57 protein-coding genes and 1 riboswitch (2 of these 58 cut by a window edge) are annotated in these 56,616 nt (G+C 63.6%); of the genes, 19 read left to right on the forward strand and 38 right to left on the reverse strand.

Annotated features, from left to right (window positions below; genetic code table 11):
• Positions 1 to 344, forward strand: the 3' portion of a protein-coding gene (locus ACODSO_RS14995; RefSeq protein ID WP_489037536.1) for an Hsp70 family protein. 487 nt of this gene lie to the left of the window's left edge; the window shows 344 of its 831 coding nt (coding positions 488-831); the start codon falls outside the window, past its left edge; the stop codon is at positions 342 to 344.
• 5 nt (positions 345 to 349) lie between these two features.
• On the opposite strand, the gene ACODSO_RS15000 is transcribed toward ACODSO_RS14995, so the two are convergent.
• The 7 genes from ACODSO_RS15000 to ACODSO_RS15030 all read right to left on the reverse strand — a co-directional run bounded on the left by ACODSO_RS15000 (position 350) and on the right by ACODSO_RS15030 (position 9,432).
• A complete protein-coding gene (locus ACODSO_RS15000; protein WP_489037537.1) occupies positions 350 to 1,126 on the reverse strand; it encodes an enoyl-CoA hydratase in 777 nt (258 codons plus the stop codon).
• Positions 1,123 to 2,031, reverse strand: a complete 909-nt coding sequence (gene mmsB / locus ACODSO_RS15005; protein WP_489037538.1) for a 3-hydroxyisobutyrate dehydrogenase — start codon at positions 2,029 to 2,031, stop codon at positions 1,123 to 1,125. Before mmsB ends, ACODSO_RS15000 begins: the two co-directional genes overlap by 4 nt.
• Positions 2,028 to 3,074, reverse strand: a complete 1,047-nt coding sequence (locus ACODSO_RS15010; protein WP_489037539.1) for an enoyl-CoA hydratase/isomerase family protein — start codon at positions 3,072 to 3,074, stop codon at positions 2,028 to 2,030. Before ACODSO_RS15010 ends, mmsB begins: the two co-directional genes overlap by 4 nt.
• A complete protein-coding gene (locus ACODSO_RS15015; RefSeq protein ID WP_489037540.1) occupies positions 3,071 to 4,210 on the reverse strand; it encodes an isobutyryl-CoA dehydrogenase in 1,140 nt (379 codons plus the stop codon). Before ACODSO_RS15015 ends, ACODSO_RS15010 begins: the two co-directional genes overlap by 4 nt.
• A gap of 3 nt (positions 4,211 to 4,213) precedes the next feature.
• Positions 4,214 to 5,719: a CoA-acylating methylmalonate-semialdehyde dehydrogenase gene (locus ACODSO_RS15020; RefSeq protein WP_489037541.1), complete on the reverse strand. Its 1,506-nt coding sequence runs from the start codon at positions 5,717 to 5,719 to the stop codon at positions 4,214 to 4,216.
• A gap of 132 nt (positions 5,720 to 5,851) precedes the next feature.
• On the reverse strand, positions 5,852 to 6,604 hold the full coding sequence (locus ACODSO_RS15025) for an SWIM zinc finger family protein (protein WP_489037542.1): 753 nt from the start codon (positions 6,602 to 6,604) through the stop codon (positions 5,852 to 5,854).
• Positions 6,604 to 9,432 (reverse strand): DEAD/DEAH box helicase, encoded by a 2,829-nt coding sequence (locus tag ACODSO_RS15030; protein WP_489037543.1) that lies wholly within the window; start codon positions 9,430 to 9,432, stop codon positions 6,604 to 6,606. Before ACODSO_RS15030 ends, ACODSO_RS15025 begins: the two co-directional genes overlap by 1 nt.
• A 140-nt stretch (positions 9,433 to 9,572) precedes the next feature.
• Here ACODSO_RS15030 and ACODSO_RS15035 point away from each other — a divergent pair, with 140 nt between their 5' ends.
• The 3 genes from ACODSO_RS15035 to ACODSO_RS15045 all read left to right on the forward strand — a co-directional run bounded on the left by ACODSO_RS15035 (position 9,573) and on the right by ACODSO_RS15045 (position 12,088).
• Complete coding sequence (locus tag ACODSO_RS15035; RefSeq protein ID WP_489037544.1) at positions 9,573 to 10,478, forward strand: NADP-dependent oxidoreductase; 906 nt, start codon at positions 9,573 to 9,575, stop codon at positions 10,476 to 10,478.
• Positions 10,479 to 10,587: 109 nt separating this feature from the next.
• A complete protein-coding gene (locus ACODSO_RS15040; protein ID WP_489037596.1) occupies positions 10,588 to 11,256 on the forward strand; it encodes an HNH endonuclease family protein in 669 nt (222 codons plus the stop codon).
• Between the two features lie 16 nt (positions 11,257 to 11,272).
• Complete coding sequence (locus ACODSO_RS15045) at positions 11,273 to 12,088, forward strand: shikimate 5-dehydrogenase (protein WP_489037545.1); 816 nt, start codon at positions 11,273 to 11,275, stop codon at positions 12,086 to 12,088.
• 5 nt (positions 12,089 to 12,093) lie between these two features.
• On the opposite strand, the gene ACODSO_RS15050 is transcribed toward ACODSO_RS15045, so the two are convergent.
• The 4 genes from ACODSO_RS15050 to ACODSO_RS15065 are packed head-to-tail and all read right to left on the reverse strand — an operon-like array spanning position 12,094 to position 16,117.
• Positions 12,094 to 12,957 carry an SGNH/GDSL hydrolase family protein gene (locus ACODSO_RS15050; protein ID WP_489037547.1) on the reverse strand — a complete coding sequence of 288 codons (864 nt, stop codon included), beginning with the start codon at positions 12,955 to 12,957 and terminating at the stop codon, positions 12,094 to 12,096.
• A gap of 24 nt (positions 12,958 to 12,981) precedes the next feature.
• Positions 12,982 to 13,761, reverse strand: coding sequence for a glucosamine-6-phosphate deaminase (gene nagB / locus ACODSO_RS15055; protein ID WP_489037548.1), 780 nt, complete (start codon positions 13,759 to 13,761; stop codon positions 12,982 to 12,984).
• Complete coding sequence (locus tag ACODSO_RS15060) at positions 13,749 to 14,945, reverse strand: N-acetylglucosamine-6-phosphate deacetylase (RefSeq protein ID WP_489037597.1); 1,197 nt, start codon at positions 14,943 to 14,945, stop codon at positions 13,749 to 13,751. Before ACODSO_RS15060 ends, nagB begins: the two co-directional genes overlap by 13 nt.
• A gap of 14 nt (positions 14,946 to 14,959) precedes the next feature.
• The gene (locus ACODSO_RS15065; RefSeq protein WP_489037598.1) at positions 14,960 to 16,117 is read right to left on the reverse strand and encodes a PTS transporter subunit EIIC; all 1,158 of its coding nucleotides are present in this window, start codon (positions 16,115 to 16,117) and stop codon (positions 14,960 to 14,962) included.
• A 256-nt stretch (positions 16,118 to 16,373) separates the two neighbouring features.
• On the opposite strand from ACODSO_RS15065, the gene ACODSO_RS15070 reads away from it, so the two are divergent.
• Positions 16,374 to 16,604: a PTS sugar transporter subunit IIB gene (locus ACODSO_RS15070; protein ID WP_489037549.1), complete on the forward strand. Its 231-nt coding sequence runs from the start codon at positions 16,374 to 16,376 to the stop codon at positions 16,602 to 16,604.
• 14 nt (positions 16,605 to 16,618) lie between these two features.
• Positions 16,619 to 17,074 (forward strand): PTS sugar transporter subunit IIA, encoded by a 456-nt coding sequence (locus tag ACODSO_RS15075; RefSeq protein ID WP_489037550.1) that lies wholly within the window; start codon positions 16,619 to 16,621, stop codon positions 17,072 to 17,074.
• A 1-nt stretch (position 17,075) separates the two neighbouring features.
• On the opposite strand, the gene ACODSO_RS15080 is transcribed toward ACODSO_RS15075, so the two are convergent.
• From ACODSO_RS15080 to eltD, 9 genes are all read right to left on the reverse strand, one after another.
• Positions 17,076 to 17,822 (reverse strand): GntR family transcriptional regulator, encoded by a 747-nt coding sequence (locus ACODSO_RS15080; protein WP_489037599.1) that lies wholly within the window; start codon positions 17,820 to 17,822, stop codon positions 17,076 to 17,078.
• Between the two features lie 97 nt (positions 17,823 to 17,919).
• Positions 17,920 to 18,420 (reverse strand): ribose-5-phosphate isomerase, encoded by a 501-nt coding sequence (locus ACODSO_RS15085; protein WP_489037551.1) that lies wholly within the window; start codon positions 18,418 to 18,420, stop codon positions 17,920 to 17,922.
• The gene (locus tag ACODSO_RS15090) at positions 18,417 to 20,147 is read right to left on the reverse strand and encodes a dihydroxyacetone kinase family protein (protein WP_489037552.1); all 1,731 of its coding nucleotides are present in this window, start codon (positions 20,145 to 20,147) and stop codon (positions 18,417 to 18,419) included. Before ACODSO_RS15090 ends, ACODSO_RS15085 begins: the two co-directional genes overlap by 4 nt.
• 10 nt (positions 20,148 to 20,157) lie before the next feature.
• Positions 20,158 to 21,282, reverse strand: coding sequence for an ABC transporter ATP-binding protein (locus ACODSO_RS15095; protein ID WP_489037553.1), 1,125 nt, complete (start codon positions 21,280 to 21,282; stop codon positions 20,158 to 20,160).
• Complete coding sequence (locus ACODSO_RS15100) at positions 21,283 to 22,413, reverse strand: ABC transporter ATP-binding protein (protein WP_489037554.1); 1,131 nt, start codon at positions 22,411 to 22,413, stop codon at positions 21,283 to 21,285.
• Positions 22,413 to 23,279, reverse strand: a complete 867-nt coding sequence (locus ACODSO_RS15105; protein WP_068370231.1) for a carbohydrate ABC transporter permease — start codon at positions 23,277 to 23,279, stop codon at positions 22,413 to 22,415. Before ACODSO_RS15105 ends, ACODSO_RS15100 begins: the two co-directional genes overlap by 1 nt.
• Before the next feature lies 1 nt (position 23,280).
• Positions 23,281 to 24,228, reverse strand: a complete 948-nt coding sequence (locus ACODSO_RS15110; protein WP_068370233.1) for a carbohydrate ABC transporter permease — start codon at positions 24,226 to 24,228, stop codon at positions 23,281 to 23,283.
• 24 nt (positions 24,229 to 24,252) lie between these two features.
• Positions 24,253 to 25,629 carry an ABC transporter substrate-binding protein gene (locus tag ACODSO_RS15115; protein ID WP_489037600.1) on the reverse strand — a complete coding sequence of 459 codons (1,377 nt, stop codon included), beginning with the start codon at positions 25,627 to 25,629 and terminating at the stop codon, positions 24,253 to 24,255.
• Positions 25,630 to 25,695: 66 nt separating this feature from the next.
• Entirely contained in the window at positions 25,696 to 26,787 is a 1,092-nt protein-coding gene (gene eltD / locus ACODSO_RS15120; protein ID WP_489037555.1) for an erythritol/L-threitol dehyrogenase, read from the reverse strand.
• Between the two features lie 174 nt (positions 26,788 to 26,961).
• On the opposite strand from eltD, the gene ACODSO_RS15125 reads away from it, so the two are divergent.
• Together ACODSO_RS15125 and ACODSO_RS15130 are read left to right on the forward strand one after the other, a co-directional pair.
• Positions 26,962 to 27,993 (forward strand): sugar-binding transcriptional regulator, encoded by a 1,032-nt coding sequence (locus ACODSO_RS15125; protein WP_489037556.1) that lies wholly within the window; start codon positions 26,962 to 26,964, stop codon positions 27,991 to 27,993.
• The gene (locus ACODSO_RS15130; RefSeq protein ID WP_489037557.1) at positions 27,990 to 28,751 is read left to right on the forward strand and encodes an SDR family NAD(P)-dependent oxidoreductase; all 762 of its coding nucleotides are present in this window, start codon (positions 27,990 to 27,992) and stop codon (positions 28,749 to 28,751) included. The genes ACODSO_RS15125 and ACODSO_RS15130 overlap by 4 nt, the downstream gene beginning before the upstream one ends.
• On the opposite strand, the gene ACODSO_RS15135 is transcribed toward ACODSO_RS15130, so the two are convergent.
• Positions 28,736 to 30,217, reverse strand: coding sequence for an FGGY-family carbohydrate kinase (locus tag ACODSO_RS15135; RefSeq protein WP_489037558.1), 1,482 nt, complete (start codon positions 30,215 to 30,217; stop codon positions 28,736 to 28,738). The two genes, ACODSO_RS15130 and ACODSO_RS15135, sit on opposite strands and share 16 nt — an antisense overlap.
• 77 nt (positions 30,218 to 30,294) lie before the next feature.
• On the opposite strand from ACODSO_RS15135, the gene ACODSO_RS15140 reads away from it, so the two are divergent.
• The gene (locus ACODSO_RS15140; RefSeq protein ID WP_489037559.1) at positions 30,295 to 31,494 is read left to right on the forward strand and encodes a benzoate/H(+) symporter BenE family transporter; all 1,200 of its coding nucleotides are present in this window, start codon (positions 30,295 to 30,297) and stop codon (positions 31,492 to 31,494) included.
• A 6-nt stretch (positions 31,495 to 31,500) separates the two neighbouring features.
• Positions 31,501 to 31,953 (forward strand): acyl-CoA thioesterase, encoded by a 453-nt coding sequence (locus ACODSO_RS15145; protein WP_068370242.1) that lies wholly within the window; start codon positions 31,501 to 31,503, stop codon positions 31,951 to 31,953.
• Here ACODSO_RS15145 and ACODSO_RS15150 read toward each other — a convergent pair.
• Complete coding sequence (locus ACODSO_RS15150; protein ID WP_489037560.1) at positions 31,950 to 32,972, reverse strand: phosphotransferase family protein; 1,023 nt, start codon at positions 32,970 to 32,972, stop codon at positions 31,950 to 31,952. The genes ACODSO_RS15145 and ACODSO_RS15150 overlap by 4 nt on opposite strands.
• 203 nt (positions 32,973 to 33,175) lie before the next feature.
• The gene (locus ACODSO_RS15155; protein WP_489037561.1) at positions 33,176 to 33,544 is read right to left on the reverse strand and encodes a hypothetical protein; all 369 of its coding nucleotides are present in this window, start codon (positions 33,542 to 33,544) and stop codon (positions 33,176 to 33,178) included.
• A gap of 347 nt (positions 33,545 to 33,891) precedes the next feature.
• Here ACODSO_RS15155 and ACODSO_RS15160 point away from each other — a divergent pair, with 347 nt between their 5' ends.
• The gene (locus ACODSO_RS15160) at positions 33,892 to 35,034 is read left to right on the forward strand and encodes an MFS transporter (protein WP_489037562.1); all 1,143 of its coding nucleotides are present in this window, start codon (positions 33,892 to 33,894) and stop codon (positions 35,032 to 35,034) included.
• Positions 35,035 to 35,128: 94 nt separating this feature from the next.
• A complete protein-coding gene (locus ACODSO_RS15165) occupies positions 35,129 to 35,818 on the forward strand; it encodes a hypothetical protein (RefSeq protein ID WP_489037563.1) in 690 nt (229 codons plus the stop codon).
• Between the two features lie 43 nt (positions 35,819 to 35,861).
• Here the strand turns inward: ACODSO_RS15165 and ACODSO_RS15170 are convergent, their stop codons facing one another.
• From ACODSO_RS15170 to ACODSO_RS15180, 3 genes are read right to left on the reverse strand one after another with little or no spacing between them, the layout of a single operon-like run.
• Positions 35,862 to 37,304 carry an NAD(P)(+) transhydrogenase (Re/Si-specific) subunit beta gene (locus ACODSO_RS15170; protein WP_489037564.1) on the reverse strand — a complete coding sequence of 481 codons (1,443 nt, stop codon included), beginning with the start codon at positions 37,302 to 37,304 and terminating at the stop codon, positions 35,862 to 35,864.
• Positions 37,304 to 37,630 carry an NAD(P) transhydrogenase subunit alpha part 2 gene (locus ACODSO_RS15175; protein WP_068370251.1) on the reverse strand — a complete coding sequence of 109 codons (327 nt, stop codon included), beginning with the start codon at positions 37,628 to 37,630 and terminating at the stop codon, positions 37,304 to 37,306. The genes ACODSO_RS15170 and ACODSO_RS15175 overlap by 1 nt, the downstream gene beginning before the upstream one ends.
• Complete coding sequence (locus ACODSO_RS15180) at positions 37,630 to 38,775, reverse strand: Re/Si-specific NAD(P)(+) transhydrogenase subunit alpha (protein WP_489037565.1); 1,146 nt, start codon at positions 38,773 to 38,775, stop codon at positions 37,630 to 37,632. The genes ACODSO_RS15175 and ACODSO_RS15180 overlap by 1 nt, the downstream gene beginning before the upstream one ends.
• Positions 38,776 to 39,028: 253 nt before the next feature.
• Between ACODSO_RS15180 and ACODSO_RS15185 the strand changes: the two genes are divergently transcribed.
• Both ACODSO_RS15185 and ACODSO_RS15190 read left to right on the forward strand, forming a co-directional pair.
• Positions 39,029 to 39,469: an HIT family protein gene (locus ACODSO_RS15185; protein WP_489037566.1), complete on the forward strand. Its 441-nt coding sequence runs from the start codon at positions 39,029 to 39,031 to the stop codon at positions 39,467 to 39,469.
• Positions 39,466 to 40,104: a Type 1 glutamine amidotransferase-like domain-containing protein gene (locus ACODSO_RS15190; RefSeq protein ID WP_489037567.1), complete on the forward strand. Its 639-nt coding sequence runs from the start codon at positions 39,466 to 39,468 to the stop codon at positions 40,102 to 40,104. The genes ACODSO_RS15185 and ACODSO_RS15190 overlap by 4 nt, the downstream gene beginning before the upstream one ends.
• Here the strand turns inward: ACODSO_RS15190 and ACODSO_RS15195 are convergent.
• Complete coding sequence (locus ACODSO_RS15195; RefSeq protein WP_489037568.1) at positions 40,101 to 40,412, reverse strand: hypothetical protein; 312 nt, start codon at positions 40,410 to 40,412, stop codon at positions 40,101 to 40,103. The genes ACODSO_RS15190 and ACODSO_RS15195 overlap by 4 nt on opposite strands.
• Before the next feature lie 195 nt (positions 40,413 to 40,607).
• Here ACODSO_RS15195 and ACODSO_RS15200 point away from each other — a divergent pair, with 195 nt between their 5' ends.
• From ACODSO_RS15200 to ACODSO_RS15210, 3 genes are all read left to right on the forward strand, one after another.
• Positions 40,608 to 41,150, forward strand: a complete 543-nt coding sequence (locus tag ACODSO_RS15200; RefSeq protein ID WP_489037569.1) for a DUF3558 domain-containing protein — start codon at positions 40,608 to 40,610, stop codon at positions 41,148 to 41,150.
• 9 nt (positions 41,151 to 41,159) lie between these two features.
• Positions 41,160 to 41,678: a DUF3558 domain-containing protein gene (locus tag ACODSO_RS15205; protein WP_489037570.1), complete on the forward strand. Its 519-nt coding sequence runs from the start codon at positions 41,160 to 41,162 to the stop codon at positions 41,676 to 41,678.
• A 70-nt stretch (positions 41,679 to 41,748) separates the two neighbouring features.
• Entirely contained in the window at positions 41,749 to 43,110 is a 1,362-nt protein-coding gene (locus ACODSO_RS15210) for an FAD-binding oxidoreductase (protein ID WP_489037571.1), read from the forward strand.
• A gap of 47 nt (positions 43,111 to 43,157) precedes the next feature.
• On the opposite strand, the gene ACODSO_RS15215 is transcribed toward ACODSO_RS15210, so the two are convergent.
• The 10 genes from ACODSO_RS15215 to ACODSO_RS15260 form a co-directional block, all read right to left on the reverse strand.
• The gene (locus ACODSO_RS15215; RefSeq protein ID WP_489037572.1) at positions 43,158 to 44,465 is read right to left on the reverse strand and encodes an aspartate aminotransferase family protein; all 1,308 of its coding nucleotides are present in this window, start codon (positions 44,463 to 44,465) and stop codon (positions 43,158 to 43,160) included.
• The gene (locus ACODSO_RS15220) at positions 44,466 to 45,608 is read right to left on the reverse strand and encodes an ABC transporter substrate-binding protein (protein WP_489037573.1); all 1,143 of its coding nucleotides are present in this window, start codon (positions 45,606 to 45,608) and stop codon (positions 44,466 to 44,468) included.
• The gene (locus ACODSO_RS15225) at positions 45,605 to 46,381 is read right to left on the reverse strand and encodes an ABC transporter permease (protein ID WP_489037574.1); all 777 of its coding nucleotides are present in this window, start codon (positions 46,379 to 46,381) and stop codon (positions 45,605 to 45,607) included. Before ACODSO_RS15225 ends, ACODSO_RS15220 begins: the two co-directional genes overlap by 4 nt.
• Entirely contained in the window at positions 46,378 to 47,148 is a 771-nt protein-coding gene (locus tag ACODSO_RS15230; RefSeq protein ID WP_489037575.1) for an ABC transporter ATP-binding protein, read from the reverse strand. Before ACODSO_RS15230 ends, ACODSO_RS15225 begins: the two co-directional genes overlap by 4 nt.
• 2 nt (positions 47,149 to 47,150) lie before the next feature.
• Complete coding sequence (locus tag ACODSO_RS15235) at positions 47,151 to 48,077, reverse strand: ABC transporter permease (RefSeq protein ID WP_489037576.1); 927 nt, start codon at positions 48,075 to 48,077, stop codon at positions 47,151 to 47,153.
• Positions 48,074 to 49,105, reverse strand: coding sequence for a TIGR03842 family LLM class F420-dependent oxidoreductase (locus ACODSO_RS15240; protein ID WP_489037577.1), 1,032 nt, complete (start codon positions 49,103 to 49,105; stop codon positions 48,074 to 48,076). The genes ACODSO_RS15235 and ACODSO_RS15240 overlap by 4 nt, the downstream gene beginning before the upstream one ends.
• Before the next feature lie 3 nt (positions 49,106 to 49,108).
• Complete coding sequence (gene hydA / locus ACODSO_RS15245) at positions 49,109 to 50,530, reverse strand: dihydropyrimidinase (RefSeq protein ID WP_489037578.1); 1,422 nt, start codon at positions 50,528 to 50,530, stop codon at positions 49,109 to 49,111.
• 21 nt (positions 50,531 to 50,551) lie between these two features.
• Positions 50,552 to 51,391, reverse strand: a complete 840-nt coding sequence (locus ACODSO_RS15250) for a nitrilase-related carbon-nitrogen hydrolase (RefSeq protein ID WP_068370278.1) — start codon at positions 51,389 to 51,391, stop codon at positions 50,552 to 50,554.
• Positions 51,392 to 51,507: 116 nt separating this feature from the next.
• A complete protein-coding gene (locus tag ACODSO_RS15255; RefSeq protein ID WP_489037579.1) occupies positions 51,508 to 53,025 on the reverse strand; it encodes an ATP-dependent DNA ligase in 1,518 nt (505 codons plus the stop codon).
• A gap of 56 nt (positions 53,026 to 53,081) precedes the next feature.
• On the reverse strand, positions 53,082 to 54,623 hold the full coding sequence (locus tag ACODSO_RS15260) for a carboxylesterase/lipase family protein (RefSeq protein ID WP_489037580.1): 1,542 nt from the start codon (positions 54,621 to 54,623) through the stop codon (positions 53,082 to 53,084).
• A gap of 75 nt (positions 54,624 to 54,698) precedes the next feature.
• Between ACODSO_RS15260 and ACODSO_RS15265 the strand changes: the two genes are divergently transcribed.
• Positions 54,699 to 55,352, forward strand: a complete 654-nt coding sequence (locus ACODSO_RS15265; RefSeq protein ID WP_489037581.1) for a hypothetical protein — start codon at positions 54,699 to 54,701, stop codon at positions 55,350 to 55,352.
• A gap of 5 nt (positions 55,353 to 55,357) precedes the next feature.
• Here the strand turns inward: ACODSO_RS15265 and ACODSO_RS15270 are convergent, their stop codons facing one another.
• Positions 55,358 to 55,768, reverse strand: coding sequence for a hypothetical protein (locus ACODSO_RS15270; protein WP_489037582.1), 411 nt, complete (start codon positions 55,766 to 55,768; stop codon positions 55,358 to 55,360).
• A 99-nt stretch (positions 55,769 to 55,867) separates the two neighbouring features.
• A riboswitch (TPP riboswitch) is annotated at positions 55,868 to 55,967 on the forward strand.
• On the opposite strand from ACODSO_RS15270, the gene ACODSO_RS15275 reads away from it, so the two are divergent.
• A protein-coding gene (locus ACODSO_RS15275) for a TenA family protein (RefSeq protein WP_489037583.1) crosses the window boundary here: on the forward strand, positions 55,961 to 56,616 show its 5' portion. 55 nt of this gene lie beyond the right edge of the window; the window shows 656 of its 711 coding nt (coding positions 1-656); it begins with the start codon at positions 55,961 to 55,963; the stop codon falls past the right edge of the window. (Overlaps the previous riboswitch by 7 nt.)

The raw sequence follows: 56,616 nt of genomic DNA on the forward strand, positions 1-56,616 counted from the left end.
GGACAGACGTCGAGGCATCTCGCTCCATCAAAGAGCAGCTCAGCGACGGAGGCGTCGTCAATGCGCACGGATCCGACGGGACAGGGCATCATGTGTTCACCCGCAGGGACTTCGAGGAAATCATCGCGGGTCCGGTTCGGTACGCCACCATGGTTGTCGAGCAGACCATCGAACTCTCCGGCACCAAACCTGCGTCGATCGTCCTACTGGGCGGCGGCGCGAACGTGACATCGATCGGGGAGGCATTCGAACGGCGACTCGGGGTGAAGACCCACGTACCAGGACACCCGGAGTTGGTGTCCGCCAGGGGTGCAGCCCTGCTGTCGGTCGATCAACAGGGCTGACCGCCTCACCGATTGACGAACTTCGCCTGACGCTTCTCGACGAAGGCGGCCATTCCCTCTTTCTGGTCCTCGGTCGCGAACGTCGAGTGGAACAGGCGTCGCTCGAATCGAACTCCCTCGGCCAGAGAGGATTCGAAAGAACGATTCACGGCGTCCTTGGCCATCATCGCAATCGGCAACGACATCTCGGCGATGGTCGTCGCAGTCGCAATGGCGTCGTCCAGCAGGTCTGCTGCGGGGACGATTCGCGACACAAGGCCTGCGCGTTCGGCTTCCTCGACCTTCATGTTTCGGCCGGTCAGGCACATCTCCATGGCCTTCGCTTTGCCGACAGCGCGCGTGAGTCGTTGCGAGCCACCGATCCCGGGAATGACGCCGAGCTTGATCTCAGGCTGCCCGAACACGGCATTGTCGGCTGCGATCAACACATCGCACAGCATGGCCAGCTCACAGCCACCCCCGAGGGCGTACCCGGCCACGGCTGCGACGATGGGAGTCCTCGCCGCGCTGAGTCGATCCCACGCAGTGAAGAAATCGTCGAGATACACATCCATATAGGACTTCGGCTGCATCTCCTTGATGTCCGCTCCGGCGGCGAAAGCCTTCTCGGATCCGGTGATCAGAATTGCACCGATTCCCTCGTCGCGGTCGAGGTCCTCGACTACTGCGACGACCTCGTGCATCAACTCGGAGTTCAACGCATTCAGCGCTTTCGGGCGATTCAAGGTGATGATGCCGACGCGCCCACGACGTTCGAGCAGGATCGTGTTGTACTCACTCATTCGGCTGCCCCTGTCGAGCGATCGCGGATGTCGTTGATGATGCCGGAGAAGTCGACATCGGTGCCGCCGCCGGACGTCTCCTTGAATCGTGCGTAGATCTCCGCAGCCCGAAGCCCGAGTACACCTTCGACGCCGTTGTCGCGCAACGCGTTCGCTGCGAGACCGAGATCCTTGTCCATCAATGCGGCCGCGAATCCCGGCTTGTAATCGTTGTTCGCGGGAGATGTCGGAACGGGCCCCGGCACCGGGCAGTTCGTCGTGAGTGCCCAGCACTGACCCGACGCGGTCGATGCCACGTCGAACAGCGCTTGATTACTGAGCCCGAGCTTCTCGCCGAGAACGAACGCCTCGCTGATCGCGATCATGGACACGCCGAGGATCATGTTGTTGCAGATCTTGGCAGCTTGGCCGTTACCGGCCGACCCGCAGTGCACGACCTTGCGCCCCATCACATCGAGAATTGCTGCAGCAGAATCGAAGTCCTCCGCCGAGCCACCGACCATGAACGTCAGCGTTCCGGCTGCCGCTCCCCCGACTCCGCCGGACACAGGCGCGTCGAGACTGCGGTGACCGGCCTCGTTCACCAGCTTGTGGGCGGCATGGGCGTCGGCGACGTCGATGGTCGACGAGTCGACGAACAACGTCCCAGGCGAAGCTGCCGGGAGCAGATCCTTGTACAGATCGAGCACGAGACGCCCGTTCGGCAGCATCGTGACGACGATGTCGGCGTCCTTGACAGCGGCGACAGCCGACTCGACGACGGTCACGCCGTCGGACTTCGCCTGGGTCAGCGCCGCGGGAACGAGATCGAACCCCCGCACCGTGTATCCGGCTTTGACCAGATTGGCTGCCATCGGGCCGCCCATGTGCCCGAGGCCGATGAACCCAATCGTCTTCTCACTCATACGTTTGCTCCCAGTCCAAGTTCTGCGGTGCCCACTGACTCGAAGTACCGATCGACGTCGGCCGCAGTGACCTCCGCCAGCGTTGCCGGTGACCACTTCGGGTTTCTGTCCTTCTCCACGACCTGCGCGCGAATCCCTTCGACCAGGTCATGAGAGTCGAGGCTTGCGAGCGAGACGCGGTACTCCTCGTCCAGCACCTGCTCCAACGACGACGCGGCAGCGGCACGCCGAAGCGACTTCAGCGTCACCTTCAACGACACCGGCGACTTCGACTCGATGTCGCTCGCAGCCTTCTCCGCGTCTTCGATTCCACTGCCTCGTAGACCGTCGACGATTTCCTCGACCGTGTCGGCACTGTAGAACCGGTCGATCCAACTTCGCGCGGCTTCGAGCGTCGACTCCGGTGCTTCCTCGGTGAACTCGGCGACCGCGTCCGAGAGCAGGCCCGTCTCCAGTGCCTCGCAGAACTTTTCGAGATTACCCGACGGCATGTAGTGATCGGCGAAGCCGGCAGCGATAGCGTCACCCGCGTCCATCCGAGCCGTCGTCAAACCGAGGTGCGTGCCCAGTTCGCCCGGGGAACGCGACAGCAGGTACGTGCCACCGACGTCCGGGATGAAACCGATCCCGACCTCGGGCATCGCGATCTTCGAACGCTCGGTGACGATACGAGTGTTTCCATGCGCCGACAACCCGACGCCACCGCCCATGACCACGCCGTCCATGATGGCGACATACGGCTTGGAGAATCGCGCGATCGCGGCGTTGAGGATGTACTCCTCGCGCCAGAAGTCCTTCGTGCTCGAGCCACCTTCTTTGGCGTCGTGATAGATCGAGACGATATCGCCGCCCGCGCAGAGTCCGCGCTCACCGGCACCGACGAGCAGAACCAGATCGATGTCGTCGTCGACTGCCCACGCGTCGAGCTGCGGGGCGATCTGCTGAACCATCGCATGGTTGAGCGCATTGATGGCTTTCGGCCGGTTCAGCGTGATCCGACCGACACCGCCACGGACGTCGAACAAGACTTCGGGCTCTGTCATGCTGCTCCCACTATCGAGCGAGCCACCACGACTCGCATGATCTCGTTGGTTCCCTCGAGGATCTGGTGTACGCGAAGATCACGAACGATCTTCTCGACGCCGTACTCCGCAAGATACCCGTAACCACCGAGTAACTGTAATGCGTCGTTGGCAACCTGGAAACCGGTGTCGGTGGCGAATCTCTTTGCCATCGCACAGAGTTCGACCTTGTCGGGCGCGTTCTCCTGCAGGGCGTCCGCGGCCCTCCACAGCATCGTCCGCGCAGCCTCGAGTTCGGTCTTCATATCGGCCAAACGGAACTGCAAGGCCTGGGCGTCGAGCAACCGTGCGCCGAACGCCTTACGTTCCAACAGGTACGCGATCGCCTTGTCGAGTGCGGACTGTGCACCGCCGATCGAGCATGCTGCGATGTTGAGTCGTCCGCCGTTCAGGCCGTTCATCGCAATGCGGAAGCCGTCACCTTCGTTGCCGAGAAGGTTGACCGCCGGCACCCGGACGTCTTCGAAGACGACCTGCCTCGTCGGCTGGGCGTTCCACCCCATCTTCTTCTCGTTCGCACCGAACGACAGACCCGGCGAATCCTTCGGGACGATGATCGCGGAAATGCCCTTCGGCCCGGCATCCCCGGTGCGCACCATCACGACGTAGACGTCGGATGTTCCTGCTCCCGAGATGAATTGCTTGACTCCGTTGAGGATGTAGTCGTCACCGTCGCGAACAGCCTTGGTGCTCAGAGCCGCTGCGTCGGAACCCGCTCCTGGCTCGGTGAGGCAGTAGCTGCCCAACTGGTCCATCGAGCACAGGCCCGGCACCCAGGTGCGGCGCTGCTCGTCGTTTCCGTAGGTGTCGATCATCCACGTCACCATGTTGTGGATCGAGATGTACGCCGCGATGGACGGATCGCCCGTCGCAAGTTGCTCGAAGATTCGGACCGAATCCAGCCTGGTCAGGCCGGATCCGCCGACATCCTCACCGATGTAGATACCGCCCATGCCCAGTCCCGCAGCCTTGCGCAACACGTCCACCGGGAAGTGCTTGTTCTGGTCCCACTCGACGGCATTGGGGGCGAGGAACTCGTCGGCGAAATCTCGTGCCGTCTCGTTGATCGCACGCTCGTCCTCGGTCAAGGTGAACATGCGTCAGTCCATGTTTGGAATGACGAAGTGATTGGCGGTTGCCTCTTTCTTGCCCGACGGCCAGCGCTGCGTGACCGTCTTGGTCTTGGTGTAGAAGCGGACCGAATCGGGTCCGTGCTGGTTGAGATCGCCGAATCCGGAGCGCTTCCAACCGCCGAACGTGTGGTACGCGATCGGCACTGGGATGGGAACGTTGACGCCGACCATGCCGACCTGGACGCGGGAGCAGAAGTCGCGGGCGGTGTCACCGTCGCCGGTGAAGATGGAGACGCCATTGCCGTATTCGTGCTCGCTGGGGAGGCGGAGCGCATCTTCGTAGTCCTTGGCGCGGACGACGATCAGGACGGGTCCGAAGATCTCCTCCTTGTAGATGCGCATGTCCGTGGTGACCTTGTCGAACAGTGTTGCGCCGGCGAAGAATCCGTTCTCGTGGCCTTCGAGTCGGAAGTCGCGGCCGTCGACGACGAGTTCGGCGCCCTCGTCGATACCGATCTGTGTGTAGTCGTTGACGCGCTTGAGTGCGTCGCTTCCGACGAGCGGGCCGAAGTCGGCGTTCTCGTCGTCGGAGCGGCCGATCTTCAGCGTCGCGACACGTTCCTTCAGCTTGGCGACGAGAGCATCCGCGGTCTCTTCACCCACCGGCACGGCCACGGAAATGGCCATGCAGCGCTCACCGGCCGAGCCGTACGCCGCACCGAGGAGGGCGTCGGCGACCTGGTCGAGATCAGCGTCTGGCATGACGAGTGCGTGGTTCTTGGCGCCACCGAAGCACTGCGCGCGCTTGCCGTTCTTTGCGGCCTCTTCATAGATGTACTGCGCGATCGGGGTCGACCCGACGAAGCCGATGGCCTTGACGCGATCGTCGTTCAGCAACACGTCGACAGCATTCTTGCCACCGTTGACGACGTTGAAGACGCCGGGCGGAAGGCCTGCTTCGAGGAAGAGTTCGGCCAGCTTGAGCGGCACGGACGGGTCACGCTCGGACGGCTTCAGGATGAATGCGTTGCCGCAGGCGATCGCCGGGCCGGCCTTCCACAGCGGAATCATGGCCGGGAAGTTGAACGGGGTGATGCCGGCAACCACACCGAGCGGCTGACGCATGGAGTAGACGTCGATACCGCCGCCTGCACCCTCGGTGTATTCACCCTTGAGCAAATGCGGGATACCGACTGCGAACTCGACGACCTCGAGGCCGCGCTGAATGTCGCCCTTGGCGTCGGCGATGGTCTTGCCGTGCTCGCTGGAGAGCAGTCGGGCCATCTCGTCCATGTCGCGATTGATCAGCTGCAGGAACTTCATCAACACGCGTGCTCGGCGCTGCGGGTTCCAGCTCGCCCACTCGACCTGCGCCTGCGCGGCGTCGGCGATAGCGGCTTCGACCTCGGCATCGCTGGCCAGTGGCACCAGCGCCTGAACCTCACCGGTGTTGGGGTCGAAGACGTCGCCGAAGTTGCCCGACTCTCCTGCTACGTGCTTGCCGCCGATGAAGTGAGTGAGTTCGCGAGCCATGAAATCCGTCCTAACACATACGAGGAGGTGAAGTGTGCCCATCCTATAGTCGGACTTCCATGTATGTCTACCCAGTGGCACGAATGAGCGCACCCAGCTGCACTTAACCGCGTCACTGGCGGCGGAGCCGCCTCACATGCGTTCGTAGAACAACCTCAAGTCGGCTACAGCCCGGCTGACCTCGGCCTCATCGGACCCATCGGCCCGAAACACCCTGCGCAGAATCAGCGGATCCAAGTCGTCCAGGACCGCACTGAAGCTCACCTTCGGCAACGCTGGGAACGACGCCTTGTCCGAGAACCAGTCGCTCGGATCCATCTCGACATCGTCGTCGCCGACCCCTTCGATCAGCTGATCGAGGTCGACCCCGCGGAGCGTCAGGATCGTTGCTGCGGAGGCGTCGATATGTTCGGCAGCGATGTACATCAGCGCTGCCGCGTGCTTGCACGGCCACCCGTCGTCCGGGCAGCTGCAATCGAAATCGAGCTGACCTTTGTCGTGCGGCAGCAGCACCGACGCCAGCGCCTGCGGAATGGCGTTGGACGCGAGTTCGGCCAGCATGCCCGGATTCGACCTCACCCGCTCGACGAGCGCAGCGATCTGCCCGTCGGTCAGTGGGTCGACCATGACCGAGGCCGAGAACGGCTCGAGCTGGCTGCCCTGGACTTCACCGTAGATCTGTCCACGTTCGACCCCGAGATTGAGCACCTGCCCCTGACGCGCATAGGTTCGGCCCCGAGCGATCCGTCCCGGATCCGCCAGATCCTCCATCGCCGTCACGAAGTGCCTGCCCCACCAGGTTTGACCGAAGGCGCCGCGCTTGTTCTGCGACTCGATGCCGCCCTTTGCTTTTCGACGCTTGCCGTACTGGCTGAAGTCGGCCATCACTCGCCCACCGCGTCCTCGCTGAGCCGGAACAATTCCCGGAGCTCTGCGGTACCCATCTCCGTGACCCAGTTCTCGCCGGTGCCGACAGCGAGGTCGGCGAGGTCCTTCTTCGATTCGAGCATCGAATCGATCCTCTCCTCGACGGTTCCGACGCACAAGAGTTTGCGGACCTCGACGTTCTTGCGTTGCCCGATACGGAAGGCCCGGTCGGTCGCCTGATTCTCCACCGCCGGATTCCACCATCGATCGAGGTGCACAACGTGATTCGCCGCAGTCAAGTTCAGCCCGGTGCCGCCCGCCTTGAGCGAGAGCATCATGATGGGCGGTCCGCCCTCGCTCTGGAACGACTCCACCATCGCATCGCGCTTGGCCTTGGTCACCCCACCGTGCAGGAACGGAACCTCGGTGCCGAACCTCTCGGCGAAGTACGGTGCGACGATCTCGCCGAACTCCCGAAACTGCGTGAACAGCAACGCTTTTTCGTTGTCTCCCAGGATGGCGTCGAGCATGTCCTCGACCAGCCCGATCTTGCCGGATCGGTGCTGGCCACGCTTGAGGACGGGCGAACCGTCGGACAGGAAGTGAGCGGGGTGATTGCACACCTGCTTGAGACGGGTCAGCGCGGACAGCACCGCCCCCTTACGCTTCATCCCCTTCGCGTCGGCGATCTGCGCCATCATCTCGTCGACGACCGCCTTGTACAGACCGGCTTGCTCGGCAGTCAGGTTGGAGCGCACGGTCATCTCGTTCTTGTCCGGCAGATCCGAGATGACCGTCGGATCGGTCTTGACCCGGCGCAGGATGAACGGCGAGGTGATCGCCCGCAATCGGGTCACCGCGCCCTCGTCCTTCTCGCGTTCGATCGGCACCGAAAACCTCTTGCGGAAATCGGACGGTCTGCCGAGCATCCCGGGGTTCGCGAAGTCGAGAATGGACCGCAACTCGTCGAGTCGATTCTCGACGGGCGTTCCGGTCAGCGCGAGCTTGTGCTCCGCCGGAATCGCCAGAGCCGCCTTCGCCTGCACGGTGCCCGAATTCTTGATGTGCTGAGCCTCGTCGAGGACGACGCGTCGCCACGTCTGCTCGGACAGCTGCGCCCGGTCCTTGGCCATGAGTGCATACGTCGTCACGATGAGGTCGTGCTCGGCGATCGCCTTGTCGAGCTCCTCGCCCTCGAGCCGCGCGGGACCGTGATGGACCATGACGCGCAAGCCGGGGGTGAACTTCTCCGCTTCGCGCTTCCAGTTGCCGACAACCGACATCGGCGCAACCAGCAGCGTCGGCGTCGTACTGCGCTCGTGTGCAAGAAGAGTGAGGACCTGCAGAGTCTTGCCGAGTCCCATGTCGTCGGCGAGAACCGCGCCGAGACCGAGCCGACTCATGAACGCCAGCCAGTCCAGACCTCGCTGCTGGTACGGCCGCAGCGTCGCGTTCACTCCCGCAGGCATCGGGATGGGTTCGGGACTCGCGCCGGGTTCGAGCAGCGTCGCCGCCCAACCTGTAGCGCGAATATCCTCGACCGGCGCCGGCGGCGGGTCCGCCAGAGTCATCTCTCGCATCAACTTGCTCAGCGGGGTGCCGTCGCCGTGATGCTGCGCGACGTACTTCGCTGCTCGGGCCAGTTGCCCGCCGTCGGCCAACACCCACTGTCCGCGCAGCCGCACCAGGTCACCCTTGGAGACGGCAAGGCGGTTCATCTCGGCCTCGGAAAGCACCATGTCGCCGAGCTGAAGCTGCCAGTCGTAGGACACCAGTTCGTCCATACCCACCGCGCGATCGGCTGCGGCTTTGGTGACCGCGGGCGATTCGACGCGCAAGCGCATCGACGGATCCAACCTGGTCCACGCTCTCGGCAACAGCACCGTCGTTCCGGTGGCCTGCAGCGCGGTTGCGCCGTGCTCGACGAGGTCGATGACCACCGACGTGGGTAGCAGAAGATCGAGTGTGCCCTCTTCGGAAGGCAGATCACGCAGCCGCGGATATGCGGCGACCGCCTCTCCGAGTTTCCGCACCGCAGTCGAGAGCAGCGTGGCATCGACCTTGCGACTCATCGGAACCGGGACCGGGGCCTCGCCGTCCGCACGAAGACACACCTGCAGCGTCCAGAACGCCTCGTCCTCACTGTCGTCGCCCTCGCTGTCGCCCTCGCTGTCGTCGTCAGGTTCGAGCAACCGCAGCACCAACGACGGTTCGTCGACGGTGAGACTGCCGCGCCACTTGTCCAGCAACGCCGAGATCTGCTGAGTTCCATCGGAGTACGGGTCGTCGCGAACGAGAGCCGAGAGCAACGGGTGCTCCGAATCCGGTCGTCCCAGAATCGATCTCACGATCGGATCGGTGAGTTCGCGGATGATGTCGTCGAGGATCTTCTTGGGCCGCTCCTGGGCTCGCTGCACCGGGGGCATCGCAACGGCGAGCTCACTGAGCCACGCGCGCTGCCGTTCACCGCCGACAAGTCGCCACCGCGGCCACCACTGACCATCCATCAATTCCAACGCCGGCACGACCCGGCCGGCGCGCACCCACCGTTCGATTCCGCGTGCCACATGTGCCAGATATCTCAGGTCTCCGGAGATCAGCGCATGCGATTCCGGCGTCCGGAGCAACAAGTCGACTGCGTCCACAGGTGCCAGCGCGATGGCGGGGACCTGTGCGAGTTGCGGCTCCCCGCCGTCGACGGGCGGGAACGCCACTCGCACGCGATGTCGAAACGTCCTGCTCAGGGCATGCGCGTGAGCGGCAGGCAAGTCCGGTTCGCTGCCAGTGGTGATCTCGTCGTCCCACAGCATCAACCCGGCACCGGGAGACCAGAGACCGTGCAGCATCCACCCATCCAATCAGGACCCACACTTCTCGGGTGGGCGTGGTGCAACAGTTGCGCTCGCTGCGCGCGGGATCCCGCGTGAAAACCGCGCAAGTGTGGCTCCACGCCCGTTTATCGGTGAACGTTTGGCACAGTGGACGGATGATCGCCTACGGATTCAGCGAATACGGTGGCCCGGAGACGGAGTACTTCCTCGACATGCCCATCGCCGATCCAGGACAGGGACAACTGCTGGTTGCGGTGCACGCGGCCGGGGTGAACCCGGCCGACTGGAAGGTACGCGCGGGCAACCGCAAGGACACCGTGCAGACGGTTCTGCCCGCAGTTCTCGGACGCGAAGTGTCGGGGACCATCGTGCAGGTGGGTACGCACGTCGACGGCTTCTCGGTGGGCGACCACGTATTCGGCGCGACTGCCGCCGGGCACGGGGCGTACGCGCAATACACAGTGCTCAACGCCTCGGCAACTGCGCACAAGCCCGCGAACGTCACGTTCGCGGCGGCGGCGACACTGCCGGTAGCAGCAGGTACCGCCTACGACGCCCTGGAACAACTCGCGCTGCGCAAGGAAGACACCCTCTTGGTCCTCGGGGCAGGTGGCGGTGTCGGCTCGGCGGCGCTTCAGTTGGCGCGCGCCGACGGCATCGACACCATCGGAGTAGCCAGTGCAGGCAAACGTGAGTGGGTGACGAGCCTGGGTGCAGAATTCGTGGAGTCCGGCGACGAATACGCCGAGCGAATCACGACCGGACCGGACGGTGTACTCGACCTCGTCGGAGGTGCGGCCCTGCGCGCCGTCGCTCCGGCGATGCGAGCAGGAACACGGATCATCAGCGTCGCCGATCCGGTGCTTGCTGCATCGCTCGGCGGATCGGGTGTGGTGCGCAACCGATCGTCCGACGCGTTCACGCGCTTGGCCGAACTGGTGGCCAGCGGTGTCCTCGATCCGCACATCGGCCACACGTTTCCACTGGAGCGAGCCGGCGACGCACTCGCTCTCGTCGAGACTGGACACGTACAGGGCAAGGTCGTCATCGAGGTCGGCTGATCGTGTCGGTGCAATACGGCACACTCGGTACACAAATACCGGTGACAACGATTGGGCGTGTGTGAAAAAGCTGCGGATAGCGCTGTTGATGGCGATTGCCGCCATGGTGATGGCAGCGTTCGGCTCGTGCAACATCGGCGGCCTCCCTGGCTTCTCACCACCCCCGCCCGCACCGGGGAGTCCCACGCGCATCCAGATCGAGGAGCTGCTCGCCCGGGTTCAGATCGTCGCAGCCAGAGGGGATGCAGTCGGCTACGAGCGCGGCTGCAAGAGCGGCGAGGGCTGCGTCTTCGGCCCCGCCTGGACCGACGACTACGACGGACCAGGCGGCCACGACGGGTGCGGCACCCGCGACAATGTCCTGGCCAGGAGCATGACAAACGTGGTCTTCCGCGATGGCACCCACAACTGCGTGGTTCTCGAAGGCACGCTGGCCGATCCCTACTCCGGCGCGCAGCTCGGCTTCACCAAGGCCGATGCCGGAGAGATTCAGATCGACCACGTCTACCCGCTGTCCGCGGCGTGGGACATGGGCGCCAACAGCTGGCCCCCGGACAAGCGGGTGCGGTTCGCCAACGACATCGACTTCAATCTGTTGGCGGTCAACGGCACCGACAACCAGTCGAAGAGCGACAGCACACCGTCGCAGTGGTTGCCCCCGAACGGCGCATACCACTGCTTCTACGCCGGAAAATACTTGTCGGTCGCAGCGCAGTACGAGCTTCCGATCACGCAGGACGACCATCGCGCTCTCGCATCGATCGCGCACGCCTGCTGAGCGTAATGTGCAGACAATGTCGCGCAGCTTCCTGAACCGTGAAACTCAGCTCTGCATGTCGCTCTCCGGGCGGCCGAGCAACATCGGAACCCGCTTCCACAACTATTTGTACGACGAACTCGACATCGACTTCGTCTACAAGGCGTTCACGACGACCGATCTGCCCGCTGCCATCGCAGGCGTACGTGCCCTCGGCATCAGAGGGTGCGCGGTGTCGATGCCGTTCAAGGAAGATGTCATCGCCGCGGTGGACGTGATGCACGATTCGGCCAGCGCGATCGAATCGGTCAACACCATCGTCAACGAGAACGGCATCCTGCATGCCTACAACACCGACTATCAGGCGGTCGCGGATCTACTGCAGTCCTCCGGATTTTCGCCCGACTGGTCCGTCGCAGTCACCGGAAGCGGCGGAATGGCGAAGGCTGTCGTTGCGGCACTGAGAGATTCGGGCTTCACGCGCGGAACCGTCGTCGCGCGCAATCCGCAGACAGGTCCCGCGCTCGCGAGGGCATACGGGTACGAGCACTCGACCGAGGCGGTAGCGGCCGACCTTCTGGTCAACGTCACCCCGGTGGGCATGGCAGGTGGCCCGGACGCCGATCTCTCGCCGTTCACCGACGCCCAGATCGAATCGGCACATGCGGTGTTCGACGTCGTGGCCATGCCGTCGGAGACACCATTGATCGTACGAGCCCGTGCCGCAGGAAAACCCGTCGTGACAGGTGCCGAGGTCATCGCTCTGCAGGCCGCCGAGCAATTCGTTCTCTACACGGGAGTGCGTCCGACCGATGAGCAGATCCGACGTGCGTCGGAGTTCTCGCGACGCTGAGCGAATCAGCTCGGTGCGAGCACCTTCGTCACCTCGACCGCGATCGCCGCCTCACCGAGCGCATTCGGATGCACGGGTACGAACTGCTCCGAGAACACCAACGGTTCGATCCATCTGGTCCCCGACGGCTGACACCCGTCGTGTCCTTCGGATACGACCGACATGTCGACGAATGTGGCACCGGTCTCCGAGGCCGCCCTCGACACCGCCGTGTTCAGTGTTGTCTGCAGGGTGCGGAGGTACGGCACGTCGCCATCCGCAACCGGCATGTTCGGTGAGCACGTGCCCTGCGCCGGGAGGAGCCACGGGTAGCCGACGATCACGATGTGCGCATCCGGGGCACTGTCGCGCACGTCCGACAACGCCTGGACGATTGCGGGATACGTCTGGCGTTCGATCGTGTCCACGAACGAAGTGCCGAACGTGTCCGCGCATGGACTCGAGGTTCCCGGCGCGCCGATCGCCGCCCGCACGCACTCACTTATCGCCCCCGCGAACACGCCGCCGTCGTTGCCGCCGATCATCATCGTGACCAGATCGGTCGACGGTGACAGCGCATCGAGCTGTGGCGGCGTGTCCGGGTGCTGGCGGGAGCGGAAGTCCTCGGTGGACGCCCCGCCACAGCTGACGTCGATCAACTCGTAGCCCTGCTGTTCCGCGACGACCCGCGCGAAATTTCTCTCGCTTCGCAGGCATGCAAGCGGGGCATCGCTCACCAGCGGAAGTACGCCGCTTCCCGCGCTGAAACTGTCACCCAGATTGACGTACTCGACGACATCAGCGTGTGCAGGCGGTGCCACCGAGACTGCGCCCGCAAGTGCGGCGAGCAACGCGGCAGCGCAGATACGTACACGTGAACGGTGTGTCATGAAACCTCCCGCGAGCAGTATCGCTCAGAGTCGCTGCCAATGTGGCTTGCTCGCGTACGCATATCGGTAATAGTCCGCGAGAGCCAGCGCCGACGCCGAGTCGTCGTCCAGCAGCACGCTCACATGCGGATGCCATTGGATGACGGACGCCGGACAGAACGCGGACAGCGGACCTTCGACTGCTGCGGCAACGGCATTCGCTTTCGACTCTCCCGTTGCGATCAGAACCAGGTGCCGCGCTTCACCGATCGTGCCGAGCCCCTGAGTGAGCACATGGTGCGGCACCTCGTCCGAGGAGTCGAAGAACCGGGCGTTGTCCGCACGCGTCTGCTCGGTGAGTGTCTTGACTCGTGTCCTCGACCGAAGCGAAGAACCCGGCTCGTTGAAACCGATGTGTCCGTCGGTACCGATGCCGAGGATCTGTACATCCACTCCCCCGGCCTCGGCGATAGCCGCGTCGTACCGCTGCGCCTCGCTCGCGATGTCGTCCGCTTCGCCGTCGGGCGAGTACACCGCAGTATCGTCGAGATCGACATGATCGACGAAGTTGTCGCGAATGAACGCGAAGTAAGATTGCTCGGCAGCCCTGGGCACACCGATGTATTCGTCCAGCAGAAATGCACGACATTGTGCGAACGAGAGGCCGTTCTCGCGATGTCGCCTCGACAGCTCACGATACGTACCCACCGGCGACGAACCCGTTGCCAGCCCGAGAACGGCGGGGCCGCTCCGAACGACGTGTTCGACGATGTCCGCGGCGAGGCGATCGACTTGCTCGGCACTACTCGAAATCACGACCTCCACGACGCCGCCTCCCTCTGTATACGCTCACCGCGGCGAATTACCTGTACCGACTCGAAAGCTGCGTCGACGACGAGGATGTCCGCGACGAACCCAGTTGCGAGCATACCGATTTCGTGTCCCACACCGATCAGCGACGCAGGAGTCGACGACCCGGCTCGCACTGCCTCGGCCAGTGGAACACCCGCGTTCACTACCGCGCGGCGAACAAGGTCCAGCACTGTGGACGTTCCGCCCGCAATAGGATTCGCGTCCTGATCCGTGCCACCATCATCGCCCTCGCGTGACAATCGAGCGACAGATCCTCGAACCGTGACCTCCAGCGGCCCCAACCGATATCGACCGTCACTCATTCCCGCGGCAGCCATGGCGTCGGAGACCAGCGCGATGCGCTCGCCACCGACGAGATCGAATACGGCCCGGACAGTCTCGTCGGCGAGATGCACTCCGTCTCCTATCAATTCGAGCACGATCCGACCTTTCGCCGCTGCGGCCAAGCATTCACTGACCGGTCCCGGCGCTCGGTGGTGCCAGGTAGGCATGCCGTTGAACAGGTGCGTTGCGCTGATCGGACCCTCGCCGAGAGCCTCGATGCCTCGGCGGGTCGTCAGCGCATCGGCGTCGGTGTGGCCGATGCTGGGCAGTACCCCGTGTTCACGCAGCGCATCGCCGATACGATCGAAACCGTCGATCTCGGGAGCGAGGGTCATCGACTTCACCGCACCTCTGCCGGCGTCGAGAATGTCCCGTAGCAAGCCGGGATCCCCTGCGCGGAGCGAATTCGGATCCTGTGCACCGCATCTCGCCGAGGACAAGAACGGCCCTTCGACGTGCACCCCGGCGATGTCGCCGCTGTGATACAGATCGGCCAACAACGATGTCTGCGCGATCAGTCTGTCGGCCGGTGCCGATACGAGCGAGGCCAGCATGGTCGTCGTGCCGCGTGCGCGGTGATGCCGAACGGCAGTCATCAGGTCTGCGCTACCTGAATCCGGAAAGCTCGCGCCGGCACCGCCATGACAGTGCACGTCGACCAGCCCGGGGAGGATGGTCGAGCCGGAGTGCGGTGGAATCTGTCCCGGTGCCGAACAGGCCGGGCCAACCCACGAGATCCTGTCGCCTTCGACCACGACGACACCGTCCTCGACAACGCTGTCGACAGAGACGACTCGACCACGCAGCGTCATACTCACCGCGACTGTCATGCTTTCGTGGTGTCGGCGGGCTCGTCGTCTTCGCGGCCCGGGGTGCGCAGATTCCACTTCTTGATGACGAAGCTGAACAGGAAGTAGTAGATCAAGGCGTAGACGAGCCCGATGGGGATGAGAAGCCATGCCTTGGTGGCGATTCCGAAATTGAGGATGTAGTCGATAGCTCCGGCGGAGAAGAAGAATCCGTCGTGTATCCCCAATGCGTTGACGAGTGCCATCGAGGTGCCGGTCAGGAATGCGTGGATGATGTACAGCGGCCAGGCCACGAACATGAACGCGTACTCGAGCGGCTCGGTGATACCGGTGACGAAGGCGGTCAGACCGGTGGACAGCATGATGCCGCCGACCAACTTCTTCTGCGACGGCTTTGCGTTGCGGTAGATCGCAAATGCTGCTGCGGGGAGGGCGAACATCATGATCGGAAAGAACCCGGTCATGAATACTCCAGCGGACGGGTCACCGGCGAAGAACCGGTTGAGGTCGCCGCGTACCACCTGACCGCTCGCATCCTGGTAGTCCCCCACGAGGAACCACACGACGGAGTTCAGGATGTGGTGAAGTCCGGTCGGAATGAGCATGCGGTTGGCGAAGCCGTAGATTCCGCCGCCGAGGACACTGTTGTCTGCAACGGTGGTACCGACCCAGTTGAGAGCGCTGTAGAACAGTGGATACACGAACGACATCAGAACGGCGACAACGAGTCCGGTGATGGCCGTCAGGATCGGTACGAGGCGTCGCCCGGCGAAGAAACCGAGGTAGTCCGGCAGCTTCTGACGGTAGAAGCGCTGCCACAGGATTGCCGAGAGCAAGCCGATGACGATGCCCGCCAGGACACCGTAGTTGATGACGGCGGGGTCACCGTTGGCGTCGACCTTTCCTTCCAGGACAACCGGCGACATCGCCTCGAAAACACCGTTCATGACCATGTACCCGACGACTGCGGCGAGGGCTGTCGAGCCGTCGGACTTCTTGGCCCAGCCGATCGCGATACCGACCGCGAAGATCAGCGGCAGCCATGTGAACACGGACTGACCTGCCGCCGAAATGACCGAAGCTGCGGTTTCCATCGAGCTGAAGCGACCGAGTAGATCGTCTTGCCCCAGACGCAGCAGGATGCCCGCGGCGGGCAGTACCGCGATCGGGAGCATGAGGCTCCGACCGAAACGCTGAAGCCCGGCGAGTGAGCGGGATTCCTTCTTGGCTTCGTCGGGGGTCGAACCCGACGTGGAACTCTTCGTGGTCATGGGTGACCTTCTTCTCGGTCTTCGACGGCAGGGGAAACATCTGTTGTGGCCGAACGCCGCGAGGGGTACTGTCCGGTCATTACCAGTTGTAGTTTGGCCAGGTGAAGGGCTCGTGTCAACCCGGCCATGTGACTCAGCCGACAGAAAGCGGGAACTGAAGATGTCCAAAGCGGACGCGATCGTCGAAGGACTCGGCGGCGCCGACAACATCGTCGAGATCGAAGCATGTATCACCCGGCTGCGGACCGAGGTGAAGGACGGAGCGCTGGTCGACGAGGCAGCACTCAAGGCCGCCGGCGCCCACGGGGTGTTCCACAAGGGCACGGCCGTTCAGGTGATCGTCGGGCCCGAGGCCGACACCCTCGCCGAGGACATCGAGGACATTCTGTGAAATCGGAAGCCCCTGTGACCACGATTCTCAGCCCCGTCGACGGTGAGGTACTCGCACTGGGCGAGGTACCGGATCCGGTGTTCGCGGCGCAGATGGTGGGATCGGGCGTCGCACTTCGACCCGCTGCCTCCGCGGGGCGAATCGAAGTTCGCTCGCCGGTGGCGGGGAAGATCCTCAAGCTTCATCCGCACGCGTTCGTCGTGTTCACCGACGCCAAGGCGGGTGTACTCGTGCACATCGGCATCGATACCGTGAAGATGAGAGGCGAAGGATTCGCACTCGTTGCCGCAGAGGGTGATCGAGTACAGGCCGGGGACTTGGTTCTCGACTACGACCCCGCAGCGATCGCCGCGGCAGGGTACTCGGACGTCATTCCGGTCGTCGTCATGGACACGAAGCCGAACACGGTGACCACCGCGGCCGTCGGCACCACCGTTACGGCAGGAGAGGCACTGTTCGACCTTCCCTAGATCAGCGACGGTGCGCGGTTCGCCGCTGCCCTTCGACCTCCATCGAAAGTTGGTATCGATCGCATCGGTACCAACTCTCGGTGTGCTCGATGGGCTCGTCTCCGCTGAAAGACACGCGATCGAAATACAGCACGGGCGCACCACGTTTGGTGCCCAGAAGCGTTGCGGTGTCACTGTCCGCCGCAGTTGCCTTGACTGTTTGCTCGGCGCGTTCGATCGTCAGGCCGTAGTAGGTGTGCACAGCCTCGTAGACGGACTTGCTCAGGTCATGTTCGGTGAGACCGGGCAACCGTGCAGCGTGAAACCATCCGTCGTCGACGCTGACAGGTTCACCGTCGGCGAGTCGTAGCCGTTTGACGTGATAGGCCTGATCATCCGCCGCCAGGCCGAGCGCACGAGATGTGGCAGGAGAAGGCTTGTCCAGTCGCGCGAACAGAACTACGGTCGTCGGTGTCAAGCCTTGCGCTCGCATCTCTTCCGAGAACGACGCCAGATGCAGCCTCGACTGAACCGTTCGACTGGCAACGAAGGTGCCTTTGCCACGCACACGCACCAGGTGCCCGTCGTTGACGAGCTGCCCAATAGCCTCGCGAACGGTGATTCGACTGACCCCGTAGTCCTCCATCAGCCGCCGCTCGCTCGGCATCAGATCCCCGGGTTGAAGCTCTTTCGTGCAGCGATGCAGCAGAATTGCACGGAGCTGTTCGTGCTTCGGGATCTGACTGTCCCTCAGGTGTACGGGCATCACCACGGCGCTCACCTTCCGGTCATTCGCCGAACCAGCGGTACGGACTGGTCCGATCCAACCCGAAGGATACGTCACATCTGCGAAGTTCCGGGAGAAGTCAGTCGCACACCGCCTTGGCCACATCCTCGGCAGTGGCGAGCGCCCCGGTTTCGTACTCACCGATTGCCGCCACTTTCGCTGCCGAGGCCGACTCCGGATCGAAGGTGTACCCGAGCCACTCCTTGGCCAACCTGCGCGCGAGCTCGATACCGATGACTCGCTGCCCCATGCACAGCACCTGCGCGTCGTTGCTGAGAACAGCGCGTTCGACGGAGAAGCTGTCGTGCGCGGTGACGGCGCGGATCCCCGGAACCTTGTTGGCGCTGATGGCAACTCCGAGCCCGGTACCGCAAACCAGGAGCGCCCGGTCGGCGGTGCCGTCGGCGATCATGCGTGCCGCGGTGACGGCAACGTGTGGGTAGGCGGTGTGCTCGTCGTCGCCGACGCCGACATCGGCGACCGATTCCACGCGATCGTCCTTCTCGAGGTCGGCCAGCAGCGCCTGCTTGTACTGCAGACCTGCGTCGTCGCAACCGACGACGATACGGAGTTTGCTCATGATGCGATTCCTTGGTTCGTGAAGAGTCCGGCGACGGTAGCGACGCTCATGGCCATCGACACCGCGCCTGCATCGGGGGTACCGACACTGCGCTCGGCGAGCGGTCGAGCGCGGCCTACCTTGGGGCTTAGTTCCGCCGTGTCGACGGCGGCTTTCTGCGCGACTGCCACAGCATCGGACCAGGCCGATCGCCAGTCTTTTCCGGACGCCACCGATGTCTCGACGGCGCCGACGAACGGATCGAGGGCATCGAGCATCGTCTTGTCTCCGAGCGAGGCACCCCCGAGTGACGTGAGTGCGGAGTATCCGGCCCGCAGAGCCTCCGCCACATCGGTGTCGCCGGGGGTTCCGTTGTTACCGAGTCTGTTTCCGATCGCTGTCAGGGCAGCACCCCACAAGACGCCGGATGTTCCACCCGCCTTGGCCGCCCACGCCGAGCCCGCCGCAGCCAACACCGAGCCGGTGCCTCCCTGCCGATCGGCCGCATCGCGTGCCGCGAGCCGAGCAGCTGCAGTTCCCTTGACCATTCCGCGTCCGTGATCGCCGTCGCCCGCAACTGCGTCGATGCGGCCGAGTTCGTCTTCTGCCGAGACCATTCGTTCTGCCAGCCCATCCAGCGACTTCAGGACGAAGCGGGCGCACTCGCGCGAGGACTCGTCGGAGTCCGGCAGCGTGTCCGCTCCGGCAGCGGCCGCGATCGATGCCGACCTGCGCTCACCGCCATCGGCGGCCACGACACCTTTTCGATAGGCCGGAGTGTCGGCCGGTGCGGTCCAGAACCGTTCCAGCTCGTCGTCGAGCCACATGATCGTCAACGAGCATCCGGCCATGTCGAGGCTCGTCACGAGCTCCCCGACCTCCGGATCGACGACGGTGTAGCCGGCTTCGCGCAGGCGGCGCGCCACCGTCTGCCATACGACGAACAGCTCCTCGTACTTGGTGCGGCCGAGTCCGTTGAGGATGACAGCGATCCTGTCGCTGCTGCCGGAAGGCTTCTCTACCAGCACTCCATCGACAAGGAGATCGGCAAGTTCAGCGGCAGTGGGCATCTCGTGCGAGGACACACCCGGCTCGCCGTGGATGCCGAGGCCCAGTCCCATCGTGCCTGTGTCGACCGAGAACAACGGATCGCCTGCACCGGGCATGGTGCACCCGTCGAAGGCGACGCCGAGGGTCCGGGTGGCATCGTTCGCGGCAATTCCAACGCGCTCGACATCGTCCATCGGGTAACCGAAGTCGGCAGCGGCAGATGCGCACCGGAACACGGTGAAGTCGCCCGCGATGCCTCGTCGCTTCTCGATCTGATCGAGCGGCGCGCTGGCGATGTCGTCGGTGACCGCGAGATACCTGGCGTCGATCCCCTCGGATCGAAGCTTCTGTACTGCGAGGCCGAAATTCATGACGTCACCGGCGTAGTTGCCGGTCGTCAACAACACCCCGCCACCGTTGTCGACGGCACGTGCCACCGACGCTGCGTCGTCGGCCGAGGGCGAGGTGAAAATGTTGCCGACGACCGCGCCGTCCGCGAAACCGCGTCCGACGACACCGCAGAAGGCCGGGTAGTGGCCGGAGCCGCCGCCGACGACGACGGTGGCCTTCCCCTCGGGAGTCGACGCCGCGCGCACGACCCCGCCGGGTACCCCGACGACGTAGCGCGAGTTGGCGTCGAGAAATCCCTCCAGCATGTCCTCGGTGAAGGTCGCTGGATCGTTGAACAATCGAGTCATGGCAGATCCTCTATCGAAGGCGGAGGCCGGACTCACGGTCGAACAGGTAGATCCTGCTCGCCGGAGCGGTGAGCGCGCAGCGGTCATGGGGGCGGTAGTGATCGCGTGCGGGAGTCTGGATGAGCAGTGACCCGCCACCGGCAACGGAAGTCTTGGCCTGCCCGAACTCCATCAGATGTTCGAAGTACTCCACCGACGCCGAGATCTGCCCGGGAGCGGCGACACCGGGGACGATCGACGCGTCCTGCGGTCTGATGCCGATCTTGACCTCGGTTCCGTCGGCGACATCGAGGACGTCGACCTTCAGCGTCCCACCGCCGATCTCGACGACCGTTGTGTCGCCGTCCCGGCGCAGAACACCGTCGAGCACGTTGATCTGTGGTTCGCCGACGAAGCCGGCGACGAACAGGTTGGCGGGGTCGTCGAAGACCTCGTCGGGTGTCCCGAACTGCTGGATGACGCCGCCGTCCATCACGGCGAGGCGGTCGGCGAGGCTCAGCGCCTCCACTTGGTCGTGGGTGACGACGATCGTCGTGTAGCCGAATTCGCGCTGGAGCATCTTGAGTTCGCGTCGAACACGTTGACGCGCCGAAGCATCGAGATGCGAGAGGGGCTCGTCGAGCAGGAGAACCGGTGGGTTGCGGACGAGTGCTCGCGCCAATGCGACACGCTGCTTCTGTCCGCTCGACAGTCCGGCCGGACGCAGATCCATCAGATCCTGCATCTCGAGTCGCTGAGCGATCGCATCCACCAGCGCGCCTGCATCCTTGACCTTGCGCGCTTTCAGTCCGTACGCCAAGTTCTCGCGGATCGACAGCGGCGGGTAGAGCGCGTAGCTCTCGAATCCGACGCCGACCTCACGCTTGCCCGGCGGTAGATCGGTAATCGTGCGATCGCCGATCCGAATCTGCCCACTCGTGACAGTCTCCAACCCAGCGATCATTCGCAGCGTCGTCGTCTTGCCGCAGCCCGACGGACCCAGCAGCGCGACAAGTTCGCCAGGCTCGATGGACAGATCGATCCCCTTGACTGCCTTGAACTCCTCTCGTCCCCGGGAGGAATAGGTCTTGACCAGCTTGTCGAGCGTCAAGCTCTGTGCGACGGCGGTGCGGCTCGCGGTCTGTGTCGCAGTCATCTACTGCTCCTTCTGATCTGCGGCGCCGAGTCGGCGACTCTCGGTGTCGGACCCTCCATCGGCGCCCGCGAAGATGTGGATGTCGACGGCGTCGACCGAGACGGTGACCTTCGCCCCTTCGGTCACATGCCGTCCGCCCTTGGACAGTGCAATGAGGGTTGTTCCGCCGAGATCGACGGACACCTCGACGTCACGTCCCAACCTTTCGGCGAGTACGACGGTGCCGTGGAGATTCACCTTTCCCGGGTCGTTCGATGCGTCGGCGAGAACGTCGACGTCACACGGACGGATACCGATCCGCGCATGATCTCCTGCGCCCAGATCGAGTGCGCGCGGCACCTGGATCTCGAGCGAGCTGCCCAGCACTCGTAAGGCTCCGTCGTCGACGATCGCGTCGTAGAGGTTGATCTCGGGTTGTCCGAGCGCTTTGGCGACGAACGTGTCCGCCGGTGTCCGCCAGATGTTCTCGGGGGTGTCCACCTGCACGACGCGACCCTCGCGGAGAATCGCGATGCGGTCCCCGAGAGCGAGTGCTTCCTGGTAATCGTGGGTGACGTAGACCGTCGTCGTCTTGGACATCTCGCCGAGCTGCCGTAGCTCGACGCGCATCGCGGCGCGCAGTTTCGCGTCGAGATGCGAGAGCGGCTCGTCGAGGAGGTAGACATCCGCCGGCCGAACCAGCACTCGCCCGAGAGCGACGCGCTGCCGCTGACCGTTGGAGAGCTCCCTCGGAAAGCGCGCGAGGAGATGGTCGATGCCGAGCGTCGTCGTCACCGACTTGATCCGCTCGGTCTGCTCTGCCTCGCTGTACTTGCCCGTGCGCCCGGACTTCAGCGGCGACGCGAGGTTCTGTGAGACGGTCTTCTGCGGGTACAGTGCGTAGCTTTCGAACGCCATGGCGACGTTGCGGTGGTACGGCTCGACCGCGGTCATGTCCTCGCCGCCGATGTGCACGGCACCGTCGTCGACATCGACAAGCCCTGCAATGGATTTGAGCGTTGTGGTTTTGCCCGCACCGGACGGCCCGAGGATCACGAAGAATTCGCCGTCCGCGATGTCGAGGTCGATTCCGTCGATGCCGACCTTCTTGCCGTACTTCTTGCTGAGTCCCTTGACTGCCAACTGCGCCATCAGGATTTCACCGCCCCGAACGAGAGACCGCGGACCAGGTAGCGCTGAATGGTCAGCGCGAGGATCAGCGGTGGGAGTGCTGCGATGACGGCCGCCGCCGCAGTGAGGTTGTAGTAGGCCTGTCCGCCGCCGCCGAGGTACTTGGTGATCGCGACGGTGACCGTGCTCGCGTTGCTGTCCGACAGGATCAACGGGAAGACGTAGTTGTTCCACGCGAAGATGAACGCGAGCAGAGCCGCTGCGGCGATACCCGGGCGCACGAGCGGCAAAGCCACCATGACGAAGGCGCGGGTGCGGGTGTAGCCGTCGAGAAGTGCGGCTTGTTCCAGATCCTCGGGAAGATCTTGGAAGTAGGACCGCAGGATCCACACCACGAGTGGCATCGTCACCAGTTGCAGGACCCAGATCATGCCGACCTTGGTATCGAAGAGCCCGATCTGGTTGTAGATGACGAACAGCGGGACGATGACCATCAGCTCGGGAGCGAAACGGAACGAGAGCATCTGGAACATCAGGTCGTTGCTGCCACGGTACTGCCACCGTCCGGCGGCGTAGGCCGCGGGGATTCCGATGACGAGCGAAACGATCACGGCGCCACCGCAGTTGATCAAGCTGGTGAGCAGCGACGATGTGAAGTCGACACTGGTGAGATCGGTTCCGCGCTGACTGAGGACCGTCCCGAAATTCTCGAATGTCGGGGAGAACGAGAAGTAGGTACTCGTCTGTTCGGCGTCGGTCTTGAGTGCGAGGAGCACCATCCACACGATCGGAAACAGCGAGAACACGAACCACACCAGCAGCACGACGTCTGCTGCGATCGACGCCGGCGTGAACCTTCGCTGTCCGGGAAGCAATTCCTTGGCCATGTCAGTTCTCCGCTCCAGCGGCACGCCGCTGTGCTTTGCCGAGCACGCTCACGAGGAAGCGTGCAGTGATGAACACGAGGATCCACAGCAGGAACATGTAGGTGCTGCCGCGGGAGTAGTCGAGGTTGATGATCGAGTCCTCGAAGGCGCCGATCTGCAACGACCGCGTCGCCACACCCGGTCCACCTGCGGTGAGAACCCATGGCACATCGAAGAACTTGAGGTTGTCCATGAATCGGAAGATCACCGCGACGAGGATGTACGGCCACAGCATCGGAAGCATGAGCCTGCGGAACATGTAGAACCAGCTGGCCCCATCGACCTCGGAGGCCTCGAAAGGTTCCTTCGGAAGCGACCTGATACCGGCGAGGACCAGGATGGCCACGAAGGGTGTGAAGATCCACAGGTCGACGAGAATGACTGAGAACAGCGCGTTCTGACTGCTCAACCAGTCGAAGGTATTGCCCAGTCCCAGAACGTGGTTCAGCACACCGAACTGCGGATTGAACATCAGCTTCCAGACGACCGCCGCGATCACCGGTGCGATCATCAGCGGAAGAATCAGGACCTTCTCGAAGATGCGCCCGACGATCGACGATCGGTTCAGAAGCAACGCGATGATGACACCGATGACCGTCTCGACGAGCGTCGCAACGACGGCGAACGTCCCGGTGACCCGCACACTGGACCAGAATTGCGCGTCGCCGAGCACACTCACGTAGTTCGCGAACCCCACGAACACCGGATTCGGGTTCACGGCAGCGTAATTGAGGAACGAATACCAGGCGCCGACGAAGAACGGATACAGAATGCCGATGACGATCAGGACAGCGGGAACCGACAGCAGGTACGGACGCAGCCTACGACGCCAGCGCGGCACTTCCGGCTTGCCGGAGGCCTTCGGAGCAGGTGCGTCCGTCGTGCGCCTTCCTTCAGTCTGAGTGGCCATGACCTACCTCTTTCTCGGATGTGCTCACAGGTTCACCTTCGAGGTGTTGGTTTTGGCCAGTCCGTCGAGACGCGACTGCGCGTCGTCTCCGCCGTAGATGTCCTGCAGAGCCGACGCCCAGTTCTGCGTGGTGTCGAAGAACTTCTTCTGCGGAGTGAACTGAATCTTGGACTGATCGATGACGGTTTCGAAGGTCTCGAGGTAGCCCGCCTGATCGGCGACTTGATCCTTGAACACGCCGTCGAACACCGACTTCCGAACCGGATCGGCGTAGATGCCGCCCTGTACGGCCTTCGACATCGCTTCCTTGCCAGTTGCCCACTGCATGAACAGCCAGGCTGCGTGCTTGTTCTTCGACATCGAGTTCATCGCCAGCGACCATGTCCACAGGTTGGTGGCATAGCTTCCGTCCGGTCCCGCAGGTCCTGGGTACCACCCGATGTTGCCGGCCTGAGCCGACGCCCCCGGCTTGTTCTTGGGGTACGTCGCACTGTCCGCGTCGAAGACCATCATGGCGGTTCCGTCACCGAGATCGCCGGTGGCGTTCGGGTAGTCGTAGGACGTCCACGACGTCGGCCCGGCAAGCTTCTGCATCTCGATCCACTTCTCGGTGAAGTCGACGGCTTTCGCGGAGTTCATCCGCGCCTGCAGCTCACCGTTCTCGAAGACGTAGTCCTGCGCGCCTTCACGGGTGTACTGCGTCATGAAGCCGGGATGGATGGTCGCCCACGATTTCGATCCGCGGGTGGCGATGCCGTATCGGTTCTGCGAGCGATCGGTCAGGTCGATGGCCAGCTGGATGAAGTTGTCGAACGTATCCGGCAACGTGATGCCGTTGCTGTCGAAGTACGCCTTGTTGTATGCGACGACGTTGTTCTCGAATCCCCATGGGAGTGCCCACTGGCCGCCGGTTCCGAGCGGTGAGCCCTGCTCGAAGTCCCAACTCGTCGACGTTCGAAGACCTTCGTAGATGTCCTCGAAGTCGTATTCGTCGCTGGTGGCCGAGCTGTTCTTCAGCCACGGTCCCAGGTCTTCCAGCCATCCGGGCGGCCCGTACTGCCAGATGAAGTACGCACCGAGCATGAACACATCGTGTTTGCCCGTTCCCCCGGCAAGTTCGGTGTTCAGCTTGGTGAAGTAGTCGGCCTCGGGTACCAGGTCAGCGTTGACGGTGATGCCGGTGAGCTGTTCGAATTCGGCCAGCAGCGGCTGAAAGGACTGCTGGTACGGATGCGGAGTCTGCAGGATGTTCAGCGTCGTTCCCTGCGCCGCCTTCCAATCGAACGGCCCGGTGACCTCACCCGCGCCGTTGACGGCGTTCACTGCGCCGCCGACACCGCACGAGGACAGGATCGGCACCGACGCCGCAGCGACACCTGCCAGACCCATCGCGCGGAGCATGTCCCGCCGCGAGAATTGACGATAACTCATGTGATGTGTCTCCAAGGGGAGTCGAGCAGGAGCGAATCAGGACGGAATGAGCGAAACTTTCACGGACTCGGTGCCTGTGCCGACGAGATCGAGTCCCTTCTGGAAGTCGGCCAGCGGAAGTTGATGGCTGCAGATCTTGTCCATCGGCAGCACACCGGACTCGATCATGCGGATGGCGGCCGGCCAGCAGTACGGGCCGAGGTGGGCGCCGAGAACGTCGAGTTCTTTGTCGTCGGAGATGATCGACCAGTCGACGGTGACGTCGCTACCGAAGACGCCGTATTCGACGTAGGTTCCGAGCTTGCGAAGTAGGTTGAGGCCCTGCGGAACTGCGGTCGGATGGCCGGTTCCCTCGAGGTAGACGTCGGCGCCGTAACCGTCGGTCAGATCCTTGACGATCTTCTCGGCATCCTCGTTGCGAATGTCGATGACGATGTCGGCTCCGCATTCCTTGGCCAGCGCGAGCTTCTCGGGCTGCATGTCGAGCGCGATGACGTGCGCCGGGTTCTTCGCTCGTGCCCCGGCGATCATGCCGAGTCCGATGGGGCCGCAGCCTGCGACCACAACGACGTCGTCGAACGTGATGCCCGCACGCTCGACGGCGTGCAGCGAGCACGAGAGCGGCTCGGCGAACGCTGCATGGGCAGGTGGAATGTCCTTGGATACCTTGTGCACCAATGCTTCTGCCGGGTACACCATGTAGCTTGCCATTGCCCCGGGTGTGCGGCGCTTGAATCCGTACAGGTCATGTGGAGCGCACATGTGGTACTGGCCTCGAAGGCAGAATCGGCACTTCCAACACGGCACGATCTGCTCGGACACCACCCGGTCGCCTACGCCCACATTCCATCGGGCGGATGCCTCGTCGTCGATGACGACGATTTCGCCGACGAACTCGTGGCCGGGAATGACGTCGGTCTCTGCCCAGGCAGGACGGTTCTCGTCGCCCCAGAATTTGGCGGCACCGTGGTAGCACTTGAGGTCGCTCGCGCAGATCCCGACGGCCTCGACGCGCACGAGCGCCTCACCCGGCCCCGGCACCGGAACGGGGACTTCTTCGAGCCGGTAGTCCTCGGGTCCATGACAGACGACTGCGGCCATCTTCTCCGGAATTGTCGTTTCCGACATCGTGTGACTCCTTGTGCAGCAGTTTCGTTCCGCGCAGACAGCGCGGGTGAAGTGAGACATTGCCGTGTTGCGATGTGTTGGCGCTCACAGTATCGAAAGCGTATACATATGTCCAGAACGAATGTTCAGCCAATCAAACTCCGTGCACATATGTTCAATGGGATACTGACGACCATGGCGACCAACGGCTCCGCGAGCGAACAAACCCCGTCCGGACCGTCGGCCGACGGCAGCCACTTCGCGCCCACGCTGCTGTACACGGCCGCCAAGTTGTACTACGACGAGGAAGCCACCCAGGCCGAGGTGGCTGCCAAACTCGGCACCAGCAGGGCAACAGTGAGCAGGCTGCTGTCCGAGGCCCGACGCCAGGGCATCGTCCGTATCGAAGTCATTCCACCGAGCACTTACTCGCAGGACGATCTGGCCGACGGCCTCGCTTCCGCACTCGGACTCGACCACGTCTACCTGTCCGCCCCGCTACCGCCCGCTACACCGTCCAAACCGACCGTCGACATCATGGGCCGCTACCTCGCGCCCGCCGTCTCCAAGGCACTGGGCGCGGTCGGGTTGATGCCCGGGGACATCCTGCTGGTGTCTTCGGGGCGGACCGTCTACGAGGTCGCACAGTTCGACCTCGACCGAATTCCCGGAGTACTCGTCGCCCCTACCGTGGGTGGCAACGATCAGCCCGAGGAGTGGTACCAGACCAACGAGATCACCAGGCTCATCTCCAACAAGCTCGGCGGGCGTGCCAACTACCTGTTCGCACCCGCCCTCCCCGGAGCGGACCTGCATGCGATCATCCACTCCGACCCCGCGATACAGCGAGTACTCGAGCTGTGGCCGCAGGCCAAGTGCATCCTGATGGGGGTCGGCGCTCCTCCCCTACTCCGTTCCGACATCCCCCGATTCGTACCGACCGGCTCAGCGTCCCTGCGCGATTCGGTCGGCGACGTGTGCTCACGCTTCTACGACCGCGACGGCAACTCGATCGCGTTCCCCGGATCCGATCGACTCATCGCCGTCGAACTGGCTGCCCTACCGAAGATTCCGGTAGGAATTGCAGTGGCGGTCGGCCTCGACAAGGTCGCGCCGATCATCACCGGCGCCCGTGCGCACTTCTTCAATCGGCTTGTCACCGACCCGACGACTGCTCAGGAAATCCTCGCGCAGATCACAACCGAGGACGGAAAGGACGATTCATGACACAATCCCCGACGGCGCTTCGCCTGGACGGCAAGCGGGTGCTGATCACCGGTGCCAGCAGGGGAATCGGTGCCGACATCGCGCGCACGTTCGCCGCAGCCGGAGCTCGCCTTCTCCTGTCGGGACGTGATCGCCGAACTCTCGACTCTCTGGCCGACTCAGTGGACGCCGAGACGGAGATCCTTGTCGCAGACTTGTCGAGCGCCGACGGGCCCACCGCGCTCGCCGACGAAGCGGTGCGCGTGTACGACGGCATCGACGTCCTCGTCAACAACGCTGGAATCTCCTATCCGGAAACCGTCGATGCGCTCGACACCGCACACTTCGACGAAGTGCTGCAGGTGAACCTTCGTGCCCCGGCACTTCTGGCCGCACGCGTCGGCCGGGCCATGGCGGAGTCCGGTGGCGGCTCCATCGTCACCATCGCCTCGGCTGCTGCCCTGCGGCCGTTGCCGGAGCACTACGCGTACTGCACGTCGAAAGCGGGCATCGTCATGGCAACCAAGGTCCTCGCGCTCGAACTCGGCGGCCGCGGAGTGCGTGCCAATTCCATCTGCCCCACAGTGGTTCTCACCGACATGGGCCAGAAGGTGTGGGGCGATCCGGTCAAGTCAGCTCCGATGCTCGGCCGAATTCCGGCAGGCCGCTTCGCCGTGCCGTCGGACGTGTCCAACACGGCCCTCTGGCTGGCATCGGATGCATCGGCGATGATCAACGGCGTCGACCTACCGGTAGACGGCGGCTACTTGGTCAGCTGAGCACCGGCATGCACGATGTCTCGCGTGGCCGGGTACAGCTGTAGCCAGTTGCCGTAGAGATCGTCGTACAGCGCCTTGCGCGCTGGATTCGGCGGAACCTCGGATGCCACTGTGGCCCAGTCGGTTTCAGGCGACACTGCACCGACACCGATGGCCGCCAGCAGACCGTCGCCGTAGCTGGCACCGATAGTTTGCTCGGTGACCAGCTGAGTCTGACCGGTGATGTCGCTCAGCGCCTGCGCCCACACCGGACTGCGCAATCCACCACCGACAGCCACTGCCCGCGACACCGGGGTAGCCGCATCGTCGAACATCTCCAGAATCTGCCTGATCCCGAACGAGATTCCCTCGTATGCGGCTCGGAAGATATGCCCCCGCCCATGGCGAAGAGTCAGCCCTGCCATCACACCTCGAGCGTCGGCGTCGAAGACCGGGGTTCGCTCGCCTGCCAGATACGGCAGTACCAGCAACCCTTCGGCACCGGCCGGAACAGCGGACGCCTCACGCATCAACACATCGAACGGCGCACCGCCGGTGAGCGTTTGAAGCCACGTGGTCAGCGAACCCGCAGTCGATGTTCCCGCTGCGAGCGCGTAGGTACCCGACTGCACTCCTGTGGTTGTCCACAACGCAGGATTGGTGTGATAGTCGGCCAGCACCTGAACGAGGAACATCGTCGATCCGTACATCAGCATGAGATCACCCGGATGCCGAACACCGACACTGAAGGCCTCGGCGTACGCATCGACAGTGCCGGCAACGACCGGTGTCCCCGCCGGGATTCCCGTCGCTTCGGCCCCGCGCGCATCGATTCGCCCGACCACTTCGCTCGGCCACGCGAGTCTCGGCAGCTCGAGTCCGCCGAGGACGCGGTCGACCCATTCGGTGTTCCAACCGAATTCGCGAACCGAGTAGAGCGGATCGCATTGGCTTGCCGTGTGATGGTCCTGCACGTACTCACCGGTGAGTTTGGCGACGATGTACGAGTTGGAGCCGTACCAACGCGTGGCGCGAGCGAACGCCTCGGGTTCGTTCTTTCGTACCCACTCGATCTTAGGTCCGACAGCCTGACTGGACAACGACTTTCCACACCGGGAGAGAATCTCGGCTGCGCCGAAAAGTTCGGTCATCTCGACAATTTCGCTCGTGGCGCGCGAATCGATGCCGTACAGAATGGCCGGGCGGACCGGTCGGAGCTCGGAATCGGTGAGGACCAGGCACGGGCCGACGCCGCTGATACAGACGCCTTCGATCGACGAACCAGCGGGGACGCGAGCTACCAGCGCCGACGCAATCGCACAGACATCCGCCCACCAGACGGCTTCCGCGTCGACCTCCGCCCACCCCGGGTGCGGGAGCGACATCACGTGCGCTCGTTGCTCCGATGCGAGAATCTCGCCGTCGACGGTGACGAGGACGCCCTTACTGCTGCCGGTGCCCATATCGATTCCCACGAACAATTCCACTCGTCGACACTATCGGAGCGGGCAGAACGCCGTGGTCGGTAAGCAGGCATCAGGGCGACAGGGCATCATGGTCAGCTGTGCCAGAGTCGACCGAGCCAGCGCCCGACGCGACTGCGAACCCGCTACAGCCCATCAGCGCAGGCATCGTTGCCGCGCTGGTCGGATTCACCAGCTCGTTCGCCGTCGTACTCACCGGACTTCGGGCAGTGGGCGCGTCGCCTGCCGAGGCCGCGTCGGGATTGCTGGCGGTCTGCGTGACCCAGGCACTCGGAATGTTGTATCTCGCACGCCGGTATCGACAGCCGATCACCCTCGCATGGTCGACTCCGGGAGCCGCGCTGCTCGCGGGAACCGGAGCAGTCGTCGGGGGTTGGCCTGCGGCAGTCGGCGCCTTCGTCGTCGTCGGCTTGCTGGTGGTGGCAACAGGCATGTGGCCGCGACTGGGGGCCCTGATCACATCGATTCCGACGTCGCTCGCGCAGGCCATGCTTGCGGGTGTTCTGCTGCCACTGTGCTTGAAGCCCGTGACGGCATTCGCGGCATCGCCCGCCGTCATCGCGCCGGTCGTACTCGTCTGGCTTGTACTGCAACGCTACTCGAAACGCTGGGCAGTACCGGCGGCATTCGGCGCGGCCACGATCGTCATCGGGATCGACGTCATCGCCGGAGATCGTGTGCCGAACGCATCGGAACTGATACCGCGCGTGGACTTCACAGTTCCGCACTGGACATGGCAAGCCATCATCGGCATAGCGCTGCCGCTGTACATCGTCACCATGGCGTCGCAGAACATCCCGGGAATGGCCGTCATGAAGTCCTTCGGCTACGACGTGCCGTGGCGCCCAGCGATGAGTGTCACCGGAATCGGAACGGTCATCGGAGCGTCGCTCGGTGGACACACCATCAACCTCGCTGCGATCAGCGCTGCACTCGCAGCCGCCCCCACGGCGCATCCGGATCCACGGCGACGATGGATCGCAGCATCGAGCGCCGGATGGTTCTACCTGCTGCTCGCGCTGTGTTCGGCCGCCGTGGCAACGCTCGTTGCAGTGGCCCCCGAAGGTGTGGTCGAAACCGTCGCCGGACTCGCGCTTCTCGGGACTCTCGGCGCGTCGCTCGCCGGCGCACTGAGGGACGAAACAGGACGTGAGGCCGCCATCGCGACCTTCCTGATCGCGGCGTCGGGCATCGGTATCTTCGGCATCGGATCCGCGTTCTGGGCGTTGGTCGTCGGACTCGTCCTCCGCTGGGTTCTCGCCGCCAGACCGATAGAGTAGGCGGCCATGACAGCCTCCTCCGATCGCGCGTTCGCTGCCGACTACCCAGCTCTGTGGCCGTTGGGAACGCGGTGGGACGACAACGATCACTACGGTCACGTCAACAACGTCACGTACTACTCGTACTTCGACACCGCGGTGAACGGTTGGCTGATGCAGACCACCGGTGTCGACATCAGAAATTTGCCGGCGATCGGCGTCGTCGCCGAGACCTCGTGCCGCTACCACCGCGAGCTGTCGTTTCCCGACGCACTTCAGGTGGGCCTGTCGGTCGAGAAGCTGGGCACCCGCAGTATCGTCTATGCGCTCGCACTGTTTCGCGAAGCGCCCGACGACCAGCTCGAGCTAGCGGCCACCGGTCGTTTCGTTCATGTCTACGTCGACGCCGAGACCCGCAAGCCGGTGGCGATCCCCACGGAAATCGAATCTGCAGCGCGGACTCTCGTCATCCCGAGTTAGATTCCGATGTCGTCGGCGACACCGAGAGCTCGCGACACGATGTCGTCGATCAACGATGTCGTGGGACTTCCCGCGCCGGCGCGATTGCGCGAGTCCGCCTCGGCCCGCCGCATCACGCCCTCGGCGATGATCGACAGCTTCCACAGTGCCAGCGCCTGCCAGAATCCGACCGCGGACACGTCGCGTCCCGTCTTGGCTGCGTAGTCGGCGGTCAGTTCTGCGCGAGACGGGAACCCGGGCAGGGTGGACGCCATGAACGGGCCCGCCACCGCATCACTCGCCTCCGGCCAGTAGGCGAGCAGACCACCGATATCCGCCAGTGGATCACCCAGCGTGCACAGTTCCCAGTCGACGACGGCAACGATCGACCCGTCGGAGGGTGAGGTGATCACGTTGTTGAGATGAAAGTCGCCGTGCACGAGTGTGAGCTCGCGCTGATCAGGGATATTGCCGGCCAAGCGTTCGGCAAGTGAATCGATCGCGGGAACGTCTCGGGACTTCGAGTTCGCCCACTGAGTCGTCCACCTCTTCAGTTGGCGTTCGGCATAGGGCTTGTGACTCGCCAGGTTGTTCAGCTCCGTGCTCTCGAGGTCGACGCGATGTATGTCGGCGAGCGCACTGGTCATGCTGCGTCCCACCGAGGCTCGCACGCCCTCCCCGATGGAGTTCGCCTTGGCTACCGAATCGAGGACGACACCGTCGACGTAGCTCATCAGTACCAGGGGAACATCCGACACGGCGGCATCCTCGGCGAGCGCGATCATCTTCGGAACCGGCACTCCGGTGTTCTGCAGCGCAGTCAGGATCCGATACTCGCGAACCACGTCGTGAGCCGATGCGAGGAGGTGACCGAGCGGCGGCCGACGAAGTACCCACCGGCTTCCGCCTGCATCGCTCACGGCATAGGTGAGATTCGATTGTCCGTTGCCCACCCGCTCGAACGTCAATGGTGACACTGCGCCGATTCCCAGCCCTCCGATCCATTCGGAGATTGCGGAGAAGTCCACGTCGGTCGTCATCGATGTCCTTTCGTCGGATGCGAGGGCGTCTGAAAAACCCTGTGCCACTCTCGCACGTTCACATCACCGACCGTGCGAACTCGGCACGGCACAGACAGAACTCGGAGTGGACAGCAGAACGGCGCCGCAGGCAATGGGCCTGCGGCGCCGTTCTCGGCTCGCGTGCGCAGGAGGCCAAGGGCGTCCTGCGGAAGAAAGGTAGGTCAGCTGGCGCGGAGGTACGACGCCTTGACGGCTGCGCCCAGGACTTCGAACTCGACGACCTCGCGCTTGGCGGCGACCTCGTCGACGTCTCCGATCAGCAGGGCGACGAGCGCTTCCGGCTCGGCGCGCCATGCTCGAGCCATGGTCTGCAGTTCGGCAGCGACGAAGAGCCCGCTGTGTTCGAGGGCTTCGATCCACTCTTCGACTGCCTCGGGGGTGACGGCAGGCACAGACTCGCGATCGAGCAGCTCCACCTCGAACTCGTAGCAGAAGAAAGCGCGCATCATCTCGAGCTGGCTGGAAGAAAGATCAGCGGAGTTGCTCGATGCAGGCATCGTGACTTCGGGACGGGTATCTGCGAGTGTCATGATTTCTCCTTCGATCGGCTTCGCTGCGGTGCCCTTCGGCTGCTGAAGTTGGACCTCCACGGCACCGTGTTCATATCGTTACAAAATTCGTTGTAACGAATTTGCGCTGTTGCCCGATCCGTTGAAACTACGCCCAATCCAGCGAGGGCCGCCAGACCAAACCGAATGATGTGATAAGCGTCACATCAAATGAAACCATCCCGTGACCCTTCGGATTCGAATACGTTTCGCACCGTCGGCCCGTCACCGTCGATACCACATTGCCCGCGAAGGGGCAGGTAGCGTTGCCGGACGTGGTCCAGAAGTCAGCACACCTCTCTACTTCCGTCCGTCGGGCAAGAGCCGCCGTGTTCACAGTGTTCGGAGTCAATGGCTTCCTGTTCGCGATGTGGGTGGTTCACATCCCATCCGTCGAACGCCGCACCGATATCTCGCATGCGACTCTCGGATCACTTCTACTCGTGCTCGCCGCCGGCGCAATCGTCGGTATGCAGGCGTCGGGACCACTGTCGGACCGGTACGGAAGTGATCGACTCGTTACCATTTCCGGATCGCTTCTGGCGGTGGCGCTGCTCGGGCCGGCGCTGTCGACCCACGTGGTCACGCTCGGTCTGTCGCTGTTCGTGTTCGGCATGTTCAACGGCTCCCTCGACGTCTCGATGAACTCACAAGCCGTCGACGTGGAGCGGCTGTACACGCGGCCGATCATGTCGGCGTTCCATGCCTTGTTCTCCGTGGGCGGTGTCATCGGCTCCCTCGTCGGAGCAGCGACGCTGGCCGCCGACATTCCCATCGTCGTGTCGATGGGAAGTGCCACCCTCCTCGGGTTGGCCACCATAGCCCTCTGCCGCCCGTATCTCCTCGACGTCTCGACCTCGATCGATGGGCCACCCGAGGCCATGTCCGAGGTCGGCCACAGCCGATTGTCGGCCCGAGTTCTCGCGCTGGGCGCACTGGCATTCGCCTTGCTTCTCTCCGAAGGAGTGGCGAACGACTGGAGCACTCTCCAGGTGAAGGAACACCTAGGGACCTCCGACGGCACCGCCGCACTGGCGTTCGGATTCTTCGCCGCCATGATGACCGTCGGCCGGTTCTGTGCCGACCGTGTCAGTGGACGGTTCGGCCCTGTCGCGGTGGTGCGTTACGGAAACGTGATCGCTGCAGGCGGCATGTTGCTCGTGTTCGTGTCCGACTCGCTACCGCTGACGCTGGCCGGCTGGGCAGCCTTCGGACTCGGCCTGTCCGGTAGCGTCCCGCAGATCTTCTCCAGCGCAGGCAACCTCGGGTCGGGCGCCGCTGCCACCAACATGTCGAGGGTGGTCGGGATGGGCTACGTGGGACTGCTCGCCGGCCCCGCTGTCATCGGCTGGTCCTCGCACTTCGTCTCGCTGACGACCGCGATGGTCGTGCCACTCGTGCTGACGTTCGTCGCCGCTGCGGCAGCAGGCATCGTGCGACCTCGTGACACAGGAACCCGCGATGCAGATTGACGGCTCCTTCACATCGCACGCTCAGAGTCGTGTTGCATCCTCGTAGTCGACAGGTAGGCGGATAAGAACAACAGGGGGTTGCTCGGGGATGGGCATGAACACCGACAGCATGGAACTGGTCGAGCTGGAGGGAATCGAGGACGAGCAGAGCGCGGTGGCCCGCGGGCGCGGAACGCTCCTACGGCTGTGCGCGGTCGTTGCGTCCATGTTGGCGTCGATCGTCGTGCTGTCGGTCCTCCCGATCCTCGGCATCACCTACCCGTACTCGCGCGTGATGGTGCCGAGCTTGACGGGCCCGGCCGACGCCCTGCTGCAGATGTTCGGGCTGACCCCGGTCCTGGTTGCCGTTGCTGCGCTGACTGTCTTGGCGTTGATCCGCAGACTTCCGTACGGAATCGGCGCTGTCATCTCACTTGTCGTCGGCGCGTCACTCACCACGGCGGCGGTCCGGACCTGGGCGGACGGTTGGGTGCCTGCATCCGCTCTCCCGAACGGGTACGTATGCGCCTGCATATCGCTGATCTGTGCGGCAACACTCGTCGCTGCGCCGCGGTTCCTACCGATGGTGTGGGGCCTAGGGGCTGTCGCAGCAATCACCGTCTCCAGTGCCGCTGTGGTCGGTGGCGCGGCCAGCATCGTCGGCGTCGTGACGACTCTGCTGATCGTCATCGGCTGGTGGGCGGGATCGTCGGCAGTGATGCTGTACTCCCCGATCGCTGCCGAGCGCGAGGCTCAGAACCCTCTGGACACGGCCGCCCTCGCATTCCGGGAGCGGATGCGCTGACCCCCCCGGTGAGTGCAGTCACCGGGGGGTCAGGGAGTGGCACCTACAGAGCTTTGAGCTCCTCGATAACCGAGTTGACCGACTTCTTCGCATCGCCGAACAGCATCGACGTGCGGTCCGCGGTGAACAGCGGATTGTCGATGCCCGCATAACCGGAACTCATCGACCGCTTGAGCACGATCACCGAGCGTGACTCGTCGACGTTGAGGATCGGCATTCCGTGAATCGGACTGGACGGGTCGTTGCGCGCCGCCGGGTTGGTGACGTCGTTGGCGCCGATGACGATGGTGACATCGGTGCGCGAGAACTCGCCGTTGATGTCGTCCATTTCCTTCATCGCGTCGTACTCGACGTCGGCTTCGGCCAGCAGCACGTTCATGTGCCCGGGCATACGGCCGGCAACGGGGTGGATCGCGTACTTGACCTCGACGCCTTTGCTCTCGAGGATCGAGGCCATGTCCTTGACGGCGTGCTGCGCCTGCGCGACCGCGAGACCGTAGCCGGGGACGACGATGACCTGCGAGGCGTACGCCATCTGGATCGCGGCATCGGCTGCCGATGTTGCCTTGACAGTGCCACCGGATGCGTCCGCGGCCACTCCGGCGTCGGAACCTCCGCCGCCGAACGAACCGAACACGATTGCCGGAATGGACCGGTTCATGGCAGTCGCCATCAGGTTGGTCAGGATCGACCCGGATGCACCGACGATCATGCCGGCCACGATCATCGCGGTGTTGTTCAGCGCCAGACCCGCCGCTGCAGCGGACAAACCGGTCAGTGCGTTGAGCAGCGAGATCACCACAGGCATGTCGGCGCCGCCGATCGGGAAGACGACGAACAGACCCATCAGACCCGCCGCGATGAGCACCGCCACGATCAACCACATCGACGTGCCCTCGCCCGGAGTGGACTTGATGCCGATGAAGATCGACACCGCGACAGCGAAGACGAGCAACACGATGTTGGTCAGTTGGAAAATGCGCGCGTTCTTCACGAACGCCTTCTCCACGTTCTTGTTCAGCAGTTCCTGCAGTTTCAGGAAGGCCACCAGCGAACCCCAGAACGACACCGAACCGATCACCGCAGCGAACAGCGATCCGACGACGATGTGCACCGTCGGCTCTTCACCGTGCTGGAACGCAGAGAATCCGTCGGTCTCGATGAACTCGGCCCAGGCGATGAGGGCGACAGTGCCGCCGCCGACGCCGTTGAACAGCGCCACCAGCTGCGGCATCGCCGTCATCTTGGTGCGCTTGGCCGGCGGAACACCGAGCAGTACGCCGATCGCCAAGCCTGCAGCGATGAGGATCCAGTTGATGGTGGCGGCGTCGCGCACCTCGATCAGGGTCGCGACCACAGCGATACCCATACCGATCGCAGCGATCCAGTTGCCGCGAACGGCGGTCTTCGGTCCGGTCAGGCCCATCAGACCGTAGATGAACATGCCGAACGCGACGATGTAGAGAATGTTGACGAGGTTGTTCATCAGGAGTCAGCACCCTTCTCTGCTTTCGCAGGCACTGGCTTGGACTTGAACATTCCGAGCATGCGGTCGGTGACCAGGAAGCCGCCGACGACGTTGAGGGTGCCGAAGATCAGTGCGACGAACGCGATGATCCGCACGCCCCACGACGCGTCCTCGGGAAGTCGACCGAGGACGATCAGCGCACCGAGAACGACGATGCCGTGAATGGCGTTCGTGCCCGACATCAACGGCGTGTGCAGGGTGTTGGGGACTTTGGAAATGACGGCGAAGCCGACGAAACCGGCCAGCACGAGAATCGCGATGTTCGCGAGAAGAGCGGTATACATCAGGCGTCAGACCCTTCAGTTGAGACGACACTGCGGGTGACACAGGACTGCGCGAGCACCTCGTCCGAGAAGTCGGGCGCCAGGAGTCCGGTCTCGTCGAGCATCAGCTCGAGCAGTGCGGACACGTTCTTCGAGTACAACTCGCTGGCGTGTTCTGGCATCGTCGCCGGCAGATTCAGTGGGGAGCATATGGTGACGTCGTGCTTGACGACGGTCTGACCCGGTTCCGTCAGCTCGCAGTTCCCGCCGGTCTCACCGGCCAGGTCGACTACGACGCTGCCGGGCTTCATGCCCTCGACGGCGGCTGCGGTGACCAGGCGAGGTGCCGGACGCCCCGGCACCAGCGCGGTGGTGATGACGACGTCGAAACTCTTGATGGCCTCTTCGAGAGCCTGCTGCTGCTGAGCGCGCTCCGCCTCGGTCAATTCACGCGCGTAGCCGCCTTCACCGGCAGCATCGATGCCGAGATCGAGCCACTGCGCACCGACCGAGCGCACTTGGTCGGCGACCTCGGGGCGCACGTCGTACCCGGTCGGACGTCCACCGAGCCGCTTCGCCGTCGCGAGCGCCTGTAGTCCTGCAACGCCGACACCGAGGACGAGGACTGTCGCGGGCTTGACGGTGCCGGCAGCGGTGGTGAGCATCGGGAAGAATCGGGTCGACTCCGACGCCGCGAGAATCACCGACTTGTAACCGGCGACGTTGGCCTGCGAAGACAATGCATCCATCACCTGTGCGCGCGAGATACGCGGGATGGCCTCGACCGCGAATGCCTGCACTCCCGCTGCTGCCAACGCGTCGATCTTGTTGTCGGCGTTGCGAGGCGCGAGGAATCCGATCAGTGTCGAGCCCTTCGCGAGCTTCGCGATCTCCACATCGGTCGGTGGGGCGACCTTGACCACCACATCGGCGGACCACGGGTCTCCGATCTCGGCGCCCGCTTCGACGTACAGCTCGTCCGGAATGAGGGCGGACAGGCCAGCCCCCGATTCGACGACAACGCGTACGCCCTTACCTGTCAGCGACGCGACGACTTTGGGTACCAACGCAACGCGGCGCTCGCCCTCCCCGGACTCACGCACGACGCCGACCGTCGTCGCCACCCCGCTGTTCGTCCCGCTCTCGGTGCTCTGCGATGTTTCCAAATCTCCGACTTCCGTGAGTTGAATGGTGCCTACGGATCGGCGAACGGGGGTAACCGTGCGGCGAACAGGCGAATCCATGCGTCAAGGCACAAGGTGACTGATGATAGCCAGAGTAAGCAGACGGAAGGTAACCCATGACACACTCGGTTCGACTCTGAATCGAATCCGTACATTCACGACGTGCAGTAGAGACGAATCGTGTGACGGACATCATAGGTCGGTATCTCTGAGTCGCCCGCTTACAGTGGTCGGCGTGAACAACTGTGTCTTCTGCGCCATCGTTGCGGGCGAAGCCCCGTCGACAACGGTCCTCGACACCGAGGATGTGGTTGCTTTCCTCGATATCCGCCCCATTGCTCGCGGACACGTTCTGGTGATCCCAAAGCAGCACTCCACCGATCTCGACTCCATGGAGCCGGCGCTCGGCGGCGCGGTGTTCGCAGCGGGGCAGCGCATCTCGCGAGCGATTCGGCGATCGGACCTACGTTCGGACGGCGCGAACCTGGTCGTCAACGACGGCAAGGCCGCATTCCAGACCGTCTTTCACACTCACCTTCACATCGTGCCGCGATGGACGGGAGACAAGCTGCGGTTCGCGGGAGGCTTCCTGACACGCCGCCTTCGGGAGCCCGAGCACACCGCCGCCGCGATCAGGGAAGGCCTGGAACGCTTGGCCGCGGAAGAGGTCAGGTGAAGCTGTTCCTCGCGTCGTACCGATTCGGCGCACACGCCGACGAGTTCATCTCCCTCACGTCGGGTCCCGGGCGCGTTGCCGTCATCGCCAATGCGGCCGACAGCTGGCCCGAAGCGGCCCGACTCTCGGCGGTGACGAGCGAGCTGCGTGGACTTCGTGAACTCGGGTACGACCCGATGGAACTCGATCTTCGCGACTTCGCGGGCCGACAGGACGAACTGGAATCCGAGCTCGATTCTGTCGAGACGGTGTGGCTGCGGGGAGGAAACACCTTCGTACTGAGGTCCCGCCTTCACCAGAGCGGTGCCGACGAGGCACTCGTATCCCGAGTTCGAGAGGGCTCTCTCGTTTTCGCCGGCTACAGCGCGGGCGCCTGTGTGGCATCGGCGTCGCTCCGCGGTATCGAAGCCGCCGACGATCCTGCAGAAGCAACGCCGACCACCGGCGAGTCGCCCCTCTGGACGGGTCTCGGCCTGGTCGACGTCTCGTTCGTGCCGCACTTTCGATCGATTCTCGACGAGAACGACGTCGGCGAAGCCATGGTGGAGCGATACCGTCGCGACGGTGTCGAACATCTGACCCTCACCGACGACCAGGTCTACGTCGTCGACGGAGACCGGCGCGGACGGATCTAGCCGAACTGCGCGATCGGCGCAAGACGATCGAGCGAGGACCACGCCATGGTGCACCGCCTACGTGTCACCTCGTCGGCATCGAGCAGAAGCAAGTCCAGTAGCAACCGTGGCTGCTGTTTCCAGGTCTCTTCCGCCTCGTGGACGGTTGCCGTCTCGAAAAGACCCGACTGAGCCAGTGCCGTCACCCATTCCCCGACGTCCCCGCGGTGAATGGATTCGATGGTGTCGTACTCGACTCCACCGTCTTGAAATTCGTACGAGAACATCGCAGCGACGTAGTTCCACGATTTCCGGTGCGGATCCATCATCTTCGAGCCTCCTTGTCGCCGGTAGGAACGGTGAAACCGTGCCGACCGTTGGCCTGGACGCTAGACCTCCGAGCTACAACATTCCGTTGCGTCGTCGCATCGATCAGGTAACAGAGTTGCTGGTGTGACTGTTGTGACTAGGTGCCTGCGTGTTGCGAATACCCTTCGGCGCCGTACTCGGTAGGCTCCATCATCGTGTGGAAGCGGGGAACCATCGTCGGCGCAGCAGTTGTGTCGGCCGTCGTGTTGGGGTGTTCCACCGTCACGGGGTGTTCGAGCTTCGGCTCGGACGCGCCGAGTTCGACGGACACCGAGTCCCCCTCCAACAGCCCGAACACCGAGGAGCTGTTCGTCGGCGAATGTGGCTCGATGACGGACGAGCAGGTCGCATCGATCACCGCTGTCCGCGGCATCGCCTCCTCGTCCAAGAATGCCGTTCGCTGCCGATGGGATGCAGTCGACACCGGGGCCTACGCCATGTTCACCTGGTATCGAGGAAGCCCGATCGATCGGGAACGCACCGTCGCAGGTCAGATGGGGCGCGAAATCGGGATCATCGACGTCGACGGGCATCCGGGGTTCACGGCCAAAGGTAGCGATGCCTCCTGCGAGGCAGGAATCGAGTCGGGAGATGGGTTCCTGCACTGGTCACTGAACTACGTCTTCGCGGTGCCACCGCGGGACAGCTGCGAAGTCGTCGAGGACCTGGTGCGCGCGACCGTCGAGAACGCGAAGTAGGTGATCGTCATGACCCGAACTGCCCGGCTCGTCGCGGCATGCGCCGCAGCCCTGACGCTGATCGCAGGCTGCAGCACCACCGTCGAAGGAACCCCGATCGCCCAGGGCGCAGGTGACAGCAACACCGAGTTCGACAAGCTGCTGCAGGAGTGCGTCGCGGTACCCGACGACAAGATCGCCGAGACCGTCCAGGCCGACGTCGTCGACCAGTACTTCTTCGGCGCAGTCTGCATGTGGACCGGCAGCAGCCCCTCGGGCATCATCGACGTCACATTCGCCTGGTACGAGAACAACTCCCTCGGTCGCGAACGCAGTCTGGCCGAAGAACTCGACTACTCGGTCGAGCCGGTCACCGTGTCGGGAACGAGCGCCTTCCTCTCCCGCAGGCCCGGAGATCCGGGCTCGTGCGGCATCACCGCGACATACTCGGGAACCGTCACGTGGTGGGTTCAGTATCGCGGCGGAACCATCGACCCCTGCGAGGCAGCAACCCGACTCGCTGAACTGACGTTGCAGCGCAACCAATAACGGTTCGGATCACCGCTCGGTTCAATAGGCTTGGTCGCAGAGCACTGCTGATCGAGATGGAGAGCACACGATGACCGACCTGACCGAATTGGAACGAGCCCTACCGGCCGGCACGATCCTCACCGACCCCGACGTCACCGAGGGGTATCGGCGGGACTGGGCGAAGGATCCCAATGCGGGTACACCGTTGGCGGTCGTCCGCGCCACCTGTACAGCCGATGTGCAAGCCGTGATGCGATGGGCCACGAAGTATCACGTTTCGGTGGTACCACGCGGCGCTGGATCCGGATTGTCCGGTGGCGCAACAGCTGTCGACGGCGGCATCGTGTTGAGCACCGAGCTGATGCGCGAGATCGCCGTCGATCCGGTCACCCGCATCGCCGTCGCCCAGCCAGGATTGCTCAACGCCGAGGTGAAGAAGGCCGCCGCCGAGCACGGCCTGTGGTACCCGCCGGATCCGTCGTCCTTCGAGATGTGTTCGATCGGCGGAAACGCGGCCACCAACGCGGGCGGACTGTGTTGCGTGAAGTACGGCGTGACAACCGATTACGTGCTCGGCCTCGAAGTGGTTCTCGCCGACGGAACTGCTGTCAGGCTAGGCGGCCCACGACTGAAAGATGTTGCGGGACTGTCGTTGACCAAGTTGTTCGTCGGCAGCGAAGGAACGCTCGGCATCATCACCGAGATCACCGTCCGCCTGATTCCGACCCAGCCACCCGCCAGCACTGTCGTCGCCTCGTTCGGCTCCGTACGTGACGCCACCGCCGCCATCCTGGCCATCACCCGCAACCTTCGACCGTCGATGCTCGAGTTCATGGACCGTGCGTCGATCGGTGCCGTCGAAGATGCGATGAAGATGGGCTTGGACCGAGACGCGGCTGCGATGCTCATTGCGCGATCGGACTCGGCCGGAGTGGATCGTCAGCGCGAGATCGAGATCATGGCAGCAGCGTGTACCGATGCCGGCGCGTCCGACGTGTTCACCACCGACGACGCTGATGAAGGCGAAGCCTTCGCTGCGGCTCGGCGATTCGCGATCCCCGCGGTGGAACGGCTGGGAAGCCTTCTGCTCGAGGACGTGGGAGTTCCCCTACCTGCGCTACCGGACCTGGTCGAGGGAATCGAGCGAATCTCGGAAAAGTACGAGGTCCTCGTCGCGGTGATCGCACACGCAGGTGACGGCAACACCCATCCTCTGATCGTCTTCGACCCGGCCGACGCGGACATGGAAAGACGAGCCAATATCGCCTTCGGCGCGATCATGGACCTGGCAATATCGCTGGGTGGCACCATCACCGGGGAACACGGCGTCGGGCGACTGAAGAAGGCGTGGTTACCGGATCAGGTGGGTGAGGACGTGATGAAGCTGACGCAGCGCATCAAGACCGCGCTCGACCCCGACGGCATCCTCAACCCAGGTGCAGTTCTGTAGCGCCCAGCGGCGCGGTTAAGTATGTTCACGTGCACTTATTCGCGCCACTAGCGCGCAGCGCACTCGTCCGCGACCGCCAGAACCTCGTCGAGGATTTCCAGACCCTGCCTGATCTCGTCCTCGGTGGTCGTGAGCGGCGGAGCCACCTGGATTCTGTTGCCCGCCATGAACGGCCACAGACCTCGCGACTTGGCCGCGGCCGTTACCTCTGCCATCGGCGCGGCATCCGCGCCCGACGCCGCGAACGGTACGAGCGGCTCCCTCGACTGCTGATCCTTGACCAGCTCGATGGCCCAGAAGAAACCCTTACCCCTGACCTCGCCGACGCTGCGGTGCGACTCGGCAAGCTTGGCCAGGCCGCCGCCGAGCACGTCCTCCCCCATCGATCGAACGTGCTGGAGTATCCCGTCACGCTCGAATACCTCGATCGACGCCACCCCGACCGCGCAGGCCAGCGGATGCCCCGAATACGTCAGCCCGCCCGGATACGGCCTGTGGTCGAACTTCGAGGCAATTCGCTCCGAGATGACGACACCTCCGAGCGGTACATACCCCGAGTTGATGCCCTTGGCGAACGTGATCAGATCCGGGGCGACGTCCCACGCCTGGCATGCGAACCACTCACCGACACGACCGAACCCGACCATGACCTCGTCTGCGATGTACACGATCCCGTATCGGTCACACAGCTCGCGCACACCTGCGAGATAGCCGGGCGGAGGAACGAGAACTCCGTTGGTGCCGACAACGGATTCGAGAATCAGGCCCGCGATGTTCTGCGCGCCTTCCAATTCGATGACCTGCTGTAGATGCGCGAGCGCAGCCGCCGTCTCGTCCTCGGGCGTCGTCGTCCCCCACGGCGACCGGTACGGGTATGGCCCGAAGAACCGGACGACGTCGACGTTGGTCGGTTCGGTGCCCCACCGGCGTGGTTCACCGGTCAGTCCGATCGCCACCCCGGTTCCGCCGTGGTACGAGCGATAGGCCGCGAGCATCTTGGTTCGACCGGTGTGCTGGCGAGCCAAACGAACGGCATGCTCGACCGCTTCTGCACCACCGGTCGTGAAGAACACGCGATTCAGATCTCCCGGTGCCCGCTCGGCGACGAGAGCTGCGAGCTCACTGCGTTTCGCGTTGGCAACCGTCGGCGAGATGGTCGTCAGGATCTGTGCCTGCTCGACGATCGCCGCTACCAGATCCGGATGTTGATGTCCCAGATTCACATTGACGAGTTGGGAGGAGAAGTCGAGATACCTGTTTCCTTTGTCGTCCCAGAACCACGATCCTGATGCGCCGTCGATCGTGACCGGATTCAGCTCGGCCTGCGCCGCCCAGGAATAGAAAACATGATCCATCTACTTTCCGCCTTCCTCCAACGTCACCTGTATGGGAGCGTACGACTCCCCGGTCACGTCCACGCCGTCCGCATTCAACAGATCGAGCGCTTCCGACACGTACTCGTTGCTGTATGCCTCGGCATCGGGGTCCGCCGTGAGCACCGTCGACCCCTCGGCGTTCTTCGTCGACTTGGCGATCTCGACGGTTCGGTTCCACGACGCCTCGTCGATGGTTCCGATGCCGGCAGGCGACGGCCAGATCAGCTTGTTGACCTCGTTGACCTGCCACAGCTGATGGCTTGCACCGAGCGTCGACCCGGCTGCGACGGTGATGTCCCGGCACTGCTCGACGTTGTCCCGGCAGAATGCCCATCCCTGCAGCGAGGCGGCAATGAACTTGACCGTCTGCTCCCGATACGCTTCGTCGGACAACTTCTCTGTGTTCGCCCAGATTGCATCCTGCAACATGGCGACGCCTTCGTCGTTCCAGTCGATGGTGGTGAAGTCTGCGGCCGTGTAGAGCTGTCCCGTAGCAGGATTCACCGTTTCCAGCAGCTGCGCGTACTCGTTGTACGACATTGCCTGCGCTGCCGCGATGTCGCCGGAAAGCAAACCGTTCATGTCGAACTGCTGCTGCACCAACGTCACGTCGCTCGACGGATTCAGACCGGCCTCGGTCATCCCCGCGAACAGTTCGAACTCGTTGCCGTAACCCCAGTTCCCGACGGTCTTGCCGCGCAGATCGGCAGCGCCGGTGATGTTCTCCGTGGCGAACGACGCCTGCAACGTCCCAGATCGCTGAAAGATCTGCGCGACGTCGGTGATGCCGGCGCCCGCTTCCCTCGACGCCAGCGCTTTCGGAACCCATGCAATCGCGTAGTCGGCCTGCCCTTGCGCGAGCACGGTCTGCGGGACGATGTCGGTTCCGCCGTCGAGGATTTCGACGTTCAGGCCCTGGTCCGCGTAGAAACCCTGATCGAGCGCCGCAAGATAGCCGGCGAACTGGCCCTGCTTGAACCACTGCAACTGCAGTTTGACCGTTGCATTTCCCTCGGCATCGGTCGAAGTGTCGGTGGTCGTGCTGCACCCTGTCGCCAGCGACGCCACCACCATGACTGCCGCAGCGACTGCTCGGGTACGTCGACGAAAAGATGCGATCACGAGGTTCTCCTGTAGTCCGCCCGCACTGCACGTGCGGGTCGCCGGGCAACGAGTCGTTCGAGTAGCAGTACGAGAAGGAAGAACAACAAACCGACGACGATCGCGCCGACCACGTACGCCCACGCTCTGGGATACGCGGTATTCGACGCCGCCGACGTGATCCGCGACCCCAGTCCGTTCTGGAGTCCGCCGAAGTACTCGGTGATGATGGCAGCAATGACAGCATTGGGAGCCGCCACCCGCAACCCGGTGAACACGAGCGGCAATGCCATCGGGAACCGTACGTGCCGAGTGATCTCCCAGTTCGTCGCCGCACACGAGCGCATGAAGTCCAAGTGGACAGGAGCTACTTGGCGTAGTCCTTTGGCAGCACTGACGAATACCGGAAAGAACACGACGATCGTCACGACGAGTCGTCGAGGGAAGTCGGTGGTTGCGGAGAACATCGAGTTGAACACCGGCGCGAGCGCGACGATGGGAATTGCGGCTGCAGCAGCCGCAATCGGCGACAACAATTCATCGACTACCCGTAGCCGCACGGCAACAGCCGCCGACACCAGACCGAGTATCGATCCCATGATCAGCCCGATCAGGGCGTTCTTGCCGGTGGCGATCGATGCAGTCGTGATATTTCCCAGGTTGGCGTGGAACTGTTCGGCAATGGCCGATGGCGACGGAAGAAGGAACGACGGCAACCCGCCGATATCGGTGACAAGTTGCCACACCACCACCATCAGCACGCCGAACACAACGGGCGGTAGCCATACCCTCATGTCGTCGACCTGCTGTGCAGCACTTCGCGCACCGAGGTGACCGATGCGTAGAACGCCTGGCTTTCTCGCGGATCTCCCCCGGATGTCGAGGTCTTGTCCATCGCGAGTACGCCCAGGATTCGGCCGGGCCGCGCTGACATCACCACGACCCGATCCGACAGATAGACGGCTTCGGGAATCGAGTGGGTCACGAAAACAACTGCAGCAGAAGTTTCCTCGGCAATACGCAGCACGTCGTCCTGCATTCGCTCGCGCGTCATCTCGTCGAGCGCGCCGAACGGCTCGTCCATCAGTAGCAACTGCGGAGTCCGCGCGAGCGACCGAGCGATCGCGGCGCGCTGCTGCATTCCACCCGACAGTTCGGTGGGAAATCGGTCTGCGAACTCGGTCAAACCGACCAACCCCAACAACTCGTCCGACCGTTGCCTTCGTTGTGGCCTCGGCACCTTGTGTAGCTCCAACGGCAATTCGACGTTGGCTCGAACAGTCCGCCAATCCAGCAGGCCCGCTTGCTGAAATGCGATTCCGTAGTCCTGGTCGAGCCGAGCCTGCCTGGGCGTCTTGCCGAACACCGACACGCTTCCCGACGACGGTTGTTCGAGATCGGCGACGATTCGCAACAGCGTCGACTTGCCGCATCCCGACGGCCCGATGAGAGAGACGAATTCTCCCGCGGACACCGTCAGGTCGATGCCGTGCAGAGCAGTCACGCCCGCTGAATCGAACACCTTTCCCACGTCGTTCACGACGACCGCATCCACTGCCATCGCTAGTCGCCACGCGCTCGGGGATAGCGGCCCGCGTACCGGCCCAACGAGTATTCGAGCAACCCGACCAGTCCGGTCACGATCATTCCGAGAATCGCCGCACCTAGAACTGCCGCATACAACCGCGACGAGTCACCGGTGGCCTGTTGTGAGAAGACCATGATCTGACGTCCGATACCGCCGGTTGTCCCCGTGGAGATTTCGGCGACGACGGCGCCGATCACCGATGCCGCGGCCGCAAGGCGCAGCGCTGGTATCAGGTGCGGAATCGACGCGGGAAATCCAACCCTCGTCAGGGTCGACCACCACCCAGCGCCGTAACAGTGCATCAGTTCGAGTGCGGCCGGAGTCGGCGAACGGAGCCCCCGCAACATACCCACTGCCACCGGGAAGAAGGCGAGATACGATGCGATGACGGTGATGCTCATCCACGGTTGCCACGCGTATCCGGCGACCGCGATCTTGCCGCCCCATCCCGCCACCAACGGTGCCAACGCGATCAGCGGAACCGTCTGAGAGATGATGATGTACGGCAGAAGGGCGCGCTCGGCCCAGACGAACCTCTGCATCACGACGGCGAGTACCAGTCCGACTGCGGTCCCCAGGAGGAATCCGGTAACCGCCAACCCGAACGTGAACGCTCCGCTCGCCAGAATCGCCGCACCCACCGAACGGGCACCCGCGACGTTCACCTCGGGATCGGTCAAGACACCCACCACCGCCCAGACGTGCGGCAGAGCCCCGTCGTCGGTGCGAGGCAGAATTCGGACGTTGTGGACCGACACGCCGTTCGTCGGGACGGTGACCTTGACGAGCTCCCAGACCAGCAGGATCAACACGATCGCGGCGACGGCCGTCGTCGGCCTCCGAAGACCCTGCGCACGACTCCGCGGCGGAATCACCACCGCCGCAACGTCGATCCCGGTCACGAGGTCGCCGTCACCTGTTCGTCGACGAACGGAATGATGTGCTCACCATAGGATTCGAGCGTCGACGACTTGGCATCGTGCTGGAGGTAGACCGCGAACTGGTCGACTCCGAGCTTCTCCAAGTCCTTCAGTTTCGACAGGTGTTCGGCCGGGCTGCCGAGCAGACAGAATCGATCGATCACCTCGTCGGGCACGAACTCGGCGTGCGAATTGCCGGACTTGCCATGTTCGTTGTAGTCGTACCCGCTGCGGGCATCGATGTAGTCCGTCAGCGCGGAGGGGATGCCGCCACTGTGGTGACCGTAGCGAGCGACAAGGTCGGCAACGTGGTTGCCGACCATGCCACCGAACCAGCGACACTGATCACGCGCGTGCGCCAAGGCCGCCGCGCTGCCGTCGGTGACGTAGGCGGGCGCCGCAACGCAGAACTTGATCGACGACGGATCCCGCCCGACGGCTTCCGCGGCTGCCCGGACTCGACCGATCGTCCACGACGCGATGTCCGGGTCGGCGAGCTGCAGAATGTAACCGTCGGCGACCTCACCGGTGAGATCGAGAGCTTTCGGTCCGTATGCGGCAACCCAGATCTCGAGTGTCGACGCGCCGGCCCACGGAAACTGGACTGTCGTGTCGCCGAGTGTCGCCGACCGACCGTTGGCAAGTTCACGGATGACGTGAATGGACTCTCGCAAGGTGGCGAGCGATGCCGGTTTGCCGCCGAGGGTGCGAACTGCCGAGTCCCCTCGGCCGATCCCACAGATAGTGCGGTTGCCGAACATCTCGTTCAGAGTTGCGAATACCGACGCCGTCACCGTCCAGTCCCGGGTGGACGGATTGGTCACCATCGGTCCGACCGTCACACGTCTGGTCTCGGCGAGGATGAGACTGTAGATGACGTACGGTTCCTCCCACAGCAGGTGCGAGTCGAAGGTCCATACGTGCGAGAATCCGTGCGTTTCGGCTCGTCTCGCAAGATCGACAACGCGCGATGCGGGCGGGTTGCATTGCAGCACGACTCCGATATCCATGTGTCACACGAGATTCTGTGACAGGGAGCGTTTGACGAATCGGCCGTGGCCTGCAGCCCCGACGTACGCACCGTCGTCGACGATCACGTGCCCCCGTGAGATGACTGTGTCGACGTGTCCGTCGATCTCGAACCCCTCGTAGGCGGAGTAGTCCATGTTCATGTGGTGCGCCTTTCCGAGTCCGATGCTGGTGTGACCGTTCGGGTCGTAGATCACGAGGTCGCCGTCGGCGCCGGGAGAGACGATGCCCTTCTTCGGGTACATCCCGAACATGCGCGCAGGCGTCGTGCAGCACACCTCGACCCACTTCTCGAGCGTGATCTTGCCCGTCTTGACGCCTTGGAACATCAGATCCATGCGGTGTTCGACGGATCCGATTCCGTTGGGGATCTTCGAGAAATCACCGATGCCCATTTCCTTCTGGTCCTTCATGCAGAACGGGCAGTGGTCGGTGCTGACGGTGGCGACGTCGCCGGTGCGAAGATAACGCCAGAGTTCGTCCTGATGGCCTTCGGCCCGTGACCGAAGTGGCGTCGAGCAGACCCATTTGGCTCCCTCGAATCCCGGTGCCCCGAGCTGCTCTTCGAGCGAGAGATACAGGTACTGAGGGCACGTTTCGGCAAAGACGTTCTGCCCGTTGCCTCGTGCGTGCGCGATCTGTTCGAGGGCCTGTTTCGCAGAGACGTGCACGACGTAGAGTGGCGCGCCGGTGACATTCGCAAGCATGATCGCCCGGTGAGTGGCTTCTTCTTCGAGCTGCCAGGGACGCGAGGTGCCATGGTAGTACGGCGCGGTGTCCCCTCTCGCTACCGATTGGGCGACGAGGACGTCGATGGCGATGCCGTTCTCGGCGTGCATCATCAGCAGCGCGCCGGTCTCTGCCGCAGTCTGCATGGCGCGCAGTATCTTTCCGTCGTCGGAGTAGAACACCCCCGGATACGCCATGAACAACTTGAAGCTGGTCACGCCTTCGGAGACCAACTCACTCATGGCTTTGAGCGAGTCACTGTCGACCTCACCGATGATCTGGTGGAACCCGTAGTCGATGGCGCACTGCCCCGCAGCTTTCGCGTGCCACTGGGCCAGGGTGTCCTGAACTCGTTGCCCCGGAGTCTGAATGGCGAAGTCGACGATCGTGGTGGTCCCGCCCCACGCCGCCGCTCGCGTTCCGGTTTCGAACGTATCGGATGCGAATGTGCCACCGAACGGCATCTCCATGTGCGTGTGGCCGTCTACGCCACCCGGGAGAACGTACTTTCCCGTCGCGTCGATCACCGTGTCCGCTGAGAGCGTCAGGTCTGCGGCCAGAGCGGTCGATCCCGGTTGCAGCACGGCGACGATGGTGTCGCCGTCGATCAGAACGTCGAGTAGTTGTGCGCCCGTGGGTGATACGACGGTGCCGCCGTGAACGAAAGTGGTACCCATGTCAGGACTCCCGCCGCATCATCAGGGCTTCACCAAAGGCGCGTAGGCGTCCGGTCTGCGGTCGCGGTAGAACGCCCAACGATCTCGAACGACCTTGATCAGATCCATATCGAGGTCGCGGACGATCACCTCGGGTTCGGTGTCGGAGGCAACGTCGCCGACGAACTTCCCCTCGGGATCGACGAAGTAGCTGGTGCCGTAGAAGTCGTCGTCGCCGTAGTCGGCCTCGATCCCGACGCGGTTGATCGCGCCGATGTAGTACTCGTTGGCCACCGCAGAGGCGGGCTGCTCGAGCTTCCACAGATAATTGGACAAGCCCCGTGAGGTTGCCGAGGGGTTGAAGACTATTTCGGCTCCCGCCAGACCGAGGGCGCGCCAACCCTCGGGGAAGTGACGGTCGTAGCAGATGTAGACCCCGATTCGGCCGACCGCGGTATCGAACACCGGCCAGCCCAGATTGCCCGGACGGAAGTAGAACTTCTCCCAGAAGCCGTTCACGTGCGGAATGTGGTGCTTGCGGTATTTCCCCAGGAAGGTGCCGTCGGCGTCGACGACGGCCGCGGTGTTGTACAGAACGCCCGGCTGTTCCTGCTCGTACACCGGCAGAATCATGACGATGCCGAGTTCCTTGGCCAAGGCTGCGAAACGATCGACGGTCGGCCCAGGCACCGACTCGGCGTACTCGTAGAACTTGGAGTCCTGCAATTGACAGAAGTACGGACCGTAGAACAGTTCCTGGAAGCAGACGACCTTCGCGCCCTGCTCGGCTGCACTTCGGGCATAATCCTCGTGCGCCTTGATCATGGTCTCTTTGTCACCGGTCCAGTTGGTCTGGACCAGGGCCGCTCGAACTGTTGACATGCTGTGTCACTCCGTCCCTCGCGTCGCTTGCCTCCTCAACATAAGTGATGCACGGGGTGAGCGTGCGGTCAATCGTGTTACAACATGACGTAGCGAAGTTTCGACCGAGTAACGACTCAGGTCGAGGGGAGCAGCAGCGACCTGACCGCGTCGATCGTGTCCGCTTCGGCGGCGGTCTTGTCGGGCCGATATCGCAGTACGCGTGCGAATCTCAGCGCTACACCACCTGGGTATCGGCTGCTGACCTGAGCGCCGTCGAGTTCGATCTCGACGACCAGATCCGGATTCAGATACACGGTGTGTTCGTCGCGTGAACGCTCGTGCTGCGGGAACTCATCGGTCTGCCACTGCAGCAGGGCATCGGTCAGACCCTTGAAGGTCTTGCCGACCATGATCGGCGTTCCGCCGTCCGGATCACGAGCACCGAGATGAAGATTCGACAGCCAACCGGTGCGCCTGCCGTAGCCCCATTCTGCTGCCAGGACGACGAGATCGAGGGTGTGCTCGGGTTTGACCTTCTGCCAGGTGCGTCCGCGACGGCCTGCCGCGTAGCTCGACGACAAGGACTTGATCATCACACCCTCGTGTCCGGCACCGAGGGCATCGTCGAAATGTGCGGCCGCGGCTGCGGCGTCGGGACGGAGGAGGGCAGGAATGCGATGACCGGGCGCAACGCGTTCGAGTGCGTCGAGACGCGTCCGAAGCGGTTCGTCCAACAGGTCGACGCCGTCGAGGTGGATGCAGTCGAAGAAGTAGGGGCTCAGCAGCAGTTCGTGGGTGCTCTGGGCCCCGAACCGACTCATCGTTTCCTGGAAGGGCCTCGGTCGTCCACTGTCGGTCAGCGCGAGGGTCTCACCGTCGAGCACGACGGACGTACACGGCAGCCCGCGGATCAACTCCACCAGCTCGGGCACGCCATCGGTGATCTCACGCAGGGTGCGGGTGTAGACGTGCACGTCTTCGCCACTCCGATGAACCTGAATTCGGGCACCATCGAGCTTGTACTCGACACTGACGTCCCCATCCAGTTCGGTCCACGCCGCCTCCAGCGTCTCCGCCGGAGACGCCAGCATCGGTCGGAACGGTCGGCCGACCTCGAGACCGAACTGCGACAGGGCCTCTGCTCCCCCGGTCAGCGCCGCGGTCGCCGTCGCCGACAGCGTTCCGGACAACATGAACGCTCGTCGTACCAGCGCGAGCTCGAGACCGGCGGCCTTGGCGATGGCGTCGGTCATGATTCCCTCCAGCGCTCCCTGCCGAAGCTCACCGGTCAGCAACCTGACGAGGAACCGGCGCTCGTCCGCCGTTGCTGCCGCAAGCAGCTCGACGAGCAGTTCACGCCGCCGCGCAGCCGATCCGGATCCGGAGGTCGTAGCGACAGCGGAGATCGCACCGTCCACCTCGGCGATCGTCAGCGTGCCGACGGGGGCAGGCGCAACGTCGATATCGGCGAGGGTCCGCCACCCGACACCTATGCGCCCCTGCGGCAACTCCCCCGACAACCACGACACGACGGTGTCGATGTCCGTGGTGTCGAGTTCCGCGAGCAACGTCTGCAGTGCATCGATCTTGGCCTTTCGGGACCGCGTGGCGCTCACGGCAACAGAGGTATCGATGATTCGAGTGAACAGCACAGTAGAAAGGTAGCCGGAACCGTCTGGCTTCAACCCTGTGTAGTCGAACCCTGCCGTCAGCTGAAGCCGAGCACCCGGTCTCCCCACGCGGCCCGCATTTCGCCGTCCGGATCGTCGACGACGGTATCCTGGCCGTCGATCACCAACGTCGCACGCCTCGGTTCGACGTACAGAGGCCAGTGCTTGCCGCCGTCGAGAGTTGCGGGAACACCGTGACGGGCGAACGCTACCCACCGTTTCATCACCCTGGCCGAGACTGCCATCGCTGCCTTGCGGCCACCGAGCCAGAACGTCGGATCCCGGTTCAGGGTACCGAAATTGCCGAAGACGTACGGCAATTCGGTTGCGTGGCCGGCTCCGATCCGAGCCGCCTTCAGCATGGGTGTCGCATGATCGAACCGATACATCCAGACCTGCGAGTGTTTGCTGTGTGCGTCGGCGATCCACAGGCTCGGCATCTTGAAACCGGCGTCCCGTGACATGGCCAGTGCACCAGCAGTTTTGGATCGATCCGGATAGGCAGACATGATTTCGGCGACACGGAAGGCCGGCAGTTCCGCGTGGTCGTTGGCGATCGCCCTGAACATTTCGGAGACGGTGTCCGAGGTGACGGGCATCAGCGGCGACTTCATCAGGCGAAATATCGACGCCTCGTCGTGGTTGGTTCCGATGATCATCGGGATGCGGTGCGCAAAGCCCTTCTGGAACGCCGCGACCGGGTAACGCGGGACTATGTCGCCGTCGACGACGGGGGCGATGCCCAACGTCCCCGGCACCTTCGTCGGAACTTCGTAACACAGCGTGTCGCCCGCCTCGACGACACGCATGAAGTCGATGGACTTCAGTTCGTGCACTCGGTCCGGTGTGATGTCGAGCAGTTCCAGGAATCGCGATGCCACCTGCGCTGCGCGTTCGGGCCCGTACACCGACGTTGCCGGGGCGCTCTGCACGATGGCGCGGTGGAAGAGTCCCTCGGCTTTCGGCGACGTCATCAGCGTCGTCACCGACGCACCGCCTGAGGATTCGCCGAACACCGTCACGTTGGAGGAGTCACCGCCGAACGACTCGACACACCGCTGGACCCATTCCAGCGCGGCGATCATGTCGCGAAGACCGAGATTCGACTCGAAGACGGTGTCGTCCGTCGAGAACGACGACAGATCGAGAAAGCCGAAGGCCCCGATTCGATAGTTGACGGTCACGACGACCAGCTCGCCGGCTTCGGCCAGGTTGCGCCCGTCGTAGACGCTCTGCGCTGCAGACCCGAGCGAGTACGCGCCGCCGTGGATCCAGACCATGACCGGCCGCGGAGTTCCGTCGGGCTCGGGCGCCCACACGTTCACCGACAGGCAGTCCTCCGACATCGGAATGTCGGGGTCCATCGGGACAGGATTGTCGAGTCCTTGCGGAGCGACCGCGCTGAACTTGTGGCAATCCAACGGCTCCGACCACGGCTCGACCGGGCGTGGAGATCGGAATCGATGATCGCCGTCGGGTGCCGCCGCGTACGGGATGCCCTTCCACGCGTACACGGTGCCGTCCAGATAGCCAACCACCTCCCCGTAGGGCGTATGCACTCGGCATGTCGCGTCACTCATGGCACCTCCTTGATTGCTCGACGAACGCCAACGTACCAACTCCAGATGAGCGGCTTCGTTGTTTATGCTGGCGGGATGAACCGACTGCGGGCATACGGCGGCTCAGCGTGTGTCCTGTGGGCGGTACTTCTCGTCGGCTGCAGCTCCGACGTCGACGGCACTGCGACCGCGCCACTCGCGACCGTCGACACCGATCCACCGTCCGTTGTCCGCACCACCACCCCGTCACCGACCACCACTCCGACGCCCAGCAGCAGTTCCCCGAGCAGCAGTTCGTCGCGGCCTTCCAGCACGAGCACCACAGCTCCGCCCACCGCCGACGCCTCGCGATTCGAAGGCAACAGCGGTTTCTACTACTTCACTACTCCCAGTGGGAAATTCGAGTGTGCGGCGTTCGTCACCGACACGTCGATTGTCGGCTGCCACGGAGAATTTCCGTCGACCGCTCCCCTCGTCGAGGGCAGCGGCGCTCCTGATTCACGGGTCGCTCCGAACACCATCGAGCTGACCGCCGGGTCGCCCGCCCGATTTCTCAGCTCGGGCGATCCCCGCTTCCACAGGTTCGACGGCACGGCACGCGCACTGCCGTACGGCGAGACGCTGTCGATTCCGGGCTCTGGCAGCTCGAACGGGGTGATGTGCCGGGTCGAGGAAAAGACCGGCGTCAGCTGCTCGGACCAGGTAGGTCACGGATTCACCGTGTCGGACTCGGCGTTCGAACTGAAGTAGAACGCTCAGCCAATCCCCGGAATGAACCCCGGATACACGAAGTGCTGCGGGCCGCCACCGGGCATCGACGATCCGGTGACGTTCGGGAAATCGAACGGCAACGCGACGAGCTTGTGCGGGTTGCCCTGTTGGTCCGCCTGCCAGCATCCGGTGAGTACACCGTGAAACGCGGTACACACGATCCTCGTATCGGTGCCGTACGGCGAGGTCAACCGGTTCTCGGCGAGCAACGGATTCCAGTAGGCCGGATCGGTGGGCGTCAAGAAGTTCTTGGTTTCGAAGGGCACGCTGGGGCTCGGATAGTCCGGGATCGGGGGCCACTCGTCGGCGTTCGCGATACCACTACCGGCCAGGATGATCCCAGCTGTTACTCCGACGGCCGCTGCGGCTCTGGTACACGTGCGGACTGTGCTCATCGGCGTAGCCTACGTCCGACTCGGCCCCGCACGCGGGCAAATTCGTCTACGCGTCTGTGCGCGCCCGAGTCGCCACGCGCCATGATGTATGGTCGGCGATGTTCTGACACGGGGTGCGTCCGCACATGCGGATGCTGAGATCACACCCGTCGAACCTGATGCAGGTAATGCTGACGAAGGGATGTCGAGGCGATGACTACGCCTATGCACTCGGTGGACTCTGTCCGCCATACGGATCGATTGTGGGAAGCAGCGGCCGATTTACGCGCTGCAATCGACGACTTGAAATTTCTGCGGTTGCTCGGCGACGGCTCCTTGCCGCTCGACGCGTTCCGTACCTATATCGAGCAGGACGAGCTCTACCTGGCCGGATACGCCAAGGCATTGTCGATCCTCGCCTCGAAAGCGCCCGATGCGACAACCGCGGCGTTCTGGGCCACCTCGGCGGCCGGCGCCGTCGAGGAAGCGACACTGCACCACTCGCTACTGTCGAGCGAAGTACTGCCCAGCCCTGGCTCACCCGCCGAACACTCCTCGGCATGCTTGGGATACGTCTCGTACCTGATTGCCACGGCAGCGACGGAGCCGTACTCGGTTGCGGCAGCGGCAGTTCTGCCGTGTTTCTGGATCTACGCCGACGTCGCCGTCCGACTGTCAGGCGCCGCCAGGGAAGTACTGCTGGCGGACCCCGAACATCCCTATGCGCGTTGGGTTTCGACCTATGACTCCGAAGAGTTCCGCACTGTCGTCGACGGCGCGCGCAGACTCGTCGACGAGGCAGCGGCGCTCGCGACCGAGGCCGAGCGCGAGTCGATGATCCGGTCCTTCGTCTCTGCCACTCGATACGA

This window comes from Rhodococcus sp. FG69 (genome assembly GCF_057808915.1).

Coding starts and splice junctions, on each gene's coding strand:
- ACODSO_RS15000 (WP_489037537.1), bottom strand. CDS start 1,126: ATGAGTGAGTACAACACGATCCTGCTCGAACGTCGTGGGCGCGTCGGC.
- mmsB (WP_489037538.1), bottom strand. CDS start 2,031: ATGAGTGAGAAGACGATTGGGTTCATCGGCCTCGGGCACATGGGCGGC.
- ACODSO_RS15010 (WP_489037539.1), bottom strand. CDS start 3,074: ATGACAGAGCCCGAAGTCTTGTTCGACGTCCGTGGCGGTGTCGGTCGG.
- ACODSO_RS15015 (WP_489037540.1), bottom strand. CDS start 4,210: ATGTTCACCTTGACCGAGGACGAGCGTGCGATCAACGAGACGGCACGA.
- ACODSO_RS15020 (WP_489037541.1), bottom strand. CDS start 5,719: ATGGCTCGCGAACTCACTCACTTCATCGGCGGCAAGCACGTAGCAGGA.
- ACODSO_RS15025 (WP_489037542.1), bottom strand. CDS start 6,604: ATGGCCGACTTCAGCCAGTACGGCAAGCGTCGAAAAGCAAAGGGCGGC.
- ACODSO_RS15030 (WP_489037543.1), bottom strand. CDS start 9,432: ATGCTGCACGGTCTCTGGTCTCCCGGTGCCGGGTTGATGCTGTGGGAC.
- ACODSO_RS15035 (WP_489037544.1), top strand. CDS start 9,573: ATGATCGCCTACGGATTCAGCGAATACGGTGGCCCGGAGACGGAGTAC.
- ACODSO_RS15040 (WP_489037596.1), top strand. CDS start 10,588: ATGGCAGCGTTCGGCTCGTGCAACATCGGCGGCCTCCCTGGCTTCTCA.
- ACODSO_RS15045 (WP_489037545.1), top strand. CDS start 11,273: ATGTCGCGCAGCTTCCTGAACCGTGAAACTCAGCTCTGCATGTCGCTC.
- ACODSO_RS15050 (WP_489037547.1), bottom strand. CDS start 12,957: ATGACACACCGTTCACGTGTACGTATCTGCGCTGCCGCGTTGCTCGCC.
- ACODSO_RS15060 (WP_489037597.1), bottom strand. CDS start 14,945: ATGACGCTGCGTGGTCGAGTCGTCTCTGTCGACAGCGTTGTCGAGGAC.
- ACODSO_RS15065 (WP_489037598.1), bottom strand. CDS start 16,117: ATGCTCCCGATCGCGGTACTGCCCGCCGCGGGCATCCTGCTGCGTCTG.
- ACODSO_RS15070 (WP_489037549.1), top strand. CDS start 16,374: ATGTCCAAAGCGGACGCGATCGTCGAAGGACTCGGCGGCGCCGACAAC.
- ACODSO_RS15085 (WP_489037551.1), bottom strand. CDS start 18,420: ATGAGCAAACTCCGTATCGTCGTCGGTTGCGACGACGCAGGTCTGCAG.
- ACODSO_RS15090 (WP_489037552.1), bottom strand. CDS start 20,147: ATGACTCGATTGTTCAACGATCCAGCGACCTTCACCGAGGACATGCTG.
- ACODSO_RS15095 (WP_489037553.1), bottom strand. CDS start 21,282: ATGACTGCGACACAGACCGCGAGCCGCACCGCCGTCGCACAGAGCTTG.
- ACODSO_RS15100 (WP_489037554.1), bottom strand. CDS start 22,413: ATGGCGCAGTTGGCAGTCAAGGGACTCAGCAAGAAGTACGGCAAGAAG.
- ACODSO_RS15105 (WP_068370231.1), bottom strand. CDS start 23,279: ATGGCCAAGGAATTGCTTCCCGGACAGCGAAGGTTCACGCCGGCGTCG.
- ACODSO_RS15110 (WP_068370233.1), bottom strand. CDS start 24,228: ATGGCCACTCAGACTGAAGGAAGGCGCACGACGGACGCACCTGCTCCG.
- ACODSO_RS15115 (WP_489037600.1), bottom strand. CDS start 25,629: ATGCTCCGCGCGATGGGTCTGGCAGGTGTCGCTGCGGCGTCGGTGCCG.
- eltD (WP_489037555.1), bottom strand. CDS start 26,787: ATGTCGGAAACGACAATTCCGGAGAAGATGGCCGCAGTCGTCTGTCAT.
- ACODSO_RS15125 (WP_489037556.1), top strand. CDS start 26,962: ATGGCGACCAACGGCTCCGCGAGCGAACAAACCCCGTCCGGACCGTCG.
- ACODSO_RS15130 (WP_489037557.1), top strand. CDS start 27,990: ATGACACAATCCCCGACGGCGCTTCGCCTGGACGGCAAGCGGGTGCTG.
- ACODSO_RS15145 (WP_068370242.1), top strand. CDS start 31,501: ATGACAGCCTCCTCCGATCGCGCGTTCGCTGCCGACTACCCAGCTCTG.
- ACODSO_RS15150 (WP_489037560.1), bottom strand. CDS start 32,972: ATGACGACCGACGTGGACTTCTCCGCAATCTCCGAATGGATCGGAGGG.
- ACODSO_RS15155 (WP_489037561.1), bottom strand. CDS start 33,544: ATGACACTCGCAGATACCCGTCCCGAAGTCACGATGCCTGCATCGAGC.
- ACODSO_RS15165 (WP_489037563.1), top strand. CDS start 35,129: ATGAACACCGACAGCATGGAACTGGTCGAGCTGGAGGGAATCGAGGAC.
- ACODSO_RS15170 (WP_489037564.1), bottom strand. CDS start 37,304: ATGAACAACCTCGTCAACATTCTCTACATCGTCGCGTTCGGCATGTTC.
- ACODSO_RS15175 (WP_068370251.1), bottom strand. CDS start 37,630: ATGTATACCGCTCTTCTCGCGAACATCGCGATTCTCGTGCTGGCCGGT.
- ACODSO_RS15195 (WP_489037568.1), bottom strand. CDS start 40,412: ATGATGGATCCGCACCGGAAATCGTGGAACTACGTCGCTGCGATGTTC.
- ACODSO_RS15205 (WP_489037570.1), top strand. CDS start 41,160: ATGACCCGAACTGCCCGGCTCGTCGCGGCATGCGCCGCAGCCCTGACG.
- ACODSO_RS15210 (WP_489037571.1), top strand. CDS start 41,749: ATGACCGACCTGACCGAATTGGAACGAGCCCTACCGGCCGGCACGATC.
- ACODSO_RS15215 (WP_489037572.1), bottom strand. CDS start 44,465: ATGGATCATGTTTTCTATTCCTGGGCGGCGCAGGCCGAGCTGAATCCG.
- ACODSO_RS15225 (WP_489037574.1), bottom strand. CDS start 46,381: ATGAGGGTATGGCTACCGCCCGTTGTGTTCGGCGTGCTGATGGTGGTG.
- ACODSO_RS15230 (WP_489037575.1), bottom strand. CDS start 47,148: ATGGCAGTGGATGCGGTCGTCGTGAACGACGTGGGAAAGGTGTTCGAT.
- ACODSO_RS15240 (WP_489037577.1), bottom strand. CDS start 49,105: ATGGATATCGGAGTCGTGCTGCAATGCAACCCGCCCGCATCGCGCGTT.
- hydA (WP_489037578.1), bottom strand. CDS start 50,530: ATGGGTACCACTTTCGTTCACGGCGGCACCGTCGTATCACCCACGGGC.
- ACODSO_RS15250 (WP_068370278.1), bottom strand. CDS start 51,391: ATGTCAACAGTTCGAGCGGCCCTGGTCCAGACCAACTGGACCGGTGAC.
- ACODSO_RS15260 (WP_489037580.1), bottom strand. CDS start 54,623: ATGAGTGACGCGACATGCCGAGTGCATACGCCCTACGGGGAGGTGGTT.
- ACODSO_RS15265 (WP_489037581.1), top strand. CDS start 54,699: ATGAACCGACTGCGGGCATACGGCGGCTCAGCGTGTGTCCTGTGGGCG.
- ACODSO_RS15270 (WP_489037582.1), bottom strand. CDS start 55,768: ATGAGCACAGTCCGCACGTGTACCAGAGCCGCAGCGGCCGTCGGAGTA.